58 protein-coding genes, 6 tRNA genes and 1 rRNA gene are annotated in these 54,303 nt (G+C 44.1%); 8 read left to right on the top strand and 57 right to left on the bottom strand.

The window, feature by feature from the left end; translation table 11 throughout:
• The first annotated feature begins 350 nt into the window (after nt 1-350).
• The 5 genes from BLR15_RS09660 (at nt 351) to BLR15_RS09640 (ending at nt 4,210) form a co-directional block, all read left to right on the top strand.
• A complete protein-coding gene (locus BLR15_RS09660) occupies nt 351-977 on the top strand; it encodes a lysophospholipid acyltransferase family protein (RefSeq protein WP_092986983.1) in 627 nt (208 codons plus the stop codon).
• A complete protein-coding gene (locus tag BLR15_RS09655) occupies nt 971-1,513 on the top strand; it encodes a hypothetical protein (protein ID WP_092986981.1) in 543 nt (180 codons plus the stop codon). The genes BLR15_RS09660 and BLR15_RS09655 overlap by 7 nt, the downstream gene beginning before the upstream one ends.
• Before the next feature lie 110 nt (nt 1,514-1,623).
• Nucleotides 1,624-2,466 (top strand): ABC transporter ATP-binding protein, encoded by an 843-nt coding sequence (locus tag BLR15_RS09650; RefSeq protein WP_092986979.1) that lies wholly within the window; start codon nt 1,624-1,626, stop codon nt 2,464-2,466.
• Nucleotides 2,399-3,178 (top strand): ABC transporter permease, encoded by a 780-nt coding sequence (locus BLR15_RS09645; RefSeq protein WP_092986977.1) that lies wholly within the window; start codon nt 2,399-2,401, stop codon nt 3,176-3,178. The genes BLR15_RS09650 and BLR15_RS09645 overlap by 68 nt, the downstream gene beginning before the upstream one ends.
• Before the next feature lie 21 nt (nt 3,179-3,199).
• The gene (locus tag BLR15_RS09640; protein ID WP_092986975.1) at nt 3,200-4,210 is read left to right on the top strand and encodes an ABC transporter substrate-binding protein; all 1,011 of its coding nucleotides are present in this window, start codon (nt 3,200-3,202) and stop codon (nt 4,208-4,210) included.
• Between the two features lie 45 nt (nt 4,211-4,255).
• Here the strand turns inward: BLR15_RS09640 and pdxS are convergent, their stop codons facing one another.
• On the bottom strand, nt 4,256-5,116 hold the full coding sequence (gene pdxS, locus BLR15_RS09635; protein ID WP_092986973.1) for a pyridoxal 5'-phosphate synthase lyase subunit PdxS: 861 nt from the start codon (nt 5,114-5,116) through the stop codon (nt 4,256-4,258).
• 101 nt (nt 5,117-5,217) lie between these two features.
• Here pdxS and pdxR point away from each other — a divergent pair, with 101 nt between their 5' ends.
• The gene (gene pdxR, locus BLR15_RS09630) at nt 5,218-6,552 is read left to right on the top strand and encodes a MocR-like pyridoxine biosynthesis transcription factor PdxR (protein WP_092986971.1); all 1,335 of its coding nucleotides are present in this window, start codon (nt 5,218-5,220) and stop codon (nt 6,550-6,552) included.
• Between the two features lie 48 nt (nt 6,553-6,600).
• Here the strand turns inward: pdxR and BLR15_RS09625 are convergent.
• The 35 genes from BLR15_RS09625 to BLR15_RS09455 all read right to left on the bottom strand — a co-directional run bounded on the left by BLR15_RS09625 (nt 6,601) and on the right by BLR15_RS09455 (nt 35,402).
• Nucleotides 6,601-6,674: transfer RNA gene (locus BLR15_RS09625), tRNA-Ile, on the bottom strand.
• Nucleotides 6,675-6,701: 27 nt separating this feature from the next.
• Nucleotides 6,702-6,774 (bottom strand) — tRNA-Ala (locus tag BLR15_RS09620).
• An 18-nt stretch (nt 6,775-6,792) separates the two neighbouring features.
• A tRNA-Leu gene (locus tag BLR15_RS09615) sits at nt 6,793-6,875 on the bottom strand.
• A gap of 9 nt (nt 6,876-6,884) precedes the next feature.
• Nucleotides 6,885-6,958: transfer RNA gene (locus BLR15_RS09610), tRNA-Pro, on the bottom strand.
• 55 nt (nt 6,959-7,013) lie between these two features.
• Nucleotides 7,014-7,088, bottom strand: a tRNA-Gly gene (locus BLR15_RS09605).
• Nucleotides 7,089-7,107: 19 nt separating this feature from the next.
• Nucleotides 7,108-7,180: transfer RNA gene (locus tag BLR15_RS09600), tRNA-Val, on the bottom strand.
• A gap of 230 nt (nt 7,181-7,410) precedes the next feature.
• Nucleotides 7,411-7,782 (bottom strand): cupin domain-containing protein, encoded by a 372-nt coding sequence (locus tag BLR15_RS09595; protein WP_092986969.1) that lies wholly within the window; start codon nt 7,780-7,782, stop codon nt 7,411-7,413.
• Nucleotides 7,783-7,897: 115 nt separating this feature from the next.
• Entirely contained in the window at nt 7,898-9,169 is a 1,272-nt protein-coding gene (locus tag BLR15_RS09590; RefSeq protein ID WP_092986966.1) for a glutamate-5-semialdehyde dehydrogenase, read from the bottom strand.
• Nucleotides 9,170-9,171: 2 nt separating this feature from the next.
• The gene (gene proB, locus BLR15_RS09585; RefSeq protein ID WP_092986964.1) at nt 9,172-10,005 is read right to left on the bottom strand and encodes a glutamate 5-kinase; all 834 of its coding nucleotides are present in this window, start codon (nt 10,003-10,005) and stop codon (nt 9,172-9,174) included.
• Between the two features lie 145 nt (nt 10,006-10,150).
• The gene (gene lysS / locus BLR15_RS09580; protein WP_092986962.1) at nt 10,151-11,641 is read right to left on the bottom strand and encodes a lysine--tRNA ligase; all 1,491 of its coding nucleotides are present in this window, start codon (nt 11,639-11,641) and stop codon (nt 10,151-10,153) included.
• A 199-nt stretch (nt 11,642-11,840) separates the two neighbouring features.
• Nucleotides 11,841-12,308 carry a 2-amino-4-hydroxy-6-hydroxymethyldihydropteridine diphosphokinase gene (gene folK, locus BLR15_RS09575; RefSeq protein ID WP_092986960.1) on the bottom strand — a complete coding sequence of 156 codons (468 nt, stop codon included), beginning with the start codon at nt 12,306-12,308 and terminating at the stop codon, nt 11,841-11,843.
• On the bottom strand, nt 12,308-12,673 hold the full coding sequence (gene folB / locus BLR15_RS09570) for a dihydroneopterin aldolase (protein WP_092986958.1): 366 nt from the start codon (nt 12,671-12,673) through the stop codon (nt 12,308-12,310). Before folB ends, folK begins: the two co-directional genes overlap by 1 nt.
• Nucleotides 12,666-13,454, bottom strand: coding sequence for a dihydropteroate synthase (gene folP, locus BLR15_RS09565; protein WP_092986956.1), 789 nt, complete (start codon nt 13,452-13,454; stop codon nt 12,666-12,668). Before folP ends, folB begins: the two co-directional genes overlap by 8 nt.
• A gap of 181 nt (nt 13,455-13,635) precedes the next feature.
• The gene (cysK, locus tag BLR15_RS09560) at nt 13,636-14,565 is read right to left on the bottom strand and encodes a cysteine synthase A (protein ID WP_092986954.1); all 930 of its coding nucleotides are present in this window, start codon (nt 14,563-14,565) and stop codon (nt 13,636-13,638) included.
• A gap of 68 nt (nt 14,566-14,633) precedes the next feature.
• Entirely contained in the window at nt 14,634-15,506 is an 873-nt protein-coding gene (gene hslO / locus BLR15_RS09555; protein ID WP_092986952.1) for an Hsp33 family molecular chaperone HslO, read from the bottom strand.
• A gap of 51 nt (nt 15,507-15,557) precedes the next feature.
• A complete protein-coding gene (gene ftsH / locus BLR15_RS09550) occupies nt 15,558-17,654 on the bottom strand; it encodes an ATP-dependent zinc metalloprotease FtsH (RefSeq protein ID WP_092986950.1) in 2,097 nt (698 codons plus the stop codon).
• A 72-nt stretch (nt 17,655-17,726) separates the two neighbouring features.
• A complete protein-coding gene (gene hpt, locus BLR15_RS09545; protein ID WP_245696727.1) occupies nt 17,727-18,260 on the bottom strand; it encodes a hypoxanthine phosphoribosyltransferase in 534 nt (177 codons plus the stop codon).
• On the bottom strand, nt 18,250-19,533 hold the full coding sequence (tilS, locus tag BLR15_RS09540; RefSeq protein ID WP_092986946.1) for a tRNA lysidine(34) synthetase TilS: 1,284 nt from the start codon (nt 19,531-19,533) through the stop codon (nt 18,250-18,252). Before tilS ends, hpt begins: the two co-directional genes overlap by 11 nt.
• 63 nt (nt 19,534-19,596) lie before the next feature.
• Nucleotides 19,597-19,977 (bottom strand): S1 domain-containing RNA-binding protein, encoded by a 381-nt coding sequence (locus BLR15_RS09535; protein WP_052254967.1) that lies wholly within the window; start codon nt 19,975-19,977, stop codon nt 19,597-19,599.
• 83 nt (nt 19,978-20,060) lie between these two features.
• Complete coding sequence (locus tag BLR15_RS09530) at nt 20,061-20,462, bottom strand: FtsB family cell division protein (protein ID WP_092986944.1); 402 nt, start codon at nt 20,460-20,462, stop codon at nt 20,061-20,063.
• A gap of 64 nt (nt 20,463-20,526) precedes the next feature.
• The gene (locus tag BLR15_RS09525; protein WP_092986987.1) at nt 20,527-20,820 is read right to left on the bottom strand and encodes an RNA-binding S4 domain-containing protein; all 294 of its coding nucleotides are present in this window, start codon (nt 20,818-20,820) and stop codon (nt 20,527-20,529) included.
• The gene (locus BLR15_RS09520) at nt 20,807-21,988 is read right to left on the bottom strand and encodes a MazG nucleotide pyrophosphohydrolase domain-containing protein (RefSeq protein ID WP_092986942.1); all 1,182 of its coding nucleotides are present in this window, start codon (nt 21,986-21,988) and stop codon (nt 20,807-20,809) included. The genes BLR15_RS09525 and BLR15_RS09520 overlap by 14 nt, the downstream gene beginning before the upstream one ends.
• A complete protein-coding gene (mfd, locus tag BLR15_RS09515; protein ID WP_092986940.1) occupies nt 21,988-25,458 on the bottom strand; it encodes a transcription-repair coupling factor in 3,471 nt (1,156 codons plus the stop codon). The genes BLR15_RS09520 and mfd overlap by 1 nt, the downstream gene beginning before the upstream one ends.
• Nucleotides 25,451-26,023, bottom strand: a complete 573-nt coding sequence (pth, locus tag BLR15_RS09510; RefSeq protein WP_092986938.1) for an aminoacyl-tRNA hydrolase — start codon at nt 26,021-26,023, stop codon at nt 25,451-25,453. Before pth ends, mfd begins: the two co-directional genes overlap by 8 nt.
• Nucleotides 26,024-26,083: 60 nt before the next feature.
• On the bottom strand, nt 26,084-26,737 hold the full coding sequence (locus BLR15_RS09505) for a 50S ribosomal protein L25/general stress protein Ctc (RefSeq protein ID WP_092986936.1): 654 nt from the start codon (nt 26,735-26,737) through the stop codon (nt 26,084-26,086).
• Between the two features lie 104 nt (nt 26,738-26,841).
• Nucleotides 26,842-27,810, bottom strand: a complete 969-nt coding sequence (locus BLR15_RS09500) for a ribose-phosphate diphosphokinase (protein ID WP_092986934.1) — start codon at nt 27,808-27,810, stop codon at nt 26,842-26,844.
• A 12-nt stretch (nt 27,811-27,822) separates the two neighbouring features.
• On the bottom strand, nt 27,823-29,184 hold the full coding sequence (glmU, locus tag BLR15_RS09495; RefSeq protein ID WP_092986931.1) for a bifunctional UDP-N-acetylglucosamine diphosphorylase/glucosamine-1-phosphate N-acetyltransferase GlmU: 1,362 nt from the start codon (nt 29,182-29,184) through the stop codon (nt 27,823-27,825).
• Nucleotides 29,185-29,351: 167 nt separating this feature from the next.
• Nucleotides 29,352-29,714: a septation regulator SpoVG gene (spoVG, locus tag BLR15_RS09490; RefSeq protein WP_092986929.1), complete on the bottom strand. Its 363-nt coding sequence runs from the start codon at nt 29,712-29,714 to the stop codon at nt 29,352-29,354.
• Between the two features lie 85 nt (nt 29,715-29,799).
• On the bottom strand, nt 29,800-30,174 hold the full coding sequence (locus tag BLR15_RS09485) for a RidA family protein (protein WP_092986927.1): 375 nt from the start codon (nt 30,172-30,174) through the stop codon (nt 29,800-29,802).
• A gap of 14 nt (nt 30,175-30,188) precedes the next feature.
• The gene (gene purR / locus BLR15_RS09480; RefSeq protein ID WP_092986925.1) at nt 30,189-31,022 is read right to left on the bottom strand and encodes a pur operon repressor; all 834 of its coding nucleotides are present in this window, start codon (nt 31,020-31,022) and stop codon (nt 30,189-30,191) included.
• Nucleotides 31,023-31,084: 62 nt separating this feature from the next.
• Nucleotides 31,085-31,930 (bottom strand): 4-(cytidine 5'-diphospho)-2-C-methyl-D-erythritol kinase, encoded by an 846-nt coding sequence (gene ispE, locus BLR15_RS09475; protein WP_092986923.1) that lies wholly within the window; start codon nt 31,928-31,930, stop codon nt 31,085-31,087.
• A gap of 105 nt (nt 31,931-32,035) precedes the next feature.
• Entirely contained in the window at nt 32,036-32,737 is a 702-nt protein-coding gene (locus BLR15_RS09470; RefSeq protein ID WP_092986921.1) for an ABC transporter permease, read from the bottom strand.
• Nucleotide 32,738: 1 nt separating this feature from the next.
• On the bottom strand, nt 32,739-33,578 hold the full coding sequence (locus BLR15_RS09465) for an ABC transporter ATP-binding protein (RefSeq protein ID WP_092986919.1): 840 nt from the start codon (nt 33,576-33,578) through the stop codon (nt 32,739-32,741).
• Between the two features lie 203 nt (nt 33,579-33,781).
• Complete coding sequence (locus BLR15_RS09460; protein WP_092986917.1) at nt 33,782-34,480, bottom strand: hypothetical protein; 699 nt, start codon at nt 34,478-34,480, stop codon at nt 33,782-33,784.
• 13 nt (nt 34,481-34,493) lie between these two features.
• Nucleotides 34,494-35,402, bottom strand: coding sequence for a LytTR family DNA-binding domain-containing protein (locus BLR15_RS09455; RefSeq protein ID WP_092986915.1), 909 nt, complete (start codon nt 35,400-35,402; stop codon nt 34,494-34,496).
• 190 nt (nt 35,403-35,592) lie between these two features.
• Here BLR15_RS09455 and BLR15_RS09450 point away from each other — a divergent pair, with 190 nt between their 5' ends.
• Nucleotides 35,593-36,156 carry an NADPH-dependent FMN reductase gene (locus tag BLR15_RS09450; RefSeq protein WP_092986913.1) on the top strand — a complete coding sequence of 188 codons (564 nt, stop codon included), beginning with the start codon at nt 35,593-35,595 and terminating at the stop codon, nt 36,154-36,156.
• A 69-nt stretch (nt 36,157-36,225) separates the two neighbouring features.
• Here the strand turns inward: BLR15_RS09450 and BLR15_RS09445 are convergent, their stop codons facing one another.
• The 7 genes from BLR15_RS09445 to metG form a co-directional block, all read right to left on the bottom strand.
• Entirely contained in the window at nt 36,226-36,792 is a 567-nt protein-coding gene (locus BLR15_RS09445) for an NADPH-dependent FMN reductase (protein WP_092986911.1), read from the bottom strand.
• Nucleotides 36,793-36,797: 5 nt separating this feature from the next.
• Entirely contained in the window at nt 36,798-37,889 is a 1,092-nt protein-coding gene (locus BLR15_RS09440) for an LLM class flavin-dependent oxidoreductase (protein ID WP_407927599.1), read from the bottom strand.
• A 201-nt stretch (nt 37,890-38,090) separates the two neighbouring features.
• On the bottom strand, nt 38,091-38,354 hold the full coding sequence (gene veg, locus BLR15_RS09435) for a biofilm formation stimulator Veg (RefSeq protein ID WP_072710841.1): 264 nt from the start codon (nt 38,352-38,354) through the stop codon (nt 38,091-38,093).
• A gap of 73 nt (nt 38,355-38,427) precedes the next feature.
• Nucleotides 38,428-39,324: a 16S rRNA (adenine(1518)-N(6)/adenine(1519)-N(6))-dimethyltransferase RsmA gene (gene rsmA / locus BLR15_RS09430; RefSeq protein WP_281182377.1), complete on the bottom strand. Its 897-nt coding sequence runs from the start codon at nt 39,322-39,324 to the stop codon at nt 38,428-38,430.
• Complete coding sequence (gene rnmV / locus BLR15_RS09425; RefSeq protein ID WP_092986907.1) at nt 39,317-39,871, bottom strand: ribonuclease M5; 555 nt, start codon at nt 39,869-39,871, stop codon at nt 39,317-39,319. Before rnmV ends, rsmA begins: the two co-directional genes overlap by 8 nt.
• A 95-nt stretch (nt 39,872-39,966) precedes the next feature.
• Nucleotides 39,967-40,734, bottom strand: a complete 768-nt coding sequence (locus BLR15_RS09420) for a TatD family hydrolase (protein WP_092986905.1) — start codon at nt 40,732-40,734, stop codon at nt 39,967-39,969.
• Between the two features lie 13 nt (nt 40,735-40,747).
• The gene (metG, locus tag BLR15_RS09415; protein WP_092986903.1) at nt 40,748-42,724 is read right to left on the bottom strand and encodes a methionine--tRNA ligase; all 1,977 of its coding nucleotides are present in this window, start codon (nt 42,722-42,724) and stop codon (nt 40,748-40,750) included.
• 264 nt (nt 42,725-42,988) lie between these two features.
• Between metG and BLR15_RS09410 the strand changes: the two genes are divergently transcribed.
• The gene (locus tag BLR15_RS09410) at nt 42,989-43,270 is read left to right on the top strand and encodes an AbrB/MazE/SpoVT family DNA-binding domain-containing protein (protein ID WP_052254992.1); all 282 of its coding nucleotides are present in this window, start codon (nt 42,989-42,991) and stop codon (nt 43,268-43,270) included.
• A 43-nt stretch (nt 43,271-43,313) separates the two neighbouring features.
• Here the strand turns inward: BLR15_RS09410 and rsmI are convergent, their stop codons facing one another.
• The 14 genes from rsmI to rrf form a co-directional block, all read right to left on the bottom strand.
• Nucleotides 43,314-44,129, bottom strand: a complete 816-nt coding sequence (gene rsmI / locus BLR15_RS09405) for a 16S rRNA (cytidine(1402)-2'-O)-methyltransferase (RefSeq protein ID WP_176754122.1) — start codon at nt 44,127-44,129, stop codon at nt 43,314-43,316.
• Nucleotides 44,126-44,380, bottom strand: coding sequence for a GIY-YIG nuclease family protein (locus BLR15_RS09400; RefSeq protein WP_092986898.1), 255 nt, complete (start codon nt 44,378-44,380; stop codon nt 44,126-44,128). Before BLR15_RS09400 ends, rsmI begins: the two co-directional genes overlap by 4 nt.
• Nucleotides 44,373-45,122, bottom strand: coding sequence for a tRNA1(Val) (adenine(37)-N6)-methyltransferase (locus BLR15_RS09395; protein ID WP_245696720.1), 750 nt, complete (start codon nt 45,120-45,122; stop codon nt 44,373-44,375). Before BLR15_RS09395 ends, BLR15_RS09400 begins: the two co-directional genes overlap by 8 nt.
• 29 nt (nt 45,123-45,151) lie before the next feature.
• The gene (locus BLR15_RS09390) at nt 45,152-45,460 is read right to left on the bottom strand and encodes an initiation-control protein YabA (RefSeq protein WP_092986894.1); all 309 of its coding nucleotides are present in this window, start codon (nt 45,458-45,460) and stop codon (nt 45,152-45,154) included.
• On the bottom strand, nt 45,460-46,278 hold the full coding sequence (locus tag BLR15_RS09385; protein WP_092986892.1) for a PSP1 domain-containing protein: 819 nt from the start codon (nt 46,276-46,278) through the stop codon (nt 45,460-45,462). Before BLR15_RS09385 ends, BLR15_RS09390 begins: the two co-directional genes overlap by 1 nt.
• 6 nt (nt 46,279-46,284) lie before the next feature.
• Complete coding sequence (locus tag BLR15_RS09380; protein ID WP_092986890.1) at nt 46,285-47,193, bottom strand: hypothetical protein; 909 nt, start codon at nt 47,191-47,193, stop codon at nt 46,285-46,287.
• Nucleotides 47,194-47,204: 11 nt separating this feature from the next.
• Nucleotides 47,205-47,534 (bottom strand): cyclic-di-AMP receptor, encoded by a 330-nt coding sequence (locus BLR15_RS09375; RefSeq protein ID WP_092986888.1) that lies wholly within the window; start codon nt 47,532-47,534, stop codon nt 47,205-47,207.
• Nucleotides 47,531-48,163 (bottom strand): dTMP kinase, encoded by a 633-nt coding sequence (tmk, locus tag BLR15_RS09370; RefSeq protein ID WP_092986886.1) that lies wholly within the window; start codon nt 48,161-48,163, stop codon nt 47,531-47,533. Before tmk ends, BLR15_RS09375 begins: the two co-directional genes overlap by 4 nt.
• The gene (locus BLR15_RS09365) at nt 48,160-49,410 is read right to left on the bottom strand and encodes an aminotransferase class I/II-fold pyridoxal phosphate-dependent enzyme (RefSeq protein WP_092986884.1); all 1,251 of its coding nucleotides are present in this window, start codon (nt 49,408-49,410) and stop codon (nt 48,160-48,162) included. Before BLR15_RS09365 ends, tmk begins: the two co-directional genes overlap by 4 nt.
• An 11-nt stretch (nt 49,411-49,421) precedes the next feature.
• Nucleotides 49,422-50,069, bottom strand: a complete 648-nt coding sequence (locus tag BLR15_RS09360) for an ABC transporter ATP-binding protein (protein WP_092986882.1) — start codon at nt 50,067-50,069, stop codon at nt 49,422-49,424.
• Nucleotides 50,056-51,180, bottom strand: a complete 1,125-nt coding sequence (locus tag BLR15_RS09355; RefSeq protein WP_092986880.1) for an ABC transporter permease — start codon at nt 51,178-51,180, stop codon at nt 50,056-50,058. The genes BLR15_RS09360 and BLR15_RS09355 overlap by 14 nt, the downstream gene beginning before the upstream one ends.
• Entirely contained in the window at nt 51,177-52,397 is a 1,221-nt protein-coding gene (locus tag BLR15_RS09350) for an ABC transporter permease (RefSeq protein WP_092986878.1), read from the bottom strand. Before BLR15_RS09350 ends, BLR15_RS09355 begins: the two co-directional genes overlap by 4 nt.
• A gap of 28 nt (nt 52,398-52,425) precedes the next feature.
• The gene (locus BLR15_RS09345; protein ID WP_092986876.1) at nt 52,426-53,946 is read right to left on the bottom strand and encodes a DUF6583 family protein; all 1,521 of its coding nucleotides are present in this window, start codon (nt 53,944-53,946) and stop codon (nt 52,426-52,428) included.
• A gap of 192 nt (nt 53,947-54,138) precedes the next feature.
• Nucleotides 54,139-54,253: ribosomal RNA gene (rrf, locus tag BLR15_RS09340) — 5S ribosomal RNA — on the bottom strand.
• Nucleotides 54,254-54,303 lie beyond the last annotated feature (50 nt).

Genomic DNA, 54,303 nt, shown 5'->3' with positions numbered 1-54,303 from the left:
CCTCCTTTCTTTGATTATTTAATAGACTTGGGTACTCCGGGATACCCCTGGATACATGCGACAGGATTCAACCTCGCGTATGAGTATTCATTCATAAACATCAATGGCTGCAGAACCCACTACTACATGGATTCATTTGATGCTTATGGATACAGCTTGTGCGTTTGAAATTCATTCGCATGGCCAGGGGAGCAGTCTTAAAGTGTAGTTCAACTACAAGGGGAGATAGCTCATGCCCATTAGATCCTTTCAAATCTATGGCTTTATTATCCAGGGTTATCCCGGAATATCCAAGTCGAAAGACTGATAAAAAGAAAGACTATAAAACTTACTATACGAGGGTGAGATAAATGAGAAATGTATTGTTTTCAATTTTAGTCCGGCCGGTCATACTGTTTGTGCTCGGCATCAATATAAGACACCGCGAGAAGCTCCCTGATTCCGGACCGGTCGTCATCATCGCAAATCATAACAGTCACCTGGACACTCTCGTGCTGATGTCTTTATTCCGCGGGAAAAGTTTCCAGAAAGTCCGGCCGGTTGCTGCCGGAGATTATTTCATGAAAAATAAACTGCTGGCTGTCTTCTCGACGAAAGTCATGAACATCATTCCGATCCAGAGGAAGATGACCAAGGATATCCGGGGCATGTTTTCACCGATTCTCAAAGCTCTTGAGGACGACAGTATCATCATATTATTCCCGGAAGGTTCGAGGGGTGAGGCGGAACAGCTCAGCAAGTATAAAAGCGGCATCTACTATTTGATGAGAGAAGTTCCCGATATCGAAATCGTCCCGGTATTTCTACACGGCCTCGGCAAGGCACTGCCAAAAGGCTCATTCATTTTCGTACCTTTCTTTGTAGACATATTAGTCGGCGACTCATTTAAATACAATGAAAACCGCAAAGCTTTCATGGATACTTTGAATGACAGAATGAATCGTCTCGGAGAGGAGGGGCAGTTTAAAGAATGGTGATAATGATTGCAGCTTTCGTGTGGGGGTTCAGTGAAGCGACATTTTTCTTCATAATTCCGGATGTCCTGCTCAGCTATTATGCCCTCCGGATCAACGGCTTAAAGAAAATCTTCTTAATAAATATCATCTGTATCGCAGGCGCCGCTCTCGGCGGCGGCGTAATTTTCATCATGAGCAGCATTGACCACTCCGCCGTCATTGATTTTATGCTGGCCGTTCCGGCCATTCACACATATATGCTACAGCACGTGGAATCTGAAATGGCCGCCGGCACTTTTACGGCGCTTGTGACAGGGCCTTTATTCGGCGTGCCCTATAAACTGTTTGCAGCCTTTGCACCGCTTCACACAAATATTTTTATCTTCATATTATTTTCCATCCCCGCCCGCTTTATCAGGTTCATCATCATCTCACTGCTCGCTTACATGCTTTCCCATAAAATTTTTAAAGATTTACCGGTAAAAGTTAAAACTTTGATATGGCTGCTCGTATGGATCATTGTCTATGTAATTTATTTTTCCATTCATCCTTTCTAAATATACAGTATATATTTTGTTAACTTGGTTAATGTATATTGACTTACCAGGATTTTTCGGTTATTATTCCTATTAGTTTGGTATGACTTTATCATGTGAGGTGAACGGACTTGAAAGTACAGTTGAAAGACGTACATAAAGAATTTAAAAAAGATGACAAACAAAAACTGCAAGTATTGAATGATATAAACTTCGATATTAAAGAAGGTGAGTTCGTTTCTCTTCTCGGACCTTCCGGCTGCGGCAAGTCGACAATATTGAAATTGATCGCCGGGCTCGAAACAACGACTGCTGGTGAAGTCCTGGTCAATGGTAAAACTGTGAACAAACCGGGGACAGACCGTATCGTCGTATTCCAGGAAGGCGGATTGTTTCCATGGATGACCGTTAAGGAGAATGTCTCCTACGGTTTGAATCTTAAAAAATTGACCAAAACAGAGATCGAAGAAAAGACGATGGACGGGCTCAGAATGGTACATCTTGTAAACTTCGCAGATGCCTATCCACACGAATTATCCGGCGGAATGAAACAGCGTGTGGCAATCGCACGGGCACTTGTGATGGATCCGGATGTATTACTCATGGACGAGCCTTTTGCGGCACTCGATGAACAGACAAGGCTGGTGCTTCATAAAGAACTCCAGAACATCTGGAGAAAGACGGGCAATACGATTTTATTCATAACGCATAACATCCGAGAAGCACTGACTTTATCAGACCGTGTACTGCTTATGAGTACCCGTCCGGGCAAAATAAAAGAATCTTTTACCGTACAGTCTGCACGTCCCCGTGATCCGGCGGACAGTGTCATCGTAGATCTTGAAAGACGTGTCATGGCAGAGCTTGAAATTGAAATGGAAAAAGTATTGAAGGAGGAGTTTGGTGATGACTACAGTCTTAAGGCGGATAATCTTCATAGCAGTGATCATCGGGATATGGGAAGTAATATCTAAGCTGGGATTCTTCCCTACATTTATGTTCCCTCCTATCATCATTCCGAATGAACCCGGCGGCGTCACCGTCATAGGTACACTTATCGGCAGTATTATATCAGGACAGATTGTGACCGCTACAGGGACGACGCTCATCCGTCTGTTGATCGGCTTCTCGATTGCCGTCGTACTCGGCCTGACATTCGGATTTTTGATTGCCCGTTATAAGTGGGTCGACGACACACTCGGTTTCTTTGTGACTGCACTCCAGTCCATTCCGAGTATAGTGTGGTTTCCGCTGGCCATTGTATGGTTCGGGCTCGGCAACGCATCCATTCTGTTCATAGTCGCAATCGGGGCAACGTGGACGATGACGGTAAACTCGAGCACAGGATTTAAAAATGTACCGTCAATTTATATGGATGCGGCAAAGACGCTCGGCTCCTCAGGGTCACACCTTCTGAGAACCGTCATCATACCCGCTTCCGTCCCTCATATCATTTCCGGACTCCGTGTGGCATGGGCATTCGCATGGCGGGCAATCATGGCCGGTGAACTGCTCGGTTCGACCGGAGGTCTCGGTTACCTGCTCGATCTCGGACGTTCAATCCAGGCGATGGACCTTGTACTCTCCATCATGATCGTCATCGGTATCATAGGCACAATCATAGACAACCAGGTCTTCTTACGTATGGAACGTGCAGTCGCACGACGCTACGGTCAGACCGTTTAAATAAAAAACAGGAGGATATACATGAAAAAATTTATTTTGGGTTTTATCGCACTTTCTCTTGCTGTAGTTGCAGGATGTAATAATTCGGAAGAAGCTGCTGAAGAAGTCAGAATCGGCTACTTCCCGAACTTGACACACATCTCGACTGTTGTCGCTTTGCAGAATGGATATTTTGAAGAAGAATTCGGTGAAGACATATCAATAGATACGATGACATTCCCGAACGGCAGTGCTTTCATGGAAGCAATGTCAACTGAGGAATTCGATATCGGAACTGTCGGACCATCTCCTGCAACGACGACGTATATGAGAAACCCTGCGCACTCCATCATTGCAGGTGCAGTTAACGGCGGTGCAGTACTGGCAACAGCAGAAGATTCAGGCATTGAGTCCGTGGCAGATCTGGATGGTAAAAGCGTTGCTGTGCCGACAATCGGTTCCACTCAGGACATCATGCTGAGAAAAGCGCTTCACGAAGAAGGACTGGATGTGGATGATTCAGGCGGCACTGTCAGCCTGAACCCGCAGGCGCCGGCTGATACTTCAACGTTATTCCTGCAGGGCAATGTGGCAGCGGCTGCCACCCAGGAACCTTGGGGAGTATTTTTGGAAAATCAGACGAACGCAGACATCCTTCTGGATGAAGATGAGTTTGGCTGGGGTGCAGATTCCACGATGACAGTGGTCACTGCAAGAAATGCCTTTACAGAAGCAAACCCTGAACTGACTGAAGGTTACCTGCGTGCACATAAAAGAGCCATCGAGTTCATCGAAGAGAATCGCGAGGAAGCAGTCAATATATTCGTTGACCATATTACAGAAATCACAGGCAGTGACCTGAGTGTGGAAGAAACGCTTGAAGCAAGTGAGCGTCTCTACCCGACTCATGAAGTTGACGAAGAAGTGCTTCAGGAAATGGCAACAATCAGCTATGAAGCGGATTACATGTCAAGTGATGACATCGACGGCCTGATCAATACAGAGTTCATCGATAATGTCACTGCAGGAGAAGATTCCGAAACAGAAGAATAATAAAAATGCACTCAACAAAAATCGTTGAGTGCATTTTTATTTGGCTTACCAGCCGCGGTCCTGCATTCTTTCATTTTCAGGCAGTGTGCGTATGTCAACACCCGACATCGGAGTGCCGAGTTCTTTCGCAAGCTCACCGATCAATTTGTAATCCTGATGGTTCTCGGTCGCCTGAACGATTGCCCTTGCAAATTTTTCAGGCTGTTCTGATTTGAATACGCCCGATCCTACAAATACACCGTCCGCACCAAGCTCCATCATCAACGCCGCATCCTGAGGTGTTGCGACACCGCCTGCTGCGTAATTGACTACAGGAAGCTCACCAAGTGCCCTGATTTCTTTCAGCACATCGTAAGGAGCACCCAGATCTTTAGCAAATGTCATCAGCTCATCATCATTTAAAACTGAAATCTGCTTCACCTGCTGGTTGACTCTTCTGATATGCCTCACCGCTTCAACGATGTTGCCTGTACCCGGCTCCCCTTTTGTGCGGAGCATCCTTGAACCTTCACCGATACGTCTTGCCGCTTCACCCAGGTCACGGCAGCCGCACACAAATGGTACATCGTAGTCAGACTTAAGCAGATGGTATTCTTCATCCGCAGGCGTCAAAACTTCCGACTCGTCAATGAAATCGACACCCATCGCTTCAAGTACACGCGCTTCCGAAATATGCCCGATGCGGCACTTGGCCATGACCGGAATCGATACCGCCCCGACCACTTCTTCTATAATACGCGGATCTGCCGCACGGGCGACACCGCCCGCTGCACGAATGTCCGAAGGTACACGCTCCAGCGCCATTACCGCGACTGCACCCGCAGCTTCTGCTATCTTTGCCTGTTCAGCATTGACTACATCCATAATTACGCCTTTATAAGGCATTGCCAGTTTATCCTGAGTCATCTTACATCCCACTTTCTTAAATTATTATCTTATGCTATATTTTAGATGATTAACTGACTCTCAAAAAGTGTCAGATTACCAAATAATATAGGGGTCAGATCATGTATATAAAACTCGATACAAAAAGTGAGATAAGTTTGTATGAACAGCTTTATCAGGAAATCAGAAGCCAGATCTTAAAAGGTGATATTAAAAGCAACGTAAAGCTGCCAAGCAAAAGGCACTTGAAGATGGACCTGAGCATCAGCATGACAACCGTTGAACGCGCATATGACCAGCTGCTCGATGAAAACCTTGTTTACAGTGTGGAAAAAAGCGGATTCTATGTATCGGAGATCGATTTGCTCAAGACGACACCAAAAGAAGTTCCGCACATAACGAAACCCCGGCAGAAAACATTCAGACTGGCACTCGGCACAATAGATACCTCCATCGTCCAAAGAGACGTCATAAAACAGATTTCAAAAGTGGTATTCGAACAGGATGATCTGCTCAATCCGGGGGAGAACAGCGGAGAATATGAGCTGCGTAAAGCAATTTCAGACTACCTTCATTTCAACCGCGGCGTGTCCTGTTCCATCGACCAGATATTCATCGGGCCGTCGACAGAATTCCTGCTGCAGCAGGTTTTATTTTTACTCGATTATCCGGGGATGACGATAGAGAACCCGGGCTATCCGGTAGTCAAAAAAGTGATTTCCCATTTAAACCTCACACATGACATTGCACGTGTCGATCATGACGGCATCAACATGAATGATATCATCAGCAATAAAAATCCCGTTGTGCACGTGACGCCCTCCCATCAGTTCCCGAGCGGGGTCGTGCTGTCGCTTAAAAAACGCATCCAGCTGCTGAACCATGCACTGGAGAATGATGTATATATCGTAGAGGATGATTATGACAGTGAATTCAGGTATACCGGCAAACCCCTTCCTTCTCTGCAGGGGCTTGATCAGAATGACCGGACCATCTACATGAGTACATTTTCAAAGTCACTGTACCCTTCCCTCAGACTTTCTGTGATGGTTCTGCCCAAATCACTTTCTGAGAAATACTACAGGGAAAAATTGTCCTGCAATGTCTCAAGACAGATGCAGCACATTGTGGCCAGATATATATCAGAAGGTTATTTAAACCGCCATATCAACAGAGTACGTAAAATCTACTCCAAGAAGATGCGGAATATAACGAAGTGGCTGAAGACATCATTTCCTGCAGTGGGTGTGGACGGTGAACATACCGGCATGCATTTTGTCCTTAGGTGTCCGAACCGCGATATCATCAGGATGGTCGACAAATATAATCTGATCAGTAAAAATAATTATTCAGTTCATAATCATTTTAATGATTCAGTCATTGTCGGTATCGGAGAGGAAAGTACAGAAGAGATCATTAGTACATTGAATGAATTCCTAAATGAAATATATGGATAAAAAAGGTAAAATAAAAAACACATGGAATGGTTTCCGTGTGTTCACTAGTGGGCCTAAGTGGACTCGAACCACCGACCTCACGCTTATCAGGCGTGCGCTCTAACCAGCTGAGCTATAGGCCCCGGTTATGTAATTAAAAAATAAAAAAATGGAGACTAGCGGGATCGAACCGCTGACCTCCTGCGTGCAAGGCAGGCGCTCTCCCAGCTGAGCTAAGCCCCCATAGTAGAAATATGAAAATGCGGGTGAAGGGACTTGAACCCCCACGTCGTAAAGACACTAGATCCTGATTCTAGCGCGTCTGCCAATTCCGCCACACCCGCGGATTAAAATCGGGAAGACAGGATTCGAACCTGCGACCCCTTGGTCCCAAACCAAGTGCTCTACCAAGCTGAGCTACTTCCCGTAATTCAAGTTAAATATGTTCAAAAAAATAAAACGGTAAGACCGCTTAATAGAAATGGAGCGGAAGACGGGATTCGAACCCGCGACCCCCACCTTGGCAAGGTGATGTTCTACCACTGAACTACTTCCGCTTGTAATAAACTATTCAAATGGAGAATGACGGGTTCGAACCGCCGACCCTCTGCTTGTAAGGCAGATGCTCTCCCAGCTGAGCTAATTCTCCCTGACTCTAATGTTGAGTGCCTATTAATAATAATATAAATGTCATTACAATGTCAACAAAACCTTAACATTTAAAAGTGTAAAAAGGGAAAGCAAGTAGAATCCTTCAGTTAAAAGTGATTCCACTTGCTGACAGGTAATAATCCATACGACAAGTTTTGGTGTCGAACGTCAGCTCAACCCGCTGAAATCGATAATAAAAAAACATTATCTCCTGCCAGTCCTTCCATCCTATATCTCTTGGTCTTCCACAGGATCCATCCAGTCTATCGCGCCTACCGTCATTGCCAGATGCACCATTTCACTGTCCTTTTTCGCACCGTGCCAGTGAACGACATCTTTGGCGATATTGATGACATCACCCGCTTTGATCGTCTCAGGTTCTTTCCCCTCTTCCTGATACCAGCCTTCACCATGAGTGACAAGCAGTACCTGTCCGACTTCGTGGGAATGCCATTTCGTTTTGCCGCCCGGCTTGAAAGTCACATTCGCTATCGGAGTATTGAGAGGCTCATCCTCTTTAAAAAGCACTTTATGATAGACTTCTCCTGTAAAATTATCCGTATTTTGCTCGCCTTCTGGGAAAATCTTTTCTGCAGACATTTACTCAGCCCCTTTCGAATCTTATACTTCTAAAATATCACTTTTTCAAAATATATTGAAATGATGCGGTCGAAAATAAAAGGTCTCGGTCATCTTTTTGTTGACAGCTCAAAGATTATTCCCTGATCTGTCCGGATCCTTCCACAACATATTTATAGCTGGTCAGAGCTTCCAGTCCCATCGGTCCTCTTGCATGCAGTTTCTGTGTACTGATGCCGATTTCGCCGCCGAACCCGAACATTTCACCGTCAGAGAAACGCGTTGAGGCATTCACATAGACTGCTGCCGAATCCACATCGTTAAGGAAATTCTGGATGGCCTGATAATCTGTCGCAACAATCACATCGGAATGTCCGGTCGAATATTGTTCTATATGCCCGATGGCACTGTCGTAGCCATCCACCACTTTTACCGCTATATCGTAACCCAGGTATTCATCAGTATAGTCTGATTCCTCTGCAGGGACTGCGTTTTCCACCAGTCCGCATACTGTTTCATCTCCATGGACAGTCACCCCGGCTTCGTCCAGTGCTTCAGTAAGTTCCGGCATCACGTCAGCTGCGATACTTTTATCCACCAATAAAGTTTCCAATGCATTACAGACGGATACTCTATGCGTTTTCGCATTGACGAGTATTGATTTCGCCATGTCGATGTCCGCTGATTCATGAACATACATATGACAGTTGCCTGTGCCGGTTTCAATGACCGGTACTGTTGCCTGCTTCAATACTGCCTGGATCAGCCCGGCTCCGCCTCTCGGTATGAGACAGTCCACACTCTCATTGAACTGCATGAACTCCGCCGCCAGTTCTCTGGACGGATCTGTGATGAGCTGGATGCTGTCCTTCGGCACATTTGTTTTTGCCAGACCGCCCTGCAGCACTTCGACTATTGCCTTATTACTGTTCATCGCTTCTTTTCCGCCACGCAATATGACAGCATTCCCGGCTTTCAGACATAATCCTGAAGCATCAGCAGTAACGTTCGGACGTGATTCATAAATAATACCTATGACTCCGAGCGGCACTCTTTTTTTACTGATTGAAAGACCGGCTTCATTCACCCACTGGCCGTCACTCCTGGCTGTCGGATCTTCAAGGCCGGCCATCTTGATCAGTCCGCCCGCAATGCCTTCGAGTCGATTTTCATTCAATGTCAGTCGTTCCACCAATGCCTCAGACAAGCCGTTCTCCTGTCCGTTTTTGATATCCTGTGCGTTGGCCTCCAAAATCTTTTCATGATTATCCTTCAAAGCTTTCGCCATTGAGAGCAGCGCTTCATTTTTATCTTCGGCTGAGAGACTTCTCAAATTTCTCGCTGACTGTTTCGCTTTTTTACCAAGCTGCTGGAGCACTTCATTTTCAATCATAGTATTTTCGTTCATAATCAATCATCTCCCTGTGTTAATAATTCCGGCTGTTCTTTTTGAAACAGAGTTCCGACTTCTTTGCCATCCACTATATCGAATATGATATTCGGATTTTCGGCAGAGGCGATCACCATCGCCTGATCATTTTCCATGACGCGTTTGGCTGCATTCAATTTCGTCTCCATGCCCCCTGTTGAAAATACCGAACCGGCACCGCCGGCCATGGCAAGTATTTCATCGCTGACTTCGTTCACATAAGAAATGAGTTTTGCATCTGCATCAGTGTGTGGATTCGCATCGTATAAACCTTCTATATCACTTAAAATAATTAACATATCTGCCTCTGTCACTTCAGTGACAACTGCCGACAAAGTATCGTTTTCCCCAAATTTTGATCTGCGGCCGGATTCATCCACTGAAACGGCATCATTCTCATTGATGATCGGAATGATTTTATTTTTCAGCAGTGAATTGATGGTCGTCTGACAGTTCGCATATGCATTCGGATAACTGACAATATCTCTCGTCATCAGTATCTGCCCGACATGCTGGTCATAATGCTGGAAGAAACGGCTGTACAGATTCATCAGCACCCCCTGTCCGACAGAGGCCAGTGCCTGCTTCTCCGCAATACTCTCCGGATATGCATCCATATTGAGTGTACACGCCCCGGCACCGACAGCCCCGGAAGCCACGAGGATGACGTCATGGTCCTGCTGCCTGAGCGTCGAACAGACGTAGGCAAGTCGGTCGATTTTATGATAGTTGATTTTGTCGATTGACTTCATTATGGAATTTGTGCCGATTTTGATGACTATGCGCTTAGAGTTTTTTGATAACCCCAGTTTCATATGTATCACTCCTGAAATTCATAATGATTGTAATTATACATTAAAACGTATATAAATGAACCCATAATCGAAATGAATACGTTTTCATGCATAAAAAATGCAAAACCCGATGATTATCGGGTTTTGCTTCATTCGTTAGATTTCATTATTTTTGTTTCATGTAAGGGAATAACAGCACATCACGGATGCTCGCCGAATCAGTGAGCAGCATCACGAGCCTGTCCACACCGATTCCAAGACCGCCTGTCGGAGGCATGCCGTATTCCAACGCCTCGAGGAAGTCCTCATCCATCTCATGGGCTTCATCGTTGCCTGCTTCTTTTTCAGCGACCTGGGATTCAAAACGTCTTCTTTGATCGATCGGGTCATTCAACTCTGTAAATGCATTTGCGTGTTCCCGGCCGACGATAAATAATTCAAAACGATCTGTAAAACGCGGGTCATCAGGATTTTGCTTTGCAAGCGGCGAAATTTCTATAGGATGACCGTATACAAATGTCGGCTGCATCAGAGTCTCTTCCACTTTTTGTTCAAAGAACTCATTCAGGATATGGCCGTACTGCATGGTCGGTTGGACATCGACGCCGTGTTCCTTGGCAAGTGAATGTGCTTCTTCATCTGTTTTCACTTCGTAGAAGTCCACACCTGTTTCCTCTTTTACAAGGTCCACCATGTGCACACGTTTCCAGCCTGTGCCCAGTTCTACTTCCTGTTCACCGTACTTGACTGTGGAACTGCCTGTCACTTTTTCTGCAATATATGCAATCAGATCTTCAGTCAAATCCATAATATCATTGTAATCCGCATAGGCTTCATACAGTTCAATCATGGTGAATTCAGGGTTGTGACGTGTTGATATACCTTCGTTTCTGAATACACGGCCGATTTCATAAACTTTTTCAAGGCCGCCGACAATGAGTCTTTTCAGATGCAGTTCAATAGCGATACGCATGAAAAGTTCGACATCCAGTGCATTATGATGGGTGACAAACGGTTTAGCCTGTGCGCCGCCTGCTATCATGTGCATCATCGGTGTTTCAACTTCAAGGAAGCCTCTGTCATTTAAATAATTACGCATTTCCTGAATGATCCGGCTGCGTTTGATGAATGTTCCTTTTGATTCTTCGCTGGTGATCAGATCCAGGTAACGTTTACGGTAACGCTCCTCTATATCCTTCAGTCCATGATATTTATCCGGCAGAGGACGGAGTGCTTTCGTCAGTACTTTGAATTCACTTGCTTTAACGGAAAGTTCGCCGGTATTCGTCTTGAACATTACACCTGTTACTCCGACGATATCGCCAAGATCGGCATGTTTCCATAAATTATCAAAATCCTCTTCGCCTATCTGGTCTTTTCTCACATAGATCTGTATCTGTCCGTTGATATCCTGTATATGTGCAAAGCCTGCCTTACCTTTTCCGCGCTTTGTCATCAGACGGCCTGCAATGACTGTTTCTGATTCATTTTCTTTCTCTTCAAGTTCTTCTTTTGAAAATTCATCCCACTCTTTTACAAGGTCGTCTGAATACGCTGTACGTTCAAACTTCGCACCAAAAGGATCGATGCCAAAATCGATCAACTGCTGCATTTTCTCTCTTCTGACACTCACCTGGTCATTCATTTCTTCAGTCAACTAAAAACACTCCTTCAATATAATAAACTGTCAGTTTTTTCTGTCTCTCTTCCAATTCTACAGCAAAGTCATCAACAATCTCAGCGACTTCTTTTATCGCGTGCCTGATTGATCAGTTTACGGACTGTACCGTTGCCTTTGACTCCTTTTAAATACCATGTAGCATGTTCCCGCCTCTCAAGAACCGCTTTTAAAGATGTTACTCGCCTTTTTCAAGATCTTCTTTCAGTTCTATTACGAGCTTGTCCAGAGTCGGATGTTTTACATCCGGTGCAATTTCTGAAAGAGGTTCCAGTACAAAGCTGCGCAGATGCATCTCTTTATGAGGGATGGAGAGGTCATCCAGCTCCAGATCCAGATCTTCATAAAGAAGAATGTCTATGTCTATAATTCTCGGTCCCCATACTTCCTCTCTCACTCTTCCAAGAGAATGTTCTATTCCCAGCACCGTCTCAAGAAGACTGAGTGGAGACATGCGCGTATTGATTTCCACGCACATATTCATGAATTCCGGCTGATCTGTCTTGCCGTATGGTTCAGTCTCCAGTATCGAAGAGCGGTTCGTCACTTCAATTTCTGCAAAATTGTCGAGTGCTTCTATCGATTTTTCCAGATTCTCTTTGCGATCTCCCAAGTTACTGCCCAGGCCTAGATAAACATTTGCCATTAGCTCTCCCGCTTTCTATTCAGAGTAATACTCACGTTGTCATAGTGTCCGTCTATCGGCGGACTCGGTTTTGTAATCGTAACTTCTACTTCTTGTATTTTACCATACTGGTCAAATAGTGACTGTGACACTTTTTCAGCCAGGTGTTCTATCAGGCTGACAGGGTCTCCTTTTATGATTTCTTCAATCAGCTCGTAGGCTTCACCGTAATGGACGGTCGCTTCAAGATCGTCATTCACAGATGCATCTTTCAAATCCAGGTACATAGTGACATCTGTGATGAAAAACTGTCCCAGTATACGCTCCGCATCCAGTGCGCCGTGATAAGCATAAGTTTTGATGCCGCTTATTTTGATATTATCCATCTAGATCTTCCTGTAATTTGACATAGGCATCGCTGAGCTCCCGATTGATCTCAATGTTGTGGACCCGTACCGCTTTGACACCTTTTTCCATACCGTAAATCGTTGTGGCAGCGGTTGCCGTATCACGGCCTGACGCTTTGGATTCACCTTCTATAAGTTCCTTGATCATACGTTTTCGGCTGGTCGCCAAAAGAACCGGGTAGCCGACTGCGACCAGTTCATCCAGACGCCTCATGACTTCAAGCTCTTCCTCGCGTGTCTTGACAAAGCCGATGCCGGGATCAAGCCATATATTTTCCTTTTTCACGCCGTGCTCAAGTGCAAGATTGACAGATTCCTTCAATTCCCTGATCATATCTTCCACCACATCATCATAAGTTGAATGATCGTTGTTGTGCATCAGAAATATCGGTGCATCAAATTCGGCTGCAACATCAAGTATTTTCTCATCGTAAGTCCCCCGCCACTGGTCGTTGATCATCGTCGCTCCCGCTTCCAGCGCGGTTCTCGCCACATTCGAACGGAATGTGTCTATTGATATTTCGACGCCAAAATCTTTAATCGCCTCTATCACGGGTTTCACCCGTTCAATCTCTTCCTGTTCCGTAATCTCTGTATATCCCGGCCGCGTCGAATAACCGCCCACATCAATAATATCCACGCCTTCATCAACCATTTCGCGTGCACGGGCAACAGCACTTTCTGTATCACGGTATTTACCGCCATCACTGAAAGAATCAGGAGTGATGTTGAGTATACCCATGATTTTTAATTTATTCATAACATATACCTCTTACTCTTGTAGAATTTGAATAGACACATTATAACATGTTTGAGACAGACGATTCCACACTTCAAAAATTCAAATAAGTGAAATTGATCCGCAGGTGAAAACTTCCGCAAAAAAACTGCAGACAGATCATAAGATCTGACTGCAGCCCCGCTAAACTACTTACAATGATTCAGTCATCAAAGTTGAATAATGCAGTTGATAAATATCTTTCGCCGTTTGACGGCAGGATCACAATGACATTTTTACCTTTGCCCAGTTCCTTTGCAGCGTCCAGTCCCGCCTTGACTGCTGCACCGGATGAAATACCGCCCAGTATACCTTCTTTGGCAGCAAGTTCACGTCCGACTTCCATCGCCTCGTCATTTGAAACTACTGATACTTCATCATAAACTTCAGTGTTCAAAGTTTTCGGAACAAAACCTGCACCGATTCCCTGAATTTTATGCGGACCCGGTTCCTTGCCGCTTAAAATTGCAGAGTCAGTCGGTTCAACCGCATAGATTTTCACGTCAGGATGATGTTCCTTCAATACTTTCCCTGCACCGGAAACAGTACCGCCGGTACCGATGCCGGATACAAAGCCGTCAATTGACAGACCCTCCATCTGATTTACAAGTTCAACACCTGTTGTTTTCTCGTGGATTTCAGGGTTTGCCATGTTCTCGAACTGCTGAGGCATGAAATAGTTTTCTTTTTCAGCAAGTTCTCCGGCCTTTTTAATCGCACCTTTCATACCGTCCGCCCCGGGTGTGAGCACAAGTTCTGCACCGTATGCACGAAGCAGATTTCGTCTTTCCTTACTCATCGTATCAGGCATTACCAAAGTTGTTTTATAACCTTTGCTAGCTGCGACCATCGCAAGACCGATTCCAGTGTTACCGCTTGTCGGCTCCACAATTGTCGTATCTTTATCGAGGTGGCCTTCTTTTTCTGCTGCTTCAATCATCGCCAGGGCGATTCTGTCTTTTACAGAACTCCCCGGATTCATAAATTCCAATTTCACATATACATCTGCGCTGTTCTCATCAGTAAGGCTGTTCAATTTTACTAGAGGTGTGTTGCCAATCGTTTCTGAAATGTTATTGTAAACTTTGCTCAAAGTAAGCACTCCCTTTTCCTAGTATAATGCTATGAATAATATAGCATGAAAATGACATCTTATCAATATCAGTGCGTGATTAATTCTTTCAACTCTTCTTCCTCAATCCATACTTTGTTGCGGCAGAAATGACAGTCTGCTTCCGCACCGCCGTCCTCTTTGATCATCGTCATGATTTCTGCAGGGTCCAGAGCCGATATTGCATTCAGGAAACGGTCTTTCGAACAGTTACATTCGAACGATACCGGCATTTCGCTCAGCTCTCTCCAGTTCTTTTCCCCAATCGCTGCATTTATAATCTCGTGTGGACTGAGTCCCTCGTCAATCTGCCTGGACACAGGCGTCATTTCTTTTGAAATTTTATCTAGGAATTCAAATGTTTCTTCACTTGCACCAGGCAGTACCTGTATGATGAAACCGCCGGAAGCCTTAATGGTATTGTCAGGATTCACAAGAACGCCGAGACCGACGATGGAAGGCACCTGCTCACTCGTATAGAAATAGTATGCAAAATCTTCGCCTATTTCACCCGACACGATTTCTGTAGAACCGGTAAAATGCTCTTTTAATCCGATATCTTTTACAACTCTTAAATAGCCGTCTGTTCCAACAGCTCTTCTGACATCCAGTTTACCTGAATCATTCAGGTCAAAGTGGACCTGTGGGTTGCCAAGGTAGCCTCTGACATGACCTTTTGCATCACTGTCGGTGACAATCGCGCCGATTGGTCCGCCGCCTTCGATAGTCGTTGTCACTTTCTCCTCATTTTTGAGCATTGCACCCATCAGTACAGATGCGGTCATTGTGCGGCCGAGAGCGGCAGCAGCTGTCGGGTAAGCTTCGTGGCGCCTCACAGCCTCATTTATAGTTTCAGTTGTATCTACAGCCAGTATGCGGATTTCATCATTCAAACCAAGTCCTCTGACTAAATAATCACTCATATTTATCCTCCTGAATTATTAAAAGTCGCCTTGCGGCGACTTTTAAATTGATTAATCTCTTCGATTATCGCTTTCCCAGTCTTCTTCACGTCTCTTCTGTTCATCGACACGTGCGTTATCTTCACGCTGTTCCGGCTCCCCGGCCATGTCTGGACGCTCTTCAAGCTGGCGGTTGTTTTCTTCATGGTCTTTACCGTCATGGGCAGTGTCTCTTTCATCGACTTCTTTTTTCACTTCGTCGTATGACTTGCCGATTTTTTCATCTTCAGAATCATCCGCTGTATGATCCTCAAAATTTCTCTCAGGCAATTCACCATTGTAGAATAAACCTTCGATCTGTTCACGATCCAATGTTTCCACTTCAAGCAGTGTTTCTGCAATCAATACCAGCTGTTCTTTATGGTCAGTCAGTATTTGACGGCAGCGCTCATATTGGGTCTTGACGATATTTTGCATTTCCTGATCGATTTCATATGCAATCTTGTCCGAGTAGTTCTGGTCTGACTGCATATCCTTACCAAGGAATACCTGGCCGTTCGATTCACCGAACTGCAACGGACCGAGTTTGTCACTCATGCCGTATTCCGTAACCATTTTACGTGCAATACTCGTCGAACGCTGGAAGTCGTTGTGGGCACCTGTAGACACCTCGCCGAAGTTGATTTCTTCGGAAACACGTCCGCCAAGCAGCCCGACAATCTTATCTTCAAGCTCCGGCTTCGTCATGAAGTAACGGTCTTCACGCGGCAGCATTACAGCATAGCCGCCTGCCTGTCCGCGAGGAACGATGGTCACTTTGTGCACCATATCCGCATCATCAAGCACCATGCCGATTATTGTATGACCCGCTTCGTGGAACGCAACGATATTTCTTTCTTTTTCAGAAATGATCTTGCTCTTCTTGGCCGGTCCGGCAATTACTCTGTCTGTCGCTTCGTCTACATCGCGCATATCGATCTTCACTTTTTTATGTCTTGCTGCAACAAGAGCTGCTTCATTCAGCAGATTCTCAAGGTCAGCACCGGTGAATCCCGGCGTGCGCTGGGCAATTGCTTTCAAGTCGACAGTGTCATCAAGCGGTTTGTTACGCGCATGCACTTTCAGTACAGCTTCACGGCCTCTTACATCCGGTCTTCCCACTTGTATCTGTCTGTCAAAACGGCCCGGACGCAGTAATGCAGGGTCCAGGATATCCGGTCTGTTCGTTGCAGCAATCATGATGATACCTTCGTTTTCACCGAAACCATCCATTTCAACAAGCAGCTGGTTCAATGTCTGTTCACGCTCATCATGACCGCCGCCGACACCAGCGCCACGCTGACGTCCTACAGCATCAATCTCATCTATGAAAATGATACAAGGTGCATTCTTTTTCGCGTTTTCAAAAAGGTCACGTACACGTGATGCACCGACACCGACGAACATCTCGACGAAATCAGAACCACTGATGGAGAAGAACGGAACGCCCGCTTCACCTGCAACAGCTCTCGCAATCAATGTCTTACCGGTACCAGGAGGTCCCACAAGGAGAACACCTTTTGGAATACGTGCACCGATTCTGTCGAAACGACGGTGATCTTTTAAGAAGTCCACCACTTCTATCAATTCCTGCTTTTCTTCATCTGCACCGGCAACATCGTCAAAACGAACTTTTTTCTTGTTCTGGTCATAAAGCTTCGCTTTAGACTTGCCAAAGTTCATCATTTTGCCGCCGCCACCGCCGCCGCCTTGTGCCTGACTCATTAAGAATAAGAACAGGAACAAGATGATCAGTAAAGGTATGAATGTAAACAGCATTGTCGTCCAAGGACTCTGTTCATCAGCAGGCTGTACTGCAAAGTTCAATCCATCCTGAGCACGCGCTGTATCCAGGATGCTGTCCAGATCACTTGTACTGTTGTAAGGAATCACTGATGTAAAGGACTCCTGCTCTTCCTGGCCGCTCAGGCGACCTTCGATTAAGTAAACATTACGGTCCGGCTGTATGTTCAATTCTTCAACATTGCCGGCTTCCAATTGTTCAATGAATTCATTATATTGAAGTTCTTCTTCAAGTTCGGAAGAACCATTAAACTGTGAAAATATACCAAACATGATGACTACCAATACGAGTATCAGTATCATATTGCGGCCTGTATTCTTCGGCATTCATACTCCTCCATTTCTAATACACTAAAAGAGATAATATCATAATTTCTCAATCCAGTTCCACTGATATGTTTACGAATATAATTCCGGTTTGAGCAACCCAATATACGGCAGGTTCCTGTACTTTTCATCGAAATCCAATCCGTAACCAACCACGAAACCATCAGGAATTTCAGTTCCTATGTACTTGACATCAACATGCAGCTTCCTGTTTACCGGCTTGTCCAGTAAAGTCACAATTTCAATGGATGCTGCATTACGGGATTTGATCAGATTGATGATCGAGTTCAATGTCGCCCCCGTTTCTATGATATCTTCAACTATTAGGATGTGTCTGCCATCCACAGACCCGGACAAGTCTTTTAAAATCTGGACTTCCCCTGTGGATTTTGTTCCTACATAGCTGGACACATCCATAAAGTCAATTTCCAGATGCGTATCAATCTTCTTGATCAGATCGCCCATAAACAGGACAGACCCTTTCAGCAGGCCGACTAATACAGGTGTTTTCCCTTCATAATCTTTTCTTATGGTCTCACCGAGATCTGAGACGATCCGGTCGATATCTTCTTCTGATAAGACCACTTCACTAATGTCATTTTTCAAACTCATGAGTTTTCTCCTTTGAAATTATTAAGCCTTTATAATTTTCTCGTGGTTTAATTATATTATATATTGTTCCGAGTGCAATAATTTCATTGCTGTTATTTATAATTAAAGGGGTTTTCCCGCGTTCTTCATGCGGAATCTTCTGATCGATGAAAATTCTGGATATTTTTTTCGTTCCCAGATTCGGAAGGCGTATCGCGTCACCGTCCGACCTTGTTCTTACAGTCAAAGGGAACATATCATCAGGGAGATCCACATCCACCCTGTATCCGTTGAATAAATACCGGCCGCTGCTGTTGATTAAAAAGCTTTTATCTACCGACTTTACATCATATGACCCTGTATTATCAATATATACATCACCATATCTCAGCTTGATTAATTTATTATCGATGGGAAGATCGCCTTGAGGCAGATCACTCTGTATCAGATTGATTGCTTCTTCGATGAATTTACGGCCCGGGGATATATTGTGGCGGTGCATCCACTTCTGAAGTATAAACACTTTGATGATATGGGGCTCGTGCAGGAGTGTGTGCCTGGAAATGACGCTGCCGGGGACATCCTCCAAAAATTCCGCCGCCCTGCTGTCCGCCAGGCCCTTCAACCCGTCAAAATCGGCCGCAACCCGGGAAAGACTTTCTTCATGAAGATTTTCATTCCTCTTAATATTTTTTACGATATGATGTCTGATGTAATTTCTGGTGTAATCATCCTCTTCATTTGTAGCATCCTCAAAGTATTGCACATTGTGATGCTGCTGGTAACGTCTGATGTCATCCTTAAGCAGTGAAAGCAGCGGCCTCGCCACGGTCATACCGCCAATGACATTGTCACTCTTTATACCGAGAGTCTGATTCAGGTGTCTGTTCGTCAGAAGCTGGTGAAGAACGGTTTCAAAATGATCATCTTTATGATGCGCAGTAAGCAGCACATCGACACCATGCGCTTTAGATCTGTCTGCAAAAAATCGGTAGCGCATCTCTCTTGCCTGTCCCTGTGAAAAATCGCCGCCCATGAACAGATGATCCACTTCAACGATGTGATTGTTCAAAGCGCCCAGTTCTTTTATATACCGTTCCTCTTCTGCGGATTCCCTTCGAACGCCGTGATTTACATGGAAGAGAACCAGTTTTTTATATGTGTGCCTGTACTCATGTGTCAACTGATGATACAGGACCATTGAATCTATACCGCCTGAAATGGCCAGTGCAACCGTGTCGGAAGTCAGCCATTTTACATCTGCAAGTTTCAGTCCGCCTTCTAACATCTCAGATCTCCAACTTTTATCTTAAAATAAAATAAGACGATTACAATAATCGTCTTAATTTTTTTATCTGCGTCCGCGTCCACCGCGACGAGATTCTGCTTGTCTCTTAATCGTGGAAAGTCGATCTTCACTATCTTTAAGGAAAGACGATAATTTTTTCTCAAAATCTTCCGGAGACGGTTCTTTACGTGGTCTCGGTTTAGGCTTTTGCTCTTTTGCCTTTTTAATCGACAGGCTTATTTTGCCGTCATCACCCACAGACAGTACTTTTACCTCTACTTCCTGGCCAATGCTCAGATGATCATTAATGTCTTCTACATATTGATCTGCAACTTCACTGATGTGTACGAGTCCGTTTTTTCTCTCCGGTAATTCGACAAAAGCACCAAAATGTTTAATACCTGTGACTTTCCCTATGATTTTACTGCCCACTTCAACTGACATGTTTATATAATATCCTCCCAAATTACTGTTATCTCTATTTATAATACTATAAAAATGAAAAATAATCATTACATATGTAATGATTATTCCCCGAACTTGCTTTCTTCCGTAACAGGTTCGTCATTATTATCATCGGACAGGTTGAAAACGATCTCCCCTTCTTCCGATAAGAAAAATTCGCTGCGTGCGATGCGCATAATATAGTCATCATCATTAAGCTGCTTTATTTTCTGTTCCAAATCCTGTGATTCAGTGATTTTATTATCAAGCCGCTCTTCATTGGCAGCCAGTTCTTCTTCTAAATAGGAGTTCTGATGGTTTTGGTGCAGTGCAATGACGAGCAGAATACCAGCAATGACCAGCATGATACTGCCGAAAAGCAGCGTCCTTTTCCTGCTCACACGACTTTCATCACTTAATACCTTTTTCTCAGTCTCTTTTTTCTTCGTGTAGCTGTTGAGTAATTTAACAACTTTTTTATTCACAGCACCACTTCCATTTCTTTACGTTAACCCTCACTCCTAAAATACACCATTCACGCACAAATTTCTATAGAAATTCATCTATTTCATCTTGATTTTCATTTTTCTCTATTCTTTCTTCACTGATGATTTTGTACATCCTTTCTGCTTCTTCCTTTTTGGCATGTGCACCCAGCATCAGAACTTCAAAAGTCACAATCTTGTTTCCGAATCTGATTTTGACGATGTCGCCGACGTTGAGGAGCGTTCCTGCCTTGGCTGTGCTGCCGTTGATTGTGACACGTCCTTCATCGCTGACTTCCTTGGCCAGCGTACGTCTCTTTATGATACGTGATACTTTCAAATATTTATCGAGCCTCATCATTATCACCCTTCTCTTCCACTTGTGCCGATAAAGGTTTCTGATTATGGATTGTATTCTTCATCCATTTCAGCACTTTATCCGCATACTCTTTTTCATACTTCACTTTTTCCTTCTTGCCTTCATTCTTTTTCGCCTGCTCCCATACACGGTCCAGGTCTTCCATATCTTCAACCACCGCATCCGAGAACACATGAGGATGACGCCTGATGACTTTTCGGTTCATGCTTGACAGGACATCAAGAAAATTGAAGTAGCCGTCCTTATTGCCTACCGCAGAATGCAGCGCCACCTGAAGAAGAATATCTCCAAGCTCCTCTACAATCGCTTCGTCATCCTGCCGTTCGATTGCCTCGATAACTTCATAGGCCTCTTCGATCAGATACTTCTCGAGAGACTTGTGGGTCTGCTTTTTATCCCACGGACAGCCGTCTTCGCTGACGAGCGTATCGAAAATATCCATCATGTTATGGATCGACCTCGCATCCTGGGTGTCAAGTTCCGTTTCAGGAATGAACAGCGCCATCAGGTTGCTTGTTATCTGCATATGGTCGAGTTCATGGAGCGGTGTCTCATAGACCATTTCATCGCTGCCGCCTGCAGCAGTAACAATTTTGACGTTCATTTCAGGCGGGTAGTAATCGAGCAGCGTCACTTTGACATCGCTCAGGCTGAACAGGTCATATACCTGGGTAATGATCGTATGTTTCTTATGGGATAAGTCTTCCAGCTTCAAAGTGGAAGCGTCCAGAAGCTGAAAACCGTCATTGACCGGTACCTCGACCGCACTGATGACTGCATCTATGAAACTCTGTCCACCGACGATATTCACCCTGTATCCGCCGCTCTCAGCCCGGTCCATCAGAAGTTCCGTCGTCGTTTCATAAAATAAAGGATGCCCCGGCACGGCATAGTCCACATCAGCCGACTGTACCGCTTCAGTCAGAAGTCGGCATATCTCTTCGTAGGTCGCCTCAAAAGTATCGTTATTTTCGTACACATCATCAAAGGCGGTCCATTCGACCCCTTCTTCTTTCAAAGTGCCGGCGACCGGGTGGTCTTCCGTCCGTAAAAATAAGTTCTCAGATGTTTTTATTCTTTTGAATATACCCACCGGCATGCTGTCTATATCCGAACTTCCCAGTCCGATAATATTAATTGTATTCATCAGGCAACCTCCATTCTGCTGTCTTGAATATCTTCCATGATGCTGACCAATTTCTTTATATCTTTGGTGCCGACAGTGATTTTCAGCTCACTGTCCTGCACTGCGACCTGTATCATTCTTCCGTAATCCCGTGTATCCATGAACAGTTTTTCACCATCCACCTGTGATGTCGCTGCCTTTGAAACCTGTAGATGCACTTTGCGGCTGTCTTCCTTCACCTGGTAAATGCCGTACATCAATGCGTAGACTTTCACACGGACAAGCTGTATCAGGTTGTCGACCTCTTTCGGGTATTCGCCGAAACGGTCGATCAGTTCGTCCTCGATATCTTCCACCGCTTCAATCGAGTCTGCATTTCTCAGACGTTTGTAAATGTCGATTTTGGACTGTTCATGTGTAATGTAAGTGCCGGGTATATAGGCATCCAAAGTGATGTCTATCGGTATATTCACCGGCTGCGACTCTTCTTTGATGCCCTGCTTTTCCTTCACTGCCGATTCAAGCATTTCCGAATAAAGTTCATAACCGACCGAATCGATGAAGCCGGACTGGTGTTTGCCGAGCAGGTTCCCCGCACCGCGTATATTCAGGTCTCTCATCGCGATCTTAAAACCGCTGCCGAGCTCTGTATATTCTTTGATTGCCTCTAGCCTTTTTTCAGCAACTTCAGTCAGTACCTTATTCGGCTGATGGAACAGGTAGGCATAGCTGATCCGGTTGCTCCGCCCGACACGCCCGCGCAGCTGGTAGAGCTGGCTGAGCCCGAAACGGTCCGCATCTTCAATGATCAGTGTATTGGCGTTCGGCACATCGACACCCGTTTCGATGATGGTTGTCGTGACGATGACATCGAATTCATTATTGACAAAGGCGAGCATCGTCTCCTCGACTTGTTTCTCAGTCATCTTCGCATGCATGACACCGACTTCCGCATCGGGTACGAGCGACTCAATATGCGCTTTCTTCTGATAGATTGTATCTACCCTATTATGGAGATAAAACACCTGTCCGTCGCGGGCAAGTTCCCGCTCAATCGCTTCACGTACAAAATTGCCGTTATATTCCAGCACATAGGTCTGTACAGGAAATCTGTTTTCGGGCGGTGTTTCAATGACTGATAAGTCTCTCACTCCGGACAGACTCATATGCAGCGTTCTCGGAATAGGAGTTGCCGTCAATGTCAGAACATCCACATTGGTTTTCAACTGCTTGATGCGTTCTTTATGGCGAACGCCAAAGCGCTGTTCTTCATCGACGATCAGCAGACCGAGGTCTTTGAATTCAACATCTTTGCTCAATATTTTATGCGTGCCGACTACAATATCGACCGTGCCCTTCTTAAGGCCTTCCCGCGTCTTCTTATTTTGGGCGGCTGTTCTGAAGCGGCTCATCACTTCCACATTGACCGGATAATCTTCGATTCTCTCGATCAGACTTTCAAAATGCTGTGAGGCAAGGATTGTCGTAGGCACAAGAAATGCAACCTGCTTATTGTCCTGCACAGCTTTGAAAGCTGCTCTGATCGCCACTTCCGTCTTGCCGTAGCCGACGTCGCCGCAGAGGAGGCGGTCCATCGGTTTTATTTCTTCCATATCGTTTTTAATTTCATGGACCGAGGCCAGCTGGTCCGGTGTCGGTTCATACGGGAACCGCTCTTCGAAAGACTGCTGCATATCTGTATCCGGACCGTACTTGAACCCCTCTGCCTGTGCACGTTCCTGATACAGTTTCATCAGTTCGTCGGCAATCTCATTGACACTGGCCTCCACTCTGGCTTTCGTCTTTTTCCATTCTGTGCCGCCGAGCTTATGCATTTTAGGCGTGCTGTCTTCATTTGAGACGAATTTTTGGACAAGGTCCATCTGGTCCACAGGAATATACAGCTGATCCGTCCCTTTATACTGAAGCTTCATATAATCATTATGAATACCGCTGATTTCCATCGTCTCAATACCAAGATAACGGCCGACACCATGATGGACATGGACGACGTAATCCCCGACATTCAAATCCTGATAGGATTTTATTTTCTCGGCATTGGACAGTTTCTGACGCCGCTGTTTCCGTTTGGCCGTCTTATTGTAAAGTTCTTTTGAAGTGAGCATTGCTACTTTCATAAACGGCAGTATGAAACCTTTCGGCATTCCGCCTGTCGTCAGGACAATCCCGCTTTCCACGGGGATATTATGAATGTAGCTTGTAATATTCAAATCTTCCAGCAGCTGCTTCGTCTTCTGCAGCTCTTCTTCATTTCTCAGGATGATATTGACGAGATACCCGTCCTGGAGCATTCTGTTCAGGTTCGAAGCGAGAATGTCATATTGGCCATAATAGATTTCCGTCGGTCGGACCGAAATTTTGACAACCTTGCCGATTTCCACCGGCATTCTTTTTGTGAACAGTGTGAAATAAGTGCTGCCCTGCAGTGAAAGCAGCCGGTCGAGCTGCCCTTCGAGATAATTGCCGCCGCCCTTGAACATTTTTCCTGCTTCCACCATCGAGCTGTAAAATTCACTCACGGCTTCAAATTCAGTTTCATAGGCGGAGGTGATATTCGTCACTTCATCAACCAGGACATGATGATCGTCTGTAATGTAGTCGATGAGTGAATTGCCTTTTTCATGCAGAAGATGACTGTACTGGATGAGATGCTCAAAAGTCAGATCAGGGTGCGTCACTTCCGCGTAATGTTCATCCAGCGCCTCTTTGACCGCTTCATTTGACCCGGCATCCGAATTCTCATAAAGTTTCTGAACTTTATCCAGAAGCACTTCTCTGTCGTTTTCATCCAAAATATATTCTGCATACGGATTCAAAGTGAATGACCCGATATTTTCAATTGACCGCTGTGATTCAGGATCAATCGTTCTGAGTGAATCAATCTCATCGTCAAAAAGCTCCATACGGTACAACGCATCCGGTGTATAAATGTCAAATATATCGCCGCGCACTGCAAATTCCCCGACATTTTGCGCTTTCGTCATCCTTTTATAACCAAGATTCACCAGATCGCCGATGAGTGTTTCGTAATCCACTGTGCCGCCGATTTCAAAAGTCTGCAGATAGTCCAGCAGTTTCTCTTTGGTCATGAGGGGCTTCATAAGTGCATGTACAGGCACGATAAATAGCCCTGGCACATTGTGTGCTAGAGCATAGCTCGCCGTCATTCTGGATTTTATAAAGTCCGGACTTTGTTTTGAATGATTCTCGATCATGATATCGCCGACCGGAAACGTATAAACATTATCCTCCATAAGGTCCATCAAGGCGGAAGCGAGTTTCTCCATCTGGTGGTTATTTTGTACAAAGACGACGTAAGGCCTTTTATTCATTTCATAGAGCTGGGATAAAAGTGTTGCCTTGAAGTCCTCATTCACACCGGTCACAAGAAGGTTTTCTGTTTTATCATGCCTTGCAACTTCGAGAAATCTTTCATCATCCTGAATCCGCTTGAATATCTTATCATCCATCCACATCACCATTAAACTGCGTCATCACTTCTTCGAATGGTTCAGTGACAAAACTCGAGGATGCATCACTCGTTCTGTCGATTACTTTTTCAAGTAACGGCTGCTCATCTTTACGGAACTTGCTGAGCACATATTTAACCACTGTCATACCTGCTGCAGGACGGTCGATGCCGATACGGATGCGTTTATATTTTTCACTGCCGAGATGCTGATTGAGCGACTTCATACCATTGTGTCCGCCGCCGCTTCCTTTTCTCCTCAGCCTCAATTTACCGAGCGGCAGATCCAGATCATCATACAGCACAATAATATCTTCCAGTTCTATATTATAATAGTCGGTCAGGGGACGTACGCCTTCACCTGATAAGTTCATAAAAGTCTGAGGTTTTACGAGCATGACTTTCTGCCCGTTATGAATACCGGTACCGTAATCACACTTGAACTTCCGGTCTGTAACCTCAATGTTCAATTCTTCTGCTAGTTTGTCAATAACCATGAATCCAACGTTATGACGTGTCTGTTCATATTTTTTCCCTGGATTTCCAAGTCCGATAATACACTTCATCTTCTCACCTCATACAACGCTAAAAAAGGCGATGGTTGCCCACCGCCGATTGTCAGATCATTACTCTTCTTCAGATTCTTCAGGAGCGTCAGCTGACTCTTCGCCTTCTGCAGACTCTTCGCCTTCTTCGCCCTCTTCGCCCTCTTCTTCATCTTCAGGCTCTTCCTCTTTTTGCGGAGGAACAACTGTAACAAGTGCTTCGTCTTCCTCGTTTTCGATAGTGAAGTTGCCTGTAATTGAAATGTCAGATACATAAAGTGTATCGCCGATTTCAAGTTCAGTAACATCCAGCTCCAACGATTCCGGGATGTTATCCGGTGTTGCAGTAACCTCTACTTCGAATATCGGCTGCTCTACGATACCGCCTTCGTCGGCGCCTTTCGCTTCACCGGTAAGTTCAATGGTTACATCCACTGTAACTTCGGTCTTCATGTTGATTGCTACGAAGTCGATATGAGTGATCTGGTTTTTCAGTGAATCGAACTGGTAGTCCGTAACCATCACTTTTGTTGGTTTTCCACCGAGTTCCAGATCGATAACACCGTTACGACCCACTTCACGGATCACTTTGATGAATTCTACTTCATCAACTGCAACTGCTGTGTTTTCAACCTGATAGCCATAAACCACTGCCGGTACCTGACCAGTATTACGCAGCTGGTTTATCGCTGAACGAGTTTTTGTTTCTCTATTTGCCGAGGCCAATTTTGCCATGGTAATAATTCCACCTTTCCTATAACAGACAATGTATTATGTCCAATTTAACACATAGCACAATCAATAATAACATATTACCCGCTTGTTTGTAAAAGAAACTTTTAATTATCAAATAAAGTGCTCACGGATTCCTTTTTGTATACACGGACGATCGCCTGTGCAATCAGTGCTCCCACGGACAGCTCCTTGATTTTATCAATCTTTTTGTCTTCTGCAAGTTGAATTGAATTGGTAACCACCAGTTCTTTTATGATTGAACTTTCTATTCTTTCAATGGCCGGTCCAGATAAGACCGGATGTGTGCAGCATGCATAAACTTCTTTTGCCCCTTTATCAACCAATGCCTGTGCCGCCAGTTTTATCGTGCCGCCGGTATCGATGATATCATCGATGATTATTGCGGTCTTGCCTTCAATTTCTCCGACGATATTCATCACTTCCGCAACATTCGGTTTAGGGCGTCTTTTATCGATGATGGCAATCGGTGTCTTGAGACGGTCTGCCATCTTACGTGCACGGGTCACACCGCCATGGTCCGGCGATACCACTACGACTTCATCAAAGTCCAGATCTTCTTTTTCTGAGAAATAATCACTTAACAGAGGCACCCCCATCAAATGATCGATTGGAATATCAAAGAAACCTTGAATTTGCGGTGCGTGCAGATCCAGGGAAATCACCCTGTTGGCACCTGCTGTTTCCAGAAGGTTCGCCACCAATTTAGCCGTAATCGGCTCACGTGAGCGGCTCTTACGGTCCTGTCTCGCGTAACCATAGTAAGGGATGACCAGGTTGATCGTCTTGGCGGATGCACGTTTCAACGCGTCCACCATGATGAGCAGCTCCATCAAATGCTCATTGACCGGCTGGGACGTCGGCTGGATGACGAAGACATCACACCCCCGCACACTTTCTTCAATACTGATTGATACTTCTTCGTCTGAAAATCGGTTGACTTCGCATTCACCCAACGGAATACCGATATGACGGGAAATCTCCTCTGCAAGTGGTTCATTACCGTTCAAAGAAAAAAGTCTTAAGTTGGAATTAGTTACGTGAGTAGCTGACATGATTTGCCTCCATTATTTTTGATTTTTATAATAGCCTTCTTTAGTCGTCTGTCTGTTCCTTGCGATTGCCAGGCTGTCTTCGGGTACTTCGTCCGTCACAGTGGACCCTGCTGCGATAAATGAACGTTCACCAATTTTAACAGGTGCGATAAGATTGGAATTGCATCCGATGAACGAGTCTCTTCCGACTTCGGTCTTATGTTTGTTTTCACCGTCATAATTCACTGTGATTGCTCCGCATCCGATATTGGCACGTGCACCTATATGCGCATCTCCAATATAACTCAAATGAGAAACTTTTGCCTCATTTTCAAGTTCTGATTTTTTAACTTCAACAAAGTTCCCGATTTTGACTTCTTCACCGAGCTTCGATCCCGGTCTCAGCTGGGCAAATGGTCCGACATTGGTACCCCTGCCAACTTTTGAACCGGTGATTACAGACTGCTTGATGACAGCATCATCCTCTATCTCCGAATCAGTGATATGGGATGAAGAGGTTATTGTAACATTTTCACCGATGATTGTGCTGCCGCCGAGTACGGCACCCGGGTAAATTATTGTGTCCATGCCGATTTCCACTCCGGCGTCGATATAAGTGTTTTTGGGATCGATGAGTGTCACGCCGTTCTGCATATGACGGATATTGATCTGCTCTCTGAGCAGACTCTCCGCCTGACTGAGGGCAACTCTGTCATTGATGCCCAGCGTCTCTTCGAATTCCATCGTTTCATAAGCATCGATCAGCTTATGTTCCCTGAAAAGAATATTGACTGCATCGGGCAGATAATATTCATTTTGAGCGTTATCATCAGTGACCTTGTCCAAAGCTTTAAAAAGCGTCTGATTGTCAAAAATGAACGTGCCTGTACTGATTTCATGCAATTCCCTGATTTCAGAAGTGGCGTCCTTCTCTTCAACAATCCGCTTTACCGAACCATCATAATTTCTGACAATCCTGCCGTAGCCGGTCGGCACATCCGCTTCTGCAGAAAGGATCGTCGCAAGAGATTTTCTTTCATGATGAAAATCCAGCAGGTTTTGAATCGTATGGGACGAGATCAGCGGTGTATCCCCGCAGATGACCAGAGTATCTCCTTCCTCATCAGCCAGCAGATCACTGAGCTGATTCACTGCGTGTGCAGTGCCGAGCCGTTCTTCCTGAACTGTTTTTTTAACACTGTCACCCAGGTAATCACCGACCTCGTCACTGTCTGGACCGATGATTGCATGCACTTCATCAAATCCGGCCTCTTTAACATTGTTGATGACATGCTGAATCATCGGCATCCCACACAGTTCATGTAACACTTTCGCCTTTTTTGATTTCATGCGTGTACCTTTGCCAGCAGCTAAGATTATCGCTCTAGTTTGCATAGTTACCCTCCAATTATTCGATATATCAATTATATTTTACTCTATAAATACTTTCAAGACGAACGTTAAGAGATTGTAAATCGTTCTTCCTGCCATAAAAAGAACATTTTTCACAAAATAAAAAGAGTATAAAACCTGCCTTCAGATTTTATACTCTATTCTAAGTTTTATTCATTCTCGTTTTCATCGTTATCTTCTGCCGTTTCTTCTACGGCTTCTGCTTCTGTGCTTTCACCTTCATCGCTGTTGTCCGTTTTCTGTGTCTCCGCAACATCTTCGGTTTCATCATAGACTTTCATGATTTCTTCCTGCACATGCTGTCTCATCTCTGAATTGATCGGATGTGCTATGTCCCTGAATTCACCGTCCGGAGTCCTTTTGCTTGGCATAGCTACGAAAAGCCCGTTATTTCCTTCAATGACTCTTAAATCATGAATGACAAAAGAATCTTCAAATGTAATCGACACTAACGCTTTCATTCTTGTATCCTGATTATTAACTTTACGCAGCCTAACATCTGTAATTTGCATATCAGTTCCCCCAATAGGTTGATATTGTTGGATCAAATGTGTTAATGCTGCAGTCTAATAATAAATTGGTTATTGCGTTTCCATCTTACTCTTCAGATGCAACAACTTCAATTTCTACCTGAACATCTTTAGGTAGACGACTGACTTCCACACATGACCTTGCTGGTAATTTACCCGTAAAATAGGAACCATAAACCTCGTTGATATGCGGGAAGTCATTCATATCAGATATGAAAATCGTCGTTTTTACTACATTGTCAAAGTTCATGCCGGCCGCTTCAAGTACATGCTGAACATTCTTCATGACCTGGTCCGTCTGCTCTTTGACATCTTCGGAAATGATCTCTCCTTCTTTCGTCAACGGAATCTGGCCCGATGAAAAGAACAGGCTGCCCACCTTGACGCCGTGGCTGTATGGTCCTAATGCTTCCGGTGCTTTTTCTGAATTGATTGGTTTCATAACTGACACTCCTTTTAGTTGTTACTTTCAATATACTGTATACAGTTGCCTTCTTCTACTACGAAGGATTGATTATACTCATCTATATCCGAAACTTTCAATAATGAAGTATAATCCTTGAACTTCCTGTTTGCGACTTCTTTTGCTTCCACAAGTACGCTGACACCGACAATTTTCGCACTGAATTCTTCCATGAGGTTCATCACGCCGGAAATCGAACCGCCAGCACGCAGGAAATCATCGACGACAAGTACGCTCGACCCTTCTTTCAATGTGCGCTTGGATAAGACCATCGTCTCTATCTTACGTGTCGAGCCTGAAACGTAATTCACGGAAACCGTCGAACCTTCAGTCACTTTGTTATCCTTCCGGATGATGGCGACGGGTGCGTTCAGCTTTCTCGCGACCGCGTTCGCGAGTGATATGCCCTTTGTCGCTATAGTGACCACTGCATCTATCTCTTCATCCTTGTACATCGTCGCAATCAACTCACCGATATCGTTCATCAGTGATGGATTGCCCATGATATCGGACATATATAAATAGCCGCCAGGAAGAAGACGGTCATTCGTTTCCAAAACCTCTTTAAAATCCGCCACAATCTCTTTTGCCCGTTCAGTGCTGATCTCAGGGTGGTAGGTAATTCCGCCCCCGGCACCGGCCGTCGTCCGTATAGTCCCGATGCCATCATCTTCAAACACATGTTTTATAATGCGTATATCTTCACTGATCGACGACTTCGCCTGATTGAACTGATCGACAAAATAAGTCAGCGGAATAAGCTCATTTGGATGTGAAACTAAATATTGCGTCATAAATACTAGACGTTCACTGCGTTTGTATTTCATTATAACTCTCCAGTCCCGTATTATTAAGTACAATATTATCACAAATGTTCGGCTTTAGGCAATTAACCAAGCAGTCTCACCCGGTAAACTTCGTCACAGCATCCACGCATGGAATTGTACAGATGAATCGCCTGTCTTTCCTTTTGAACGAGACCGAAAACGGTCGGTCCGCTGCCGCTCATCATCGCCTTGTCCGCCCCTGACGCTTCCATGTTATCAATCAGTTTCTTCACTTCAGGATAATGCTCGATTGTCACTTCTTCCAGGTCATTCTTCATCTGTTTGACGACACCGTTATAGTCACCTTCGACCGCTGCCTCAACCACTTTCCCCGAAGCAGGTTCTTGCCGGCCCGGTTTTAGATGAGAATAGATGACCTTGGTAGAGACACCGACAGATGGTTTTGCAAGAATGACCCATGCATTCGCCGGCTTCGGCAGCAGCTCAACTTTCTCCCCTCTGCCGGTACAAATCGCCGTTCTTCCGAAGACACAAAAAGGGATGTCCGATCCAAGCTCTGCGCTGAGTTCCGCAAGCTCTTCAAGCGGACGGCCGAGCCCGTAAAGTGCATTCATCCCCCTGAATGTCGCGGCCGCGTCACTCGAGCCGCCTGCAAGACCTGCTGAAATCGGTATGTTCTTCTCAATCACAATATTGACCCCGGTCTTTATATGATAAGTCTTCATCATCAAAGCCGCGGCCTGGTAAGCAAGGTTCTTTCTGTCATTCGGCAGATACTGATTTTCAGTCTCTATCGTTATTTTATTGTCCGTACGCTTTTCAAAAGATAACTGATCATTCAGATCCACCGTCGTCATCACCATGCTGACCTCATGATAACCGTCATCCCGTTTGAAAAGAGTATCCAGTGTTAAATTGATTTTAGCCGGAGCTGTTTCATAATGCATAATACTATCTCCATTTTGTCCATTTATTATCGTCTATTTTAACACAGATTACACATGTATATAGAAGTTCCGCCAAATAAAAAGCTGAACGGTTCCTGATTTTGATCAGTCGTCTGATTTTCTTCTGTTGAATGCCCATATTACAATGCCAAAACTTACAGCGACCCATGCAAGCAGTATCAAATACTCTGCCGCTCCGCCGTCACCATTCAAAATGTACAGATTCTGGTACAGCGGAAAGCATTCAGCAATCTGCCTCGCGATATGGCCCTCATCCGTGACGAGGAATTCGATATACGGTGTAAAGCCGAACAGAAACATGATCGGTATCAGATACACCGATGTCGTCGCAACACTTTTGACCAGCAGCCCGATGCCGATACCCAGGTTTAAAAAGAAAATGCCGAGCAAAATCAACCCTGCAATATTTTCCATGCTCCAAAAGCCGTCCGCTTCTACCAGCATGATCGATGCAACCAGTGAAATGATCGTCATCAATGTAATGACGGCACTTTTCCCTGCAATGATATCAATGATCGACGCCGGTGACTGGAGCAGCCCTCTCAATGTATCCTTTTCATTCTCTTCTGCCATCATCGTCATCATGGAGCTGAATGTTACAGCAGAAAAAACGACACCGACGATTATAATGACTATTTCATCCGGTACGCCGCCTTCTCCGCCGTCCATTCTGCCAAAGAATGCAGCGAGGACGACCGGGATCAATACAGATGTAAACAACATCATATTCCTCATGAATTCCTTGAAATCTTTTTCAAATATTGCCGCCACTCTTGTTATATTCATATTAGACAAGCTCCTTTCCGGTTACCTTTTTAAATACTTCACCCAGCGTCGGGAAATCCGTCCTGATATCAATGACACTCGTATCGAACAGCGCTTCTTTCAACAGACCTTGATTTTCCACATCCCGTCCCACAGTTCTGATGCCGCCGTCTTCATAAGTGAGATGCACTTCATTCCTTTTATATCTGTGCCGCAGATCTTCCGGCGAACCCGTTTCTTTGATGACACCTTCATATAGAAATGCGACTTTGTCACACAGCCTCGTTGCTTCATCCATATTGTGTGTCGTCAGCATGATTGTCGTTCCGTCATTTTTCAGCTCTTCCAGCATTTCATGGATTTTCTCTGTTGTAGTAGGATCGAGGGCACTGGTCGGTTCATCCAGAAACAGCACATCCGGTTTATGCAGCACCGCTTTACACAGCATCACACGCTGCTTCATCCCTTTGGAAAGCTTTGACACTCTCTTTCCCTTCTCTTCCAGCAGCCCGACTTTACCCAGCACTTCATCCACCACATTTTTAGGTGCATTGTATAATTTTCTGTACAGTTCCAAGTTGTCACCGACTGTCAGCCGGTCATATAACGATGTTTTGTCAGATAAGATACCGAGGTGCTTTACATATGACGTCTTTTTAAAATGCTTGTCTGTCGTCCCGTTCACTTCTATATTGCCGCCGGACGATTTAAATTCGCCCGTCAGCAGTTTTATCGTCGTTGTCTTCCCCGACCCGCTCGGTCCGAGCAGCCCGAACACTTCACCTTTATCCACTTCAAAATCGATTCCTTTTAATGCATGTTCCACACCAAATGTCTTCTTCAGTTCTTTTACATGTATCATTTGAATTCCCTCCAATTTTTCGGTTGTTTTTGTTGTTAATTCAAGATTACACGCAAAATAAAAACACCGCGATATAATCACGGTGAGTTGTGGCTGACGCTTTTTCAATTGTGTCGAAACGCCTTCAGATGACCCTTTAAATGTCGGATTGTACTCATTCCGCCTGAACTGTACCTTGAAATGTACCGCTTCAGGCTGAAGTGTTACAGCGATTTTGCCTTCCGTCCGAAAATGACCATAAAGAATATAAAGCTGATAATGAGCCAGACAATCAATATGAGGTGAGGCACTGCCAAGGCGCCTTCTTCAATGAATTTGACCTGGTAGACAGGCGTCAGTTCAAAAAACTGTCTGACCATATTCGTCTCATCCTGAATCAGAAGTTCGATATACGGTGCCATCGCAAACACGAAAAGTATGATCATGATGAACAATGAAGATGACGCCACCGAGTTTGACAGCATGCCGAATCCTGCAGAGAGGAAGAAAAAAAACAGCCAGAGGAGCATCATCGCAGGAACTCCCCCGAGGCTCATCACCTCGGTATAGCCGACAATGATTAGATTGATGCCGAGTATTACAAACGTGATGACGAACAGCAGCAATGCCTTCCCCATCATATTCGCTGCCATGTCCTTTTTACTCGTGATCATATGGTCCATTGTGCCGTACTCATTCTCTTCTGCCAGCAGCCCCATCAGGACCGCACCGAGGGCGGAAGCGAACGTGATTCCGATAATGACATTGATGACGATGAAAGGAACGGTCTGCCCCTCTACCGTATCTATCTGCCGGAACATCAGCGTCATGAGAAGCGGCAGCAGGACACTGGTCAGCATGGACATGTTCAATAATATTTCTTTAGCATTCATTTTGAAAACAGCGATTACTTTATGTCCCATAATAAACCTCTTCTTATAGTGTGATTAGACGTTCCTGAATTTCATTGTATTTTGTGCGGGATAATGGAATCTTGGATTCTTCAGGATTTTCAATAACAACAGAGTAAGTATTTTTAGACCACGTAATGATCTCTCTGACTTTATGCAGATTAACAATGTAAGAACGGTGGCACCTGTAAAAACCATGGCTGCCGAGTTTCTTTTCGGCTTCCTGCAAAGTCGATTCCATAACAAACTTTTCCCGGGAAATATTTATGAATACTTTTCCTTCGTTGCTTTCCAAATACTCTATATCACTTATATTAACAAACAATGTCTTATCTTCCGCTTTTACTTTTATTTTGCTTATATGACTGTCATTATCTGCCGGTGAGTCATCCTCCGTTTCGACTTCCTGCAGACCGTACTGAGTCAGACGCATGATTTCAGGCTGAACAAGAAAGGCATCCTCCGTTTTGGTGACCGCAACCACTATACTTTTCCCCTGGTCGTTCAGCTGTTCTTTCAATTTATGGAACAGATGTATATTTTCTCTGGTCGCCTGAAAGAAAGGTTCTATAAATAATATATGTTTCTGTTCACACAGCAGGCTGTATACGAAACCGAGCCGCTGATTCAATTCATCACCCGCATCGGCAAGCCTGGTTTTTCCGGCATCTTCGAGTTTGAATTGTTTCATCAAATCATCGATATTGAACTTCCGGTCGTACCATTTGTTATAAAATGAAATGTGATCTTTTATATTAAGACGTTTATATACCGGTATATTTGTCCTGACAACATTGAACGATTTTGGATCCGACGCTTCTTTCAATCGGTTCAAATACTCAAAAGACATCTGGATTGCTTTTGTACCGCCCGCTTCAAAATTTATGTAATCGGCACTCTCTGTACCGATAATTTCACTGACATTAATTTTCATGCCGTATCACTTCCTTCGCCTTCCATTATATTAAAATTAAGCCTAAAGAACTATTATTACAAGAGAAAACGCATTCATTTAGATTTCGAGACTTTAACTCTTTATTTCTTTCTCAACATATTGTATTATAAAGTTACAGTTAGTTACATTATGTAATTAAATAAATTAATGTTATTCGGAGGAAAGATTTATGACTAAAATTGGTATTATTGTAGGAAGTACACGCGAAGGCCGGGTGAGCGTCCCTGTTGCAGAATGGGTTAAAGAGTTTGCTGAAAAACAGAACACAGACGCACAATTTGAAGTCGTTGATATTAAAGAGTTCGGTTTAGACCGTTTCAACGAAAAATTACCGCCGGCTATGGCAAACAAAGAGTACTCCAACGAAAAAATTACTGCATGGTCTGAAAAAATTGATGAGTTGGACGGTTTCATTTTCGTGACACCTGAATATAACAATAACATCACTTCATCATTGAAAGACCATATCGACTACATCGCTTCCGAGTGGAACAACAAAGCGGCAGGTATCGTGAGCTACGGTTCAACACTGGGTATGTATGCTTCACTTGCACTGCGCAACACGCTTGGAAACTTAAGAATGGCGATCGTTTCACCGCAGGGTGCTTTCAGCCTGTTCACAGACTTTGAAGAAATGACTACTTTCAAGCCTGCAGAAGTTCATAATGCGACTATGGAAGCATTGGTCAACGATGTTGTAAATTGGTCAAAAGCTCTTAAAACAGTACGTTAATCTCTGATTAACATTTCTAATATAGAAGGCCTGCATAAATGAATGTCATTTATGCAGGCCTTTTTTTGTTTAAAATCCGAACTGTGCTTCTTTTTTTGCCGTCACTTCTTTAAATGTCTCTGATAATACCATCGTATCATCGATCAACCTGTCCAGACGCAGATGGACATCATCCCCCTGCAGTTCTCCTTCAATAAAGTTCGTATCCAGTATGAATACATATCTTGGCACTATATTGGCCTTCAAATAACTCAGAACCGGTTTATAGTTGTATTCCGGGATTAAGAAGTGCTTGTCGGAGCCAGCTGTGATGAGCATACTGACGGTTTTACCTTCAAGTGCATTCTGCGGCAGAAGATCGAATATATTTTTCAGCGCCGCAGGCATAGAAGCCTGGAAAATCGGACTGCCGATAAAAATGACGTCCGCATCCATGATTGTCGTTAATACATCTGTTGCGTCGCCGCCGTAATCCAGATAATTTCTGCCATCGGCAAACGGCAGATCCACATCCTGCAGATTGATATAGTTTATCGTTTCACCACTGTACTGTGCTTTCAGCTTTTCCTTAAGCAAAGTTGTCGCGGTTCGTGTCTTGTTTCCTGCATTCGAGCCGGATAATACTAATATATTCATTACAACTATTCTCCTTTAGTCTGTTTGGTATATTTCTTAACTTCCGGTACCACTTTTTCACCCAATAAGTCGATGGTCCTTTTGACATTATCAATGGACACGCCGCCAAAATCTATCTGGGCGATATAACGGTCATGATTGAACATTTCATGCTGGTAAAGAATCTTCTCTACAATATGTTCCGGCGAGCCCACGTTGATGACACTCTTTACATCCTGCCCCTGGGCGAACGCCTCTTTGGGAAAGCCCTGTCCATTGGACAATTTCATGCCCTCATTGATATGAGGATAATATTCCCTGTAGGCATCCATCATATTTTCCCTGATATACAGGAATCCTGCTGTTGCAACCGGCAGATTGTCCGGGTCAAAGCCATTTTCAAAAGCCGTCTGACGGTACAGGTCAATTCTTGATTTAAACGCTTCAGCCGGTCCCCCGAGATGCGCCTGATACATTGGCACACCGATTCGTCCCGCCTTCTGTGCGGATGCAAGGGAACCACCGACAGCCCGCCATATCGGCAGTCCTTCCTCATTGTTTTCCGGACGCGGTATCACCTGTGCATCCTTCAGCGGTGCTCGGAATTCACCGTTCCAGTTCACAGTCTTATTTTCATTTATTTTTAAAAACAGTTCGAATTTTTCTTCAAACAGCGCTTCATAGTCATTCAGGCTGTATCCGAGCAGTTCATAAAGACCGACACGCGACGCTCTCCCTGCGACGACTTCCATACGGCCGTCAGACAGAAGATCGATCGTCGAGGCATCTTCAAATACCCGGACCGGGTCCGAAGTACTGATGATTGTCGAACCTGATGAGATTTTTATTTTACTCGTCGCCTGCGCAACTGCAGAAAGCAGCACCAGATGCGCCTGAGATACGAAATGCTCCTGATGGGACTCTCCGACCTGGAATACATCAAGGCCGGCATCTTCAGCCATTTTCGCAGCTTCTACAATTTCCTTCAGCCGCCGGCTTGCCGGAATCAGTTCTCCCGTATGCGGATTCGGCATATGTTCCCCGAGGGAGTACAATCCGATTTCCATGCCTTTTGAGCGGTCTATCTCAGGCATAACATGAGGATTTTTATTTTCCATACCGTCACTCTCCAAACTTTAGTATCTCAAGTATACTTAAACCGTTTGTAATTTCCCAATATATTGTTTATGTAATTAGTATGAATTAAAAACAGCTAAATTTAAAGCCTGATCCATATAAAAACAGGGAAGAAAATCTCTCGATCAAGATTTTCTTCCCTGCCCTATGTTCAGCTGAGTCTGCGCCAGCCGTTACCGTTCTTATTGGATTACAAATGCTTCACTCTGCTCGTTGACGAAAGTCATCTCAACATTTGATGTCAATACATCAGTGTATGTATATGACACTCTTTCAAAATTGTGTTCTTCTTGATCAAGCTCTACTACGAAAACAGAAGGATATGTTTCTCTGAGAATACCATGTCTTTCTATTAACTTCTTACGGCCTCCGTTGGCACGAAGAATAACGCGATTACCTAATTGACAATCAAGAATCTTTTTGATGTCGACTAAAGATTTTGGCATTTGGCCCACCTCACTAGGTCTATTATAGCAAGTTTACATAACTTTGTCAAAAATTTGTTAAAATCAGTCGACCTTATACGAACTTTAAGTTCGGAAAGTTTTCTAACTTACGGTATATCGCTGCAAAATCTTCAATCGATAAACTTTCTCCCCGTCTTACAGGGTCGATTCCTGCATCATCCAGCAGCTCGTTTATCTCGGGTTTATGCTTTTTACCATTCTCAAACAGAGACAGGTAATTGTTGAGGATTGTTTTTCTTCGCTGCACAAATGCGCCTCTTGTGAGCCTGAAAAATTTCTCCTCGTCTTCCACTGCCACTTTCGGTTCTTCCCTGGTCTTCATCTCCACTATTATCGAGTCGACATTCGGCGCCGGCATAAATACGGCCTTCGGTACGTTCTGGACCGTTTTGGCATCCGTATAGTAGTCGATGGCAATGGATAATGAACCGTATGCCTTCGTTCCCGGCACCGCACTGATCCGTTCACCGACTTCTTTTTGCATCATTACATAATAGCGGTCAATCGGCACATTCTTCATCAGGAAGTTCATCAGAATAGGTGTTGTAATGTAATAAGGCAGATTGGCGATGACCACAACCTCTTTGTACGATGCCATCTCCTCCCCTATCATTCCACGGACATCCGCTTTTAAAATATCTTCATTGATAATTGTGACATTGTCATATGGCCCCAACGTATCGTTCAGTACCGGAATCAACCTCTGGTCAATTTCATAGGCCACCACTTTTCCGGCTCTTTTGGCAATCTGTTCGGTCAGTGAGCCGATGCCCGGTCCGACTTCGATCACTGCCGTATCTTCATTGATCTCAGCTTTGTCCAGCACTTTATGGATAACGTTCGCATCAATCAGAAAGTTCTGCCCAAGACTTTTTTTAAATGTGAAGCCGTGTTTTTGTAATATTTCTTTAGTTCTCGATGCTGTTGCGATATCTTTCATATCATTCATCCTCTTTCAGCTCTGACAATATAGCCGTCACTCTGTCTTTTCCTATTCTGTACCTGTTCAGTTTATTCCTCAGCTGCTTTGCATTTGCATAGCCGATATTCAGCTGTCGGGTCAAGTACTCCCGTCGGGTTTTTGAATTGCCGATACCGCTCAGCCGCCATGACTGCATGTCCTGTACTGATATTTCTTCATCCTGCACCTGATGATTGACAAGTACATTTTTAAGGGCGCTCTGTATCGTTTCAATCGAAGCATGCTCTATTCCTATGCCCCGTTTACTCTTTGCAGCTTCCCTCGAAATAAAAGCCTCTTTTATATCCGGAAATCTTTCCAGAATCGTATTTCTGATTTTATGTCCGGGAAAATCGGGATCCGTCAAAATGATGGCACCTCTGGTGGCCATTGCCACTGAGATTTCCTGCATTGTTCTTTCATTGATGGCTGAACCGTTTGTTTCAATCGTTTCGCATATCAATGCCTCTTTCAATCTCCGGGTGTCATCACGGCCCTCGACTATTATTATTTCATTTATAACTGGTTTATCCATAAGTTAACTCCTTCGGACATTATCATAACATAATATTTCACAGCTCTTATCAATTTATGGCAGATGAAAAAAGCTGAGAGAATCTCTCAGCTTCGTCATTTGAAATTGAACAGCCTTTCAGCATTTTGCGTCGTAGCTTTGGCAAACGCTTCGTAGGACATATCCCTCAGCTCTGCTATTTTTTCGGCAACGAGTTTGACGTAAGAAGGTTCATTGCGCTTACCTCTGTATGGATGCGGCGTCAGGAACGGTGCATCCGTTTCAACCAGCAGCTTTTCAAGCGGAACGTGGACGGCTATATCTTTCGGCAGCTGTGCATTTTTGAAAGTGACCGGACCGCCGAGTGAGATATGAAAGTTCATGCCGATCACTTCATCCGCCGTGTTCTCGTCCGCACTGAACGCATGCATGATACCGCCGATTTCTCCGGCATTTTCCTCTTTTAAGATCTCCACACAGTCTTCTGTCGACTCCCTGTTGTGGATGATGATCGGAAGTTTTACACGTTTCGCGAGAGCAATCTGCTTTTTGAACACTTCTTTTTGAATGGACTTCGGTGATTTGTCCCAGTGATAATCCAGGCCGGTTTCACCGATTCCGACGATTTTTTCATGTTTCGATAACTCTTCAATCCAGTCCAGGTCGGCATCTGTGCAATCCACCGCATCGACAGGATGCCACCCGATGACACCGTAGACATCCTCATGTTCATCAATCAGTTTCATCGTACGCTCGATGGTTTTACGGTCAAATCCGACAACAACCATCTTTTCAACGCCGGCCTCTCTTGCCCGCTCAATCACATCATCGAGGTCTTCATCATAATGATCTGCATTCAAATGTACATGTGTATCAATCAGCAAAAGAATTCACTCCTTATTTTACGATGCTGCCGTTTTCTATGCCGTCAGGTACGCTGATCAGTGTCAGACGGTTGTCTTTTTCAGCTGTTAATATCATACCTTCAGACAGCTCACCGCGCAGTTTAACCGGTTCAAGGTTGGTGACGGCAAGCACTTTTTTACCGATGATATCTTCCGGTTCATACTGTTCTCTGATTCCGGAGACGATCTGACGCTGCTCCTCGCCGAGATCCACCTGTATTTTCAGCAGTTTATCCGCATTTTTAACACCTTCGGCATTGATAATTGTACCGGCTTTGATTTCAACTTTGTCAAAGTCACCGATGTTGATGCGTCCGGAAGTTAAATCTTCCGGCTCTTCCTCTTCATCCTGTTTAGGCGGCTTCATGGAACTCTTGATATGCTCAACTTCGCTTTCGACATCCAGACGTGGATAAATCGGCTTCGGTTTATTGATGACTTCGCCGGCAACCTTGATACGGCCGTACGTCTTGATTGAATCATATTCTTCAAGTGTTTCATCCACCATGTTCAGCTGCCTGAAAATTTCTTTCGGTCCATGAGGCAGATACGGTTTCAGCAGTATTGCCGCAATACGGATATTCTCAGCCAGATGCACCATCACATTACCGAGTTCTTCCTTCTTACTCTCATCTTTTGCGAGAACCCACGGCGTCGTTTCATCAATATACTTATTTGTTCGGCTGATGATTGTCCATGTGGCCCTGAGTGCTTTATTGAACTCGAGAGATTCCATGGCATCCTCATAAGCCTGGACATTTTCCCTGACGACAGCTTCAAGGTTTTCATCAAATTCATTGATATGACCTTTATATTCAGGCAGCTCGCCGTCAAAATACTTATTGATCATGGAAAGTGTCCGGTTGACCAGATTTCCAAGGTCATTCGCAAGGTCGAAGTTTGTACGGTCGACGAACGATTCCGGTGTGAACACACCATCTGAACCGAAAGGCACTTCTCTCATCAGGTAATAGCGCAGCGCATCGAGGCCGTACCTCTCAACGAGCGTATTCGGATAGATGACGTTCCCTTTGGATTTGGACATCTTGCCGTCCTTCATCAATAACCAGCCGTGACCCATCAGTTTTTTAGGCAGCGGCAAATCAAGCGCCATCAGCATTACCGGCCAGTATATCGCATGGAACCTGACGATTTCCTTACCAATCATCTGGACGTCGGCCGGCCAGTATTTATGAAATAAAGTTTCGTCATCCGAGCCGTAGCCAAGTGCGGTGATATAGTTCGTCAGTGCATCAATCCATACATAGACTACATGTTCAGGATTGGATTTGACAGGAATTCCCCAGTCAAATGTCGTTCTTGATACTGCAAGATCTTCAAGTCCCGGCTTGATAAAGTTATTCAGCATTTCATTTTTACGTGAAGCGGGCTGGATGAATTCGGGATTGTCTTCATAGTACTGAACAAGCCTGTCCGCATACCTGCTCATCTTAAAGAAGTAACTTTCTTCTTTAAGCAGTTCGACTTCATGGCCGCTCGGCGCAACACCGCCTGTCATTTTTCCATTATCGTCCCGGTAAACTTCAGCAAGCTGGGATTCCGTAAAGAACTCTTCATCTTCAACTGAATACCACCCTTCATATTCACCGAGATAAATATCGCCCTGCTCCAGCAGCTGCTCAAAAATCTTCTGGACCGCTTTTTTATGAACATCATTGGTTGTACGTATGAACTGGTCGTTTGTAATTTCCAGCAGTGACCATAACTTCTTCATATCATCCGCCATTTCATCCACATATTTCTGAGGAGACACATCCATTTTCTCAGCTTTGTTCTCTATTTTCTGACCGTGTTCATCAGCACCTGTCAAATAATAAACATCATACCCCCGCATGCGTTTATATCTCGCCATAACATCACATGCAATTGTTGTATATGCATTTCCAATGTGCAGCTTCCCACTCGGATAATATATTGGCGTTGTTATATAAAAAGTTGGTTTTTCCATGCCATTGCCTCCTAATTGTTCATTAGTTAAATATATCTAATTTTGAAGTAATTTTCAATTGCCGCGGTATAATTGTTGGCAACATGAAAACCTTCTGTGCTATAATCATCTGTATCTTAAGACCTACCATTTTCAAACAAAAAAAGATATATTTTTATTTCTATATTTAATAAACTTAATTATGAAAGTAGTGTCTTAATATTATCATTCCCATAACATACAGCCTAGAATCTTCATGAGGAACAGGAGTAAGGAGGAACTCATATGAAGTCAACTGGTATCGTGCGCAAGGTCGATGAGTTAGGACGTGTAGTCATCCCTATAGAGCTGCGACGCATTCTCGATATCGAAGTGAAGGATGCTTTAGAAATATATACGGATGATGATACGATCATTCTGAAGAAGTATAAACCATCTATGACTTGTGATATTACAGGCGATGTCTCCGATAAAAACATGAGACTTGCCGAGGGCCGGATCATTTTAAGTGAAGAAGGCGCCAACATGCTTATAAAAGAGATTCAGGATAAAATGTCTGATGATTAAAAACCATGCCGGAAACCTTATGATTTCCGGCTTTTTTTGTGTCTCAATCATGATAAATATCATAGACTTCCTGCTTTTTCATACCTTTTATATCAGCGACCATCTTGATCGCCTTCGTCGGCTTCATGCCATCTTCTATAAACTGGTTCACATGTTCCTTGATCGGTGTATCACTGACCATCTCTTCTTCTTCATATCCTCTGATGACAATCACGAATTCCCCTTTTAAAGGAATTTCCTCATCCAGCATGTCATATATTTCCCTGACACTGCCCCGGCGGTGCTGTTCAAACTTTTTGGTGATTTCCCTTGAAATGCTCACTTCACGCGCTTCATCAATATCCAGCATACCTTTAATCGTCTGCTTCAATTTATGAGGCGATTCATATAATACCGAAGTCTGGGGATGATACATGATCTGTTTCAACTTATCATTTTTCTTGCTTCCCGTCTTAGGAAGAAATCCGAAGAACGTGAATTCAAATGAAGGGATGCCGCTCGCAACGAGCGCAAGTGTAAATGCCGATGCGGAAGGTATTACGGCGTATTCCAGGTCTGCCTCCTGCATCTTTCTGATGAGCTCGTAGCCGGGATCTGAAATGACCGGCATGCCTGCATCACTGACAAGTGCGAAGACAGTTCCTTCCTTCATCTCACTGATGATATCATCTTCGACCTGATCCTTATTATGATCATGGTAGGAGCGAAGTGGCGTTGTAATGTCAAAGTGATTTGTCAGTTTCCGGGTCAGTCTCGTATCTTCGCATAAGATGACGTCAGCCTCTTTCAAGGTCCGGACTGCGCGGACGCTCATATCATCCAGGTTGCCAAGCGGTGTGCCGGTTATATAAAGGTTCATGATTTTCCTCCTCTGATCAAAATCAATTTTTCACGCCTTGAAAGCTTCTTGATCTCTATCTCCCTTCTCATCGCATCACTCTTCGAATCAAAGGTTTCCTGATACTTCAGCTTTACCGGACGTTTATTCCTCGTATATTTCGCTCCTGTACCGAGGTTGTGTTTTTTCACCCTCGCCTCGACATCTCTTGCATAGCCGGTATAGAGGGTGCCGTCAATGCACTCGACAATATAAATATGATAATTAACCATAGTAGACCTCTAGCATTGCCTTTGAGTACTTATTGTCCGGGCCGTATATATAAAAAGGCTGCAGTATATCAACATAGGCCTGAGAATGAAATGCCGCTTCCAGCACGACGAACATCGCAGTCCGAGACGCCGGATCATTATAGACAAACTGTTTCTTTTTTACCCGGAAGCCGTTTTGCATCAGCTGATATGTGACTTCTTCACTCCGCTCTGCACGGTGCACCATATAGAGCCGGCCTTTATTTTTAATGAGGTAGCGGGCTGCCGCAATTATCCCTTCAAGATCGATCATGACTTCGTGTCTTGCGATACTGTGCGGGCCGAGAGTCTTTAGTGGCTGGTCATTCGTAAAGTATGGCGGGTTGACGGTAATGACATCGTATGACGAGTGCTCAAAATGCGACTTTATATTTTTAATATCAATATTATGAATGGTAAGCATGGACGATTTTTCATTCAGATCAAATGAGCGTTCGGCCATATCCACCAGCACTTCCTGGATTTCCACCGCGTCTATCGGCAGGCTGGTCCTGTGGGAGAGGAGCAGCGGGATGATGCCATTGCCTGAACATAAGTCCATGATCTTTTTATCCCGTTTCGTGATCTTCGTGAAATCAGCAAGCAGCAGAGCATCCACGGAAAAAGAAAATACCGATCTGCTCTGAATGATTTGCATCGATTCACGGAAAAGCTCATCCAGTCTTTCCCCATCTTTTAACAATTCCTTCACCTCTGTTGACATAAGAAAAGCGGCATCAGCCGCTTTTCCAGTTATGTTTGATTTATGAAACCCTGACAGAAGAGACACTCTTCACCATGTCTGTGTGTACCAAAATGTACGTTGCAGATATGGAAACCTTCATCATACAAATTTTTTAAAGTGTTTTGTTTGAAAGAGGCATCAGGTTTTGTTTTTGCATTGTTCACCAATGTTTCGTAATGTTCTTTTTCCATCTGTAAGCTGACATTCTCTTCAACCAGCTTAACTGCATGCACCTTGATCGATTCAAGGTTTTCCTGCATGTTTTGAAGATCATTCTCAAGCTTACTGATATGATTGAAAAGCTGTTCGCGGTCCATTATGAAAAACCACCGTGGGGAGCCGTTTCCTCCAGCTCATCATAATGATATTCCTGAATATAGTCGTCCTTATATTTCACCTGGACAACCAGATCCAGAATATTCATGCCGATGACTTTGCCTTTGCCGTTCGGGGTATCGACCATTTCACCGACATCGGGCATTTTATTCCTTGTATCCTCATAGTACTGATCTTCATAATTCAGGCAGCACATCAGTCTGCCGCATGCTCCTGAAATTTTTGTCGGTGACAGGGAAAGATCCTGATTTTTCGCCATCTGGATGCTGACCGGTACGAAATCACCGAGAAAAGTCGAGCAGCAGTGTGCCCGGCCGCATGGGCCGATACCGCCTAAATATTTAGCTTCATCACGAACACCGACCTGTCTTAATTCGATGCGTGTTTTAAACCGTGTGGCAAGCACTCTGACAAGTGATCTGAAATCCACACGTTCATCAGCAGTAAACTTGAAAATGAGCTTTTTATCGTCAAGCGTATACATCGCGTTGACGATGTTCATATCCAGCTTTTCCTCCACGACGGACTTTTTGCAGAATTGTAATGCATCCGCCGCCTTGGATTCATTTTCATGATATTTTTTTAAATCGCTGTCATCTGCGAATTTTATAAATTGACCGTCCGGTTCAACTATATTATCTTTTGGTATTTCATATGTGCCTTTGACGACACGCAGCAATTCCTTCCCGCGCTTTGTCTCGGCAATAATGTAATCATCTCTTTTTACAGATGCTTTACTGCTGTCTATATAAATATTACTAAAGTAATCTAATTGAGTCGCAGTCATGAGTTTTATCATAATTCATCAACCTTTCGAAATGATAACCATTCCCTCAAATGCGAGCATCGGGTGTACATTGAATTGAATCATCTTATTGGCCTGTTCTATTTCATCCAGCATATTGGTCAGATGATTCACACCGATGATATTATCCACTTTGACGCCTTCTTTAAACGGTTCGAATATGTCGAGCTTCAACTTCGAATGCAAGGCCTGGCGCACATAGCCATCTATCAGCTGCAGCAGCAGCGAATAGTCCCGCCGTTCAGCACAAAGATCCAGCATCGGTTTAATATCCAGCAGCACGAGAGAGTGGCCATTTATCCATTTGGATGAAAATTCAGCCGCCGCACTTCGCAGTTTTGTGAAATTCTCGCCTGTATCTTTTATATGCTGTGCATTGAGAGACAGTACATCTAACGTCTGCAGATCCGCTTCTGATAAATATTCCAGTTCTTTCAGGCGGTCGCTGCTCTGCCCTTTAATATGGACGTGCTGGGCCCTGGAATGAATAGTCGGCAAAATGTTGCTTTTATCGATTGTCAGTAAAATTGCTATTGTTTTCTCGGGCGGCTCCTCCAAAAATTTGAGGAGGCTGTTTTCAGCCTGCGGGGTCAGCTTGTCAAAAGCCTCTATAATATATACTTTATATTCTGATTCTGTCGGCTTGTTGTTCATCACATGCATCAGTTCACCGACCGCTTCTTTCTTTATCGAGTTTTCATCAGTGTGCAGATAATAGAAATCCGGATGATTCCCCTCTACCAGCAAAGACTGGTTGCGCGGTGTGTCTCCGAATATGTTCAATGCGAAAAACATGCCATATCTTCTCAATGTCTCCAGAGTATCGCCTTCGAACATATATGTGTGACTTAGCCGTTTATTTTGAATGGCGTTCAAAAGATAGCTTTCCGTCGTCTGATTAATATCCATCTATATTTACTTTAAAATCTTTCAAATTGCTCTATTGGTAATACAAATACCGTCGCACCGCCGACTTCAACTTCCACAGGATATGGAATATAGGAATCCGCATTGCCGCCCATAGGCGTCACAGGCGCAACCGTCTGTTCTCTGTTACCGCATGTATCATCGATTAAATTCAACAGATCATTCACACGCTCATCGTCCACACCACACAGGAATGTCGTGTTCCCTGCACGCAGGAAACCGCCTGTAGATGCGAGTTTTGTATTTCTGAAATTTGCTTTTGTCAGTCGATCCGTCAATCTCTGGCTATCATGATCTTGCACAATTGCTATTACCATTTTCATGATTTGTCACCTCTATGATTCATATATTTTTCTATTATACTATAGGTATCCTTGAACACATCTTCAATATTCTGATCTGCATCCACGACTTTGATGCGGTCCGGATAATTTTCAGATAACTTATTATACCCTAATACCACATCTTTATGAAACTCCAGTGTTTCTTTATCCAGACGGTTGCTGTCACGTTCATTGTCCTGAATCCTGCTCAGTCCGATTTCCGGTGAAAGCTTCAAATATATCGTCAGATCCGGCATATGATTTTCGATCGCAAACTTGTTGACCTGCATGATTTCATCCATACCGAGATTTCTGGCATAGCCCTGGTACGCAAGGGAACTGTCGATGAAACGGTCGCATAAGACGATTTTCCCATCATTCAGGGCAGGTACAACTTTTTCCACCAGATGCTGGCGTCTCGCCGCCGCGAATAATAATGCCTCTGTACGGCCGTCCATGTCATTCTCATTTGCGAGCAGTATATCCCTGACTTTTTCACTGATCGGGATGCCGCCCGGCTCACGGGTGACCATCACGTCATTCGTATCTTCGAGTGCTTCACTCAGCATTGATATAATGGTTGTTTTTCCAGAGCCTTCCGGACCTTCAAAAGTAATAAAAATCGTCATGTGTCATCCTCAACTTTATAGCATTCTATATTGTCTTCTATGCCTTCCATTTTAACATGATAATACCTTTTGTGTATTATAGTTTTAACGATGTCATGTGTAAAATGTTCGCCTGCATGTATAATCGGCACTCCCGGAGGATACGGCACCACCGTTCGTACGGCTTCTTTTCCTATGAGAAAACTTAAATCTTCACCACGGACGAGAGCGGGGTCCGTTCCGTCATATGATAATTTATCCAGCCTTTCAAACAATGAAGACAGCGGGTAGCCGTGTCCTACATGAAATAAAGGCAGACACCAGAGCACCCCTTCATCTGTCACCATTTCTGAATAGATATGTGCCTCATCCAGTATGTCAATTAGCTGATAAGGTGACATACCCTCTCTGTTAATAATGATTTTGGCGGGGTCATCACTTTCTATGACCGTAAAATCAAGTGACTGCAGATAATCCATTATTTCAAGTCTTCTGTCATAAAATTCAGTATGTACAAAATCATTATAAAACTGATGGGCGAGTTCTATCGATGCCAATATCAAATAGGAAGGGCTCGACGTTTCAAAGTAGTCGATGTATTTCATCATCGTCCTGTGCAGCTGACGGTCATTTGTAAATACGGCTGAGGCACCCGTGAGGGCAGGCAGCATCTTATGATACGACTGTACGACGATATCCGCCCCGTAATTCATCGCTGAAGGCAGAAATCCCGGTGCGATATCGTTATGAGCACCGTGGGCTTCGTCGACGATGACGGCCGCCCCTCCAGCTCTTGATTTTTCAATGATGTGTGCCAGGTCTTTGATACCATCGCCGCTGTATGTCGGATATGTAAGGATGAGGGCTTTATTCTTCAATTCCATCGTCAATATCTCTTCTGATGATTTCTTTTGAAATGATGCCCCGGTAAGGTCCAGACCATGATAAACGGATTTATGGGCATCGTCAATGACCACAAATTGATCCACCTTATCCTTAAGGGCATAAATGGCTGATAAAATACCTGTCGTCGTGCCGTTCACCACAGCCTGTGCCATATATCCCGGATATTTTCCGGATAAAAACTCATTCAGTTCAAGCAGGACCCCTTCAGGGGAATGCAGATCATCCAGCCCCGTAATCTCTGTCATATCATCCATCCAGTTCAACCTGTCCAGGTTTCCGACGGTCATGTTTTTATGGCCGGGCACATGCATGGATATGGCCGGAGCGCTTCTTAATTCGTTCAGTTTATTTATCAAACGCATTCAATCACCTTTCAACCATCTGTTAATATATTTTTATAAAACGGATCTTTTCCTATAAAAATGGTACGGTCACATAGTTCCCTGATTTCTGTCATATCATGCGAAGTATAGATGATCAACGCCCCTTTGCCGGCAAGTCCTTTTAAAAATTTACCGATTTCAATCCGCGATTTAAGATCTATGCCGGACGTCGGTTCATCCAGCAGCAGCAGTTCCGGCTCGTGTATGAGGCTGATGGCCAGGTTCAGTTTCCGTTTCATACCGCCGGACAGCCGGCTCACTTTTGTATCATATTTTTCCAGATGCAGTTCTGACAGCAGATTTTTCAATTCGGGAACAGACCGGTTTTCATGGGAAAGCTTTTCAAAAAAACGCATATTTTCTATTACGGAAAGCTCTTCCCACAATTCGATCTCCTGAGGGACATACCCTATTTTCCTGCGCAGTTTTTTATAATTTTTCCCATAGCTTTGTTCATCTATATACACTTCACCGTCAGTCGGCCGGTTCAATGTCGCAATAATTCTCAGCAGTGTGGACTTGCCCGCGCCGTTTTCTCCGACGAGACCGATGATTTCTCCCCGGTCCGCCTGCATATTGAAATCTTCAAGCACCGGCTCTTTACCGTAACTTTTATATAAAGCATCAACTTTCAACAAGTGCCCCACGCCCTTTCCATACAACGATTATCAGCAGTAAAACAGGCAGCATCAGATTCATGGTCCCGGTCATCAAGGACACCGCCGGATGCAGGTATTCATAAGCCCACCGCACGGCCTGGCCTCCTGCAAGCGGCATCACTATGTGCAGCGCAAGCAGAACGACCGTAACCATCAGGCCGGATAGATACAATCCGAACGGACTTCCGGCAGACACTGCAAGCAGAAAGCCCAATAAGCTGCAAAACATCCTGAACGAAATCAAAGCAAAAAGGCTGACATCCACTCCAAACATTGAATTGATTATAAAGTACGTCGTCAGATCGATCAGCAGCATAACTGCCGTAAACATCATCAGACTGTATAATAAATACGACTTATGAGAGATGGTTGTAAATTTGAATCGATGGCCGATATTGCCATGATATTCCTTATTAATCATATCAAACATGAATACGGACAGCATAATCGTCAAATATGCCCATCCTGTCCACGGATTCAGCATATCATCATAATCTGACGACGATTCAGTGTCCTGGAATGTCAACTCCTGGGTCAATAAATTACTGTCTGTCCGGATGGTCTTTATCGTACTCCCTATTTCCTGTTCTGAAATTGACTGCTCCGGAGCAAATTCATCACGGAGTGAGTAGATTTCCTCATAAACAGCCAGTTCTCCAAGGTATTCCTGCATGAGTGATGCCAGCTGTTCTTTCACCGGCACGTAGAATAGGGACCTGTCTGTATAATGAGCTTCCACTAAATTATCCCTGTCGTTATTTGTCATTTTATTTTCGAAATCTTCCGTCAGTACGAATACACTATCGTAATTATACTGCTCCAATTGATGAATGGCATGATTTTGTTCATTTTCTTTAAACTTATCCAGCCTGATAAACTCACTATTCTCCAGCGAATTCAGTATACCCCTTGTCACTTCTCCCTCTTCGCCCTGAACTACTACTGCAACAGGCACTCTGAAATCTTCACCCGTTTCATTAACTGCAGAAGTAATGAGAATTGTCAGAGCAAGCGGCAGCAACATCCACAGCATCACTTTCCAAAGTACAGGCCTCAGCAACAGCCAGCGTGTTATCAATAAGTTTTTCATCGCACTCTCCGCTCCTTCCACAGACCGGCAGCAATCAGCATCACCGACAGTACAATAATGGAAATGAGCAGCACATCGAGCTCAAATGAAAACCGGCTGCCGAGCATGATCTCCTCTATCCAGTTCAAAGCCTGATAACTAAAACTGAAATCAAAAATAGTTTCAAAATATATCGGGAAGTAAATTCTTGGTATTAAAGCACCGGCAAACAGCAGGACAGAAAAAAGCACCGCAGCCTTGACCAAGAGAGCCGCTTTAAATGAAGGAATCACCCAGTCGATGAGCAGCAATACCAAGGCAAGAGCTGTTATGTATAAACCCATCAGCACAGATACCCTGACAAAATTCTCACCCACAATATACAGGCCGTCGATTTTCGTCACTATGTATAAAAATAAAATGCTCATTAAGACTGTCACAGTAAACGTCAACAGTGTCTTTGCAGTGCCTTCGGCAATATATGTCGCCCCGAACATTCTCATCCTGTTTCTTAATTGCTGCCTCACATCCTGTACAAGTGCCAGATGTGTCACCAGAACCCATATCGATATGATGATGAACATGCCATTGATGATGAAATATTCATACCCTGTGGACATATGGTGGGCGCTTTCCGATTCATCCATCATCGTGTCGCTAGATAAAGTCTGCAGAAAAAAACTGATGAACTGATTCAGCATCAGTTCATTACGCTGATCCGCATCCATGCCAAAATTTTCAGCGTAATGATTGATGGTAAGTATATTCGCCTGAGAACTTCTAATATGCCTCACCACAGTCTCGATCACCTCATTGACCACATGGCTTTCCAGCACACGGTTCGGATTGCCCACCACTTCCAGGCGGCTTTCTTCCCCTTGAATCATTTTCGTGAAAAACTCCGGCGGGAAGACGATGTAGGCAGCGATATCATCATTTTCAATCTGTTCAGATGCTTCCTCGTGCTCAAGTCCCTCAAGCTTCAATCCTTCAGCAACATCCGTCGCTTCCACCAGCAATGAGACCATCTCCTGTGTTTCATCACTGTCATCCAGATTGACTACCCCGACAGAAACAGGCGCCTCCTCATCTGGAGAGAACAATAATGACGCCATCCATATGACAAGGCTGACAAATATTAATGGTGAAATATAAATAAGAGGAAGTGACAGCCACTTCCTCTTCATTCTATTGATGTCATTAGCCAGAAACACGAATATATGCTTCAATGTCTTCATTGCTAATGCACCCTTTCAAATCATTTTATTAAAAACCCTGATTCATACCCGGAACATTCGTCCCCATCCATTCTGTGAACTGTTCGCCGAATTCATTGAAATACTGTTCCAGTTCCGATTCTTCCATACTGCCCAAATCAACAGTATTTTCAGTTTCCGGACGCTCTACCTCATTTAAAGTAGAACCCTCAACGTCAATATTCAAAGCAAAATTATCACGTGTAACCGTCGTACCGTCATCGGCATATAACGTATGGGTTTGTGAAACCTGATCTTCTTCATAAGTTCCTTCCATATCCCAGAACAATGAAACTGTTTCCCCTTCGAAGCCTGTAGGGAAATCAAGTTGGAAGTTAGTCTGTTCAGTATCTACCGATGTTTTGTCCATAGATAAAGCAAATATACTTGAAGAATTCTGCTCACTAAATTCGACATGATCGCTGAAGCCATCTTCAGTCTCATTGAAAGCTGCTTCCATATCAACACTTTCGCCTTCTGATGAAATCGTATAGTTAAACTGCTCCCCTTCGTCACTCACCACTTTTTCCCCGGCTATCTCAATCGGTACAGTTTCTCCAGAATCTACGAATGATCCATTCAGTTCACGCTTAACTATATGATCCCCGTCAGACCAGATTGTTGAAGTCAGACCATCCGGGAATTCCCTGTTGTGGACTTCCTCAGCTTCTTCCCTCAACGCTTCATTAAAATCGCTGATGAACTTCTCGCCTTCCATGTCAGCAGCGTTCATAGTGAATTCCATTCTGATCATCTCCGCCAATTCTTCATCATCAGCAATCTTAGTATACAGGCTGCTTAAAAATTCCTGTATCTGTGTTTCACTCAACTCCATAGTCAATTTTTCGGCACTGATTTCATCATCGCCAACTGTTATGTCCTCACTTTCGGAGCTGAAAGCATCATCGGGAAGCTCCTGACGGATAAATGATGTGTACTCATCCTGTATGTACTCTATATTTTCTTCACTTAAAGATCCTGTAAAGAAATCTGAATAATCCACCTCAGTATCTTCTTCCATAGCTTCAGGCTCCATAGTATTAATGAAAGTGGCTGCATCTGCCTCATTTAAGATAATATATTCTTCGATGAACGGAAATGTAATACCGGCAGTATCCTCATCCAGATATGCAAATATGTCTTCAAAAGAAACCCCTGCTATATTACCTGACATATCTACTGATGAATATTCATTTTCATTATCAAGTTGAGTCTGTAAAATCACTTCAGACTGATTGATCATCTGACCGAGACCCATTTCATTCAAGCTCGGATCATTCACATCCGCTGTCACAGTGTAACCCATCTCCACTGCATTGGTCTGAGTCTGTTCATACCATTCCAATTCACTTTCAAAACGTTCTTCAAAAACTTCCATAAAATAATCAATTTCATCTTTTTCTGCAAGAAGATAGTTATTTTTTGGTGTGTTCATAAAAAACTGGTAAGCTGCAAAACCGCCTATACCAACCAATAACAATAATCCTGCCAGAATACCTAAAATTAATATAATTTTAGATTTACTTCCCATCGCAATTCCCCCAGACAATTAATTTAAATTTATTTAAATGTTACCACATAAAAATTAACATGTATACGCTGATAAAAATACACTATAAATGTTAATGATAAATATCAACTTATAAATCGTCGATTGAAAACCTGGAGAATAACAATATTAATTTAACCAAAAAAAGAGACCGCAAAGGGTCTCTAAAAGTTTGCCTGGCAGCGTCCTACTCTGACGGGACGTCAGTCCAACTACCATCGGCGCTGGAGAGCTTAACGACTGTGTTCGGCATGGGAACAGGTGTGGCCTCTCCGCCATCACTACCAGACAATGTTGCTGTCGACTACATTCGATGTAATCACAGGCTTTGGAATGTTC

It is taken from the genome of Lacicoccus qingdaonensis, from assembly GCF_900101075.1.
Lineage (GTDB): Bacteria > Bacillota > Bacilli > Staphylococcales > Salinicoccaceae > Lacicoccus > Lacicoccus qingdaonensis.
This window is presented reverse-complemented; position numbering and strand designations above follow the sequence as displayed.

Excerpts from the sequence above, each read along its gene's own strand:
- BLR15_RS09655 (WP_092986981.1), top strand. The coding sequence starts at position 971 with ATGGTGATAATGATTGCAGCTTTCGTGTGGGGGTTCAGTGAAGCGACA.
- pth (WP_092986938.1), bottom strand. The coding sequence starts at position 26,023 with ATGAAGTGTATTATCGGACTTGGAAATCCAGGGAAAAAATATGAACAG.
- metG (WP_092986903.1), bottom strand. The coding sequence starts at position 42,724 with ATGGAAAAACCAACTTTTTATATAACAACGCCAATATATTATCCGAGT.
- BLR15_RS09645 (WP_092986977.1), top strand. The coding sequence starts at position 2,399 with ATGACTACAGTCTTAAGGCGGATAATCTTCATAGCAGTGATCATCGGG.
- hslO (WP_092986952.1), bottom strand. The coding sequence starts at position 15,506 with ATGAGTGATTATTTAGTCAGAGGACTTGGTTTGAATGATGAAATCCGC.
- BLR15_RS09400 (WP_092986898.1), bottom strand. The coding sequence starts at position 44,380 with ATGGTTAATTATCATATTTATATTGTCGAGTGCATTGACGGCACCCTC.
- ftsH (WP_092986950.1), bottom strand. The coding sequence starts at position 17,654 with ATGCCGAAGAATACAGGCCGCAATATGATACTGATACTCGTATTGGTA.
- BLR15_RS09640 (WP_092986975.1), top strand. The coding sequence starts at position 3,200 with ATGAAAAAATTTATTTTGGGTTTTATCGCACTTTCTCTTGCTGTAGTT.
- BLR15_RS09520 (WP_092986942.1), bottom strand. The coding sequence starts at position 21,988 with ATGAATACAATTAATATTATCGGACTGGGAAGTTCGGATATAGACAGC.
- BLR15_RS09535 (WP_052254967.1), bottom strand. The coding sequence starts at position 19,977 with ATGTCAGTTGAAGTGGGCAGTAAAATCATAGGGAAAGTCACAGGTATT.
- BLR15_RS09525 (WP_092986987.1), bottom strand. The coding sequence starts at position 20,820 with ATGAGGCTCGATAAATATTTGAAAGTATCACGTATCATAAAGAGACGT.
- rsmI (WP_176754122.1), bottom strand. The coding sequence starts at position 44,129 with ATGAACCTTTATATAACCGGCACACCGCTTGGCAACCTGGATGATATG.
- BLR15_RS09590 (WP_092986966.1), bottom strand. The coding sequence starts at position 9,169 with ATGAACGAAAATACTATGATTGAAAATGAAGTGCTCCAGCAGCTTGGT.
- BLR15_RS09465 (WP_092986919.1), bottom strand. The coding sequence starts at position 33,578 with ATGATACATGTAAAAGAACTGAAGAAGACATTTGGTGTGGAACATGCA.
- purR (WP_092986925.1), bottom strand. The coding sequence starts at position 31,022 with ATGAAATACAAACGCAGTGAACGTCTAGTATTTATGACGCAATATTTA.
- BLR15_RS09390 (WP_092986894.1), bottom strand. The coding sequence starts at position 45,460 with ATGGACCGCGAACAGCTTTTCAATCATATCAGTAAGCTTGAGAATGAT.
- folP (WP_092986956.1), bottom strand. The coding sequence starts at position 13,454 with ATGAATAAATTAAAAATCATGGGTATACTCAACATCACTCCTGATTCT.
- mfd (WP_092986940.1), bottom strand. The coding sequence starts at position 25,458 with ATGGATGATAAGATATTCAAGCGGATTCAGGATGATGAAAGATTTCTC.
- BLR15_RS09455 (WP_092986915.1), bottom strand. The coding sequence starts at position 35,402 with ATGAAAATTAATGTCAGTGAAATTATCGGTACAGAGAGTGCCGATTAC.
- BLR15_RS09450 (WP_092986913.1), top strand. The coding sequence starts at position 35,593 with ATGACTAAAATTGGTATTATTGTAGGAAGTACACGCGAAGGCCGGGTG.
- BLR15_RS09460 (WP_092986917.1), bottom strand. The coding sequence starts at position 34,480 with ATGGGACATAAAGTAATCGCTGTTTTCAAAATGAATGCTAAAGAAATA.
- tilS (WP_092986946.1), bottom strand. The coding sequence starts at position 19,533 with ATGTTAGAAGGCGGACTGAAACTTGCAGATGTAAAATGGCTGACTTCC.
- BLR15_RS09470 (WP_092986921.1), bottom strand. The coding sequence starts at position 32,737 with ATGAATATAACAAGAGTGGCGGCAATATTTGAAAAAGATTTCAAGGAA.
- pdxS (WP_092986973.1), bottom strand. The coding sequence starts at position 5,116 with ATGACTCAGGATAAACTGGCAATGCCTTATAAAGGCGTAATTATGGAT.
- BLR15_RS09485 (WP_092986927.1), bottom strand. The coding sequence starts at position 30,174 with ATGAAACCAATCAATTCAGAAAAAGCACCGGAAGCATTAGGACCATAC.
- BLR15_RS09445 (WP_092986911.1), bottom strand. The coding sequence starts at position 36,792 with ATGAATATATTAGTATTATCCGGCTCGAATGCAGGAAACAAGACACGA.
- BLR15_RS09660 (WP_092986983.1), top strand. The coding sequence starts at position 351 with ATGAGAAATGTATTGTTTTCAATTTTAGTCCGGCCGGTCATACTGTTT.
- folK (WP_092986960.1), bottom strand. The coding sequence starts at position 12,308 with ATGGCAAATGTTTATCTAGGCCTGGGCAGTAACTTGGGAGATCGCAAA.
- rnmV (WP_092986907.1), bottom strand. The coding sequence starts at position 39,871 with ATGGATAAACCAGTTATAAATGAAATAATAATAGTCGAGGGCCGTGAT.
- BLR15_RS09410 (WP_052254992.1), top strand. The coding sequence starts at position 42,989 with ATGAAGTCAACTGGTATCGTGCGCAAGGTCGATGAGTTAGGACGTGTA.
- BLR15_RS09380 (WP_092986890.1), bottom strand. The coding sequence starts at position 47,193 with ATGGATATTAATCAGACGACGGAAAGCTATCTTTTGAACGCCATTCAA.
- BLR15_RS09395 (WP_245696720.1), bottom strand. The coding sequence starts at position 45,122 with ATGTCAACAGAGGTGAAGGAATTGTTAAAAGATGGGGAAAGACTGGAT.
- BLR15_RS09595 (WP_092986969.1), bottom strand. The coding sequence starts at position 7,782 with ATGTCTGCAGAAAAGATTTTCCCAGAAGGCGAGCAAAATACGGATAAT.
- BLR15_RS09385 (WP_092986892.1), bottom strand. The coding sequence starts at position 46,278 with ATGATAAAACTCATGACTGCGACTCAATTAGATTACTTTAGTAATATT.
- BLR15_RS09345 (WP_092986876.1), bottom strand. The coding sequence starts at position 53,946 with ATGGGAAGTAAATCTAAAATTATATTAATTTTAGGTATTCTGGCAGGA.
- BLR15_RS09500 (WP_092986934.1), bottom strand. The coding sequence starts at position 27,810 with ATGTCAGCTACTCACGTAACTAATTCCAACTTAAGACTTTTTTCTTTG.
- BLR15_RS09375 (WP_092986888.1), bottom strand. The coding sequence starts at position 47,534 with ATGAAAATGGTAATAGCAATTGTGCAAGATCATGATAGCCAGAGATTG.
- BLR15_RS09350 (WP_092986878.1), bottom strand. The coding sequence starts at position 52,397 with ATGAAGACATTGAAGCATATATTCGTGTTTCTGGCTAATGACATCAAT.
- folB (WP_092986958.1), bottom strand. The coding sequence starts at position 12,673 with ATGGATAATATCAAAATAAGCGGCATCAAAACTTATGCTTATCACGGC.
- BLR15_RS09355 (WP_092986880.1), bottom strand. The coding sequence starts at position 51,180 with ATGAAAAACTTATTGATAACACGCTGGCTGTTGCTGAGGCCTGTACTT.
- ispE (WP_092986923.1), bottom strand. The coding sequence starts at position 31,930 with ATGCATTATGAAACAGCTCCGGCTAAAATCAATTTAACACTGGATACT.
- glmU (WP_092986931.1), bottom strand. The coding sequence starts at position 29,184 with ATGCAAACTAGAGCGATAATCTTAGCTGCTGGCAAAGGTACACGCATG.
- BLR15_RS09365 (WP_092986884.1), bottom strand. The coding sequence starts at position 49,410 with ATGCGTTTGATAAATAAACTGAACGAATTAAGAAGCGCTCCGGCCATA.
- rsmA (WP_281182377.1), bottom strand. The coding sequence starts at position 39,324 with ATGAATGATATGAAAGATATCGCAACAGCATCGAGAACTAAAGAAATA.
- tmk (WP_092986886.1), bottom strand. The coding sequence starts at position 48,163 with ATGACGATTTTTATTACTTTTGAAGGTCCGGAAGGCTCTGGAAAAACA.
- pdxR (WP_092986971.1), top strand. The coding sequence starts at position 5,218 with ATGTATATAAAACTCGATACAAAAAGTGAGATAAGTTTGTATGAACAG.
- BLR15_RS09440 (WP_407927599.1), bottom strand. The coding sequence starts at position 37,889 with ATGGAAAATAAAAATCCTCATGTTATGCCTGAGATAGACCGCTCAAAA.
- BLR15_RS09505 (WP_092986936.1), bottom strand. The coding sequence starts at position 26,737 with ATGGCAAAATTGGCCTCGGCAAATAGAGAAACAAAAACTCGTTCAGCG.
- proB (WP_092986964.1), bottom strand. The coding sequence starts at position 10,005 with ATGAAACTGGGGTTATCAAAAAACTCTAAGCGCATAGTCATCAAAATC.
- veg (WP_072710841.1), bottom strand. The coding sequence starts at position 38,354 with ATGCCAAAATCTTTAGTCGACATCAAAAAGATTCTTGATTGTCAATTA.
- spoVG (WP_092986929.1), bottom strand. The coding sequence starts at position 29,714 with ATGCAAATTACAGATGTTAGGCTGCGTAAAGTTAATAATCAGGATACA.